This window comes from Bacillus rhizoplanae (genome assembly GCF_917563915.1).
Lineage (GTDB): Bacteria > Bacillota > Bacilli > Bacillales > Bacillaceae_G > Bacillus_A > Bacillus_A rhizoplanae.
On the sequence record NZ_CAKJTI010000005.1, the window covers coordinates 173,014 to 215,840 of the forward strand.

Sequence of the window (42,827 nt, forward strand, 5' to 3'; positions counted from 1 at the left end):
TTTAAACGCTGGAGTTGGCGTTGTTGGTCCGATAATAACATCATAGTTTGCAAATACATTTTCAAAGTCATTTTTAATTAATGTACGTACTTGTTGTGCTTTTTTGTAATATGCATCATAGTAACCAGAGCTAAGCGCGAATGTACCAAGCATAATACGACGTTTTACTTCATCACCGAAGCCTTCGCTGCGTGTATTCTTATAAAGGTCCATTAAGTTATTCACATTATCAGAACGAACGCCGTAACGTACGCCATCAAAACGTGAAAGGTTAGCAGACGCTTCAGAAGAAGAAATTAAGTAGTATGTTGCTAGTGCATATTTAGAGTGTGGAAGCGATACTTCTTCCCAAGTTGCTCCCATGCCTTCTAATACTTTTAAAGCAGCTAGTACGGACTCACGAGCTTCTTCGCCAACACCTTCACCTAAGTATTCTTTTGGCACAGCGATGCGTAAACCTTTTACGTCGCCTGTTAAACCAGCTAAGTAATTGCCAACTTCAATGTTTGCTGAAGTTGTATCCATACGGTCAACACCTGAAATAGCTTGCAGTAAATATGCATTGTCTTCTACTGTACGTGTAATCGGTCCAATTTGGTCAAGTGAAGATGCAAACGCAACTAAACCAAAGCGAGATACACGACCATATGTTGGTTTTAAACCAACAACACCGCAATATGCAGCTGGTTGACGGATAGATCCACCTGTATCAGATCCTAAAGAGAATAATACTTCTCCTGCAGCTACTGCTGCCGCTGAACCACCGCTAGATCCGCCTGGTACGTAATCTAAGTTCCAAGGGTTTTTTGTAGCGTAGAATCCAGAGTTCTCGTTAGAAGATCCCATCGCAAACTCGTCCATGTTTAATTTACCAATCGTAATTGTGTCAGCAGCGTTTAGCTTTTGCACAACTGTTGCATCGTAAATTGGGTCAAAGTTTGCTAAGATTTTACTCGCACACGTTGTACGAAGACCTTTTGTTACGATGTTATCTTTCACACCGATTGGCATACCAAATAGTAACCCATTATCTTCAGCGCCTAATTTCGCGTCTAATTCTTTCGCTTTTGCACGTGCATTTTCTTCATCTAATGTAAGAAACGCTTTTACGTTATTTTCAACATCCGCAATACGTTTGTAAGATTCATCTACTAAATCCGTAACGGAAATTTCTTTGTTTTGTAATTTTTTATGTAACTCTGATACAGAATGATCAAATAATGACATCGAAATTCCCCTCCTCTATTCTAATACTGCTGGAACACGGATTTGATTCTCTTTGTGATCCGGTGCATTTTTTAATACTTCTTCAACTGGTAAACCTTTTTCAGGTACATCTTCACGCATAATATTTTTCATATCTAGTACGTGTGTTGTTGGTTTTACGTTTGTTGTATCTAATTCATTTAACTGCTCAGCAAATGTAACAATTGCATCGAGTTGTTTTTGAAATTTTTCTGCTTCTTGATCTGTAATTGCAAGACGTGCTAAATGCGCAACATGCTTTACGTTCTCAACGGAAATTCTTGACACGGCTAGGCCACCTCCATAATATATCGTACAATCTACAATACTATTGATGATACCAAATTTTCAGTAGTTCAAGCAAGTGAACACATGGGACTTCCAGCATTTTTGCATAAAAAAAGAAAGGCTTTTGCCTTCCATGTCATTTTATCACTTTTCAATCGGTTCTTTTTTCGGAAGATGTTCATTATCTTCCTCATTATCACGAATTGTTTTTTGCAGTACAAAACATGACATTGTTAGAAATAATGTACCTATTAAGTAGTATCCCTTTACACTAAGCGGTTCATCTAGCGTATAAATACCAATTAGCATTCCAGAAAGCGCACAAACGAAAGATGTCCATGCTAAAAACGTGAAAGCTTGTGTGTTTCTCCTTTTCATTTTTCTTCTCCCCCTTATCATTACTTAATCTATTATTAGATGGGTATACCATCATTCATATTATAAAATCTCACGTAAAATACCCTATCTCTTGTATTACTCTAGCATACATATGATTCTTTATAAAGAACAAAACGAATATAGTCTGAAAAATTAAAAATAATTATTTGACATTTATTAAGATTGAACATAGAATAAAAATAAATATTACGAACCTCGAAATATACGGGAGTGGAAATAATTGCTGCAATACGAACATTTTTTAGATTTACTGCTCGATAACGCCAAGAAGCTTTTCTATCCAGAAGAATGGGTAAGCCTTGATTTATCACTTTCAAAAACAGAAGTATTCTGTCTACTATGGATGGAGCGAAACACAGACATTACGATGAGTAAAATTACAGAACTTCTTGATATTCCAATGAGTACAACGACAGGTGTAGTCAATCGTCTCGTAAAAAAAGGATATATTGAGCGCTACCGTAATGAAAGTGATCGTCGTATTGTATTGATTGGTTTAACAGAAGCTGGAATACAACTTGTAGAAGAGGTAAAGCAAAATGCTGCTCATTACTTCAGCCTTGTGACTGAAGCACTATCAGAAGAAGAAAAAGCATTTTTACTGCAAATCTTCCAAAAAATCATGAACCATATTGCTACATCACAACAAAAAACAGAAGAAAAGCTTACTTCACCTAAAATGAAAAACATTCCAATTGAGTAAAACCCTTTATGGGTTTTTATTCGAAAATATATTTCGACCCTCGTAATATTCGACTATCGAAACAAAGGGGATATGATGATGAGAATTATTTTGTACACAGGTAAAGGCGGCGTAGGAAAAACAAGTATTTCAGCAGCAACAGCAATCCAAAGTGCAAAACAAGGACTAAAAACATTGGTGATGAGCACCGACCCTGCTCATAGTTTAGGAGATTCATTTGGTATTAAACTTTCCTCAGAGCCACAAAAAATTCGAGAAAATCTATGGGCACAAGAAATTAATACAATCTATGAAATGGAAAAAGGCTGGGGTAAACTACAAAAATATATTACATTACTATTCACATCAAAAGCAGCTGACGATATTACCACAGAGGAACTTACTATGTTCCCAGGTATGGAAGATTTAATTAGTTTACTGCGTGTATTAGATTACTATAAACAAAAAACATACGATGTCATCATTATTGATTGTGCTCCAACCGGTGAAACATTAGCTATGCTAAGTTTCCCTGATATGCTCAGCTGGTGGATGGAAAAACTATTTCCAATTAAACGTAAAGTATTAAAAGTTGTACGTCCTGTTGCACAGCCGCTTCTTGGATTCCCCCTTCCTACCGATGATGCCATGGACGAATTAACACATACTCTCGAACAACTCGGTGAAATGAGAGATATCTTATCCAACCGAGAAGTAACGAGTATTCGCATTGTTGTAAATCCAGAAAAAATGGTTATTAAAGAGGCTCAGCGCAGCTTTACGTATTTAAATCTATACGACTACAATGTTGATGCTATCATGATAAATCGCGTCATCCCTAACACCGTAACAGACTCTTATTTTCAAGCTTGGAAAGATACACAAAAGAAATATAAAGCATTGATTCAAGATAGTTTTCAACCACTTCCTATTTACGAAGCACCAATGTTTGAACAAGAAGTCGTTGGTTTATCTATGTTAGAGCGTGTTGGCGATGCTTTATTTAAAAATGACTCTGATCCAACTGCCGTGAAATTCAACGGACGGACGCAATATGTCACAAAAAACGGTGATGAATATATCTTTGTTCTTTCCATTCCATTCTCTGATAAAAGTGAACTCTCTTTAAATCAAAAAGGCGACGAACTTATTATTCGTGCTGGTTCCGTAAAACGAAACATTACCTTACCAAAAACATTAACGCATTTATCCATTCAAGGTGCAAAATTTGAAGGTGATGTACTTAACATTCGTTTTGGAGGTGTCGTTCATGCGTGAAGATTTATTACGGAAAATCATTCGGACGAAGATAGAAGTTGGAGGGTATGTTATAAACGGATTACCTGCCCCGCTTCAGCAGCGAGCACACGAGGTGCTGAACATGTTTCATGAAGAACTAACTTCTTATATAAAGGAACAGAAACAACCTGCGGAAACTTCTTTAAAACGTGTGACAATTGAATAACGGTATAGAAAAGACCAGGAAAATTCCTGGTCTCCTCTACTTAAACCTCTTAGTTTTAATTTCATGTAAATTTCTTTATCTCACATTTTTCAAAAAGGAAAACTCCCTAAACTAATGGAATAATTAAACGAACACAAAATCGAAACTGGAGGCTGTAACTGAAATGAAAACTGCTCTTTTACTCGTCGACATCCAAAATGATTATTTTCCAAACGGAAAGATGGAACTGCGAAATGCTAGCGAAGCAAGTGAATATGCAAAACGTATACTTCAATATTTCCGTGAAACAAATCAGCCTATTTTTCATATTCAACATGTTTCCACTCGTGAAAATGCAACATTTTTTATTCCAAATACAGAAGGCGTACACATTCATAAGAATGTTCGTCCTTTGCAGCAAGAAACAGTCATATTGAAGCATTATCCAAATAGTTTTCGAGAAACTTCATTATTACAAGAATTACAAGATTTACAAATCGAACACGTTGTTATATGCGGCATGATGACACATATGTGCATTGATGCTACAGTACGAGCTGCCTTTGATTTTGGCTTTTCATGTACAGTAATACATGATGCGTGTGCAACGAAAGACTTAATCTTTAAAAACGTTTCTATTCCAGCTGTATATATTCACAATACAATTCTAGCTTCCTTAAACGAAGTGTATGCTGAGATAATCAGCACTGAAGAGTTTTTACAGCGCGAAAAATCCCTTTGGACTTAACCAAAGGGATTTTCTTTATCCCGCATTAACGGGCAGTAAGACCCCCACCTCAAGATTCAGAAAAATGGAAGAAGATAGGTGGGGGATAACTGCCCGTAAAAGCCCGATTGGTTCAACTAACCATCAGTAGGGGATGAAGCGCCCCCACTGATGGAAGTTTCACTTTATATCGTTTCATTTCTCTTACGCTTCCATCAGTAACTCTATATTCCTATCAAGATGTATGAAAAAAGAAACACCGCCTTCAGCGAGCAAACTGAAAGCGGTGTCTTCTTGTCTAATCATAGATTTTCTTTCAAATTGTATTATACAGGAAATGTGTGAAATTTATACAGAGAAATACTACAAAATACAATATATTTTCTACAAATATAACGTATTTTTAATAGAAATGTTAAAACTAAGCAGATTCAGCATATATTCACTCTTTTTATTGTAATTCCTAATAAAAAAAGTTTTAGACTAAAGATACTAAGTAAAGTTCCCATGGTACAAACGAAAATAAAACCTTTTTCATGTTTCTTATCCTAAAGGTCTCATAATTCTTTTGCGCTGTTCAAATGTAGCAATTTCCCTTATTCCTTTTCCCAAAAGCATTTCCGTATTTTTCTCTACATATGCCCCTAAATCATCAGGAAAATGAGAATCTGAGGATGTGGTAAATGCTACTCCTTCTTGAACTAAAATATCTAAAAAAGTTGGACTTGGACACATTTCTTTAACAGGATAACGATAATATAATCCAGCATTAATCTCAGTTGCTGTATTTGTTTCGATTAACGCTCTCGCAATTTCTTTATAATGGGAAAGGAGAAGATTCTCGTCCGGCCGGAATTTAAATACTTTTAAATTATCAAGATGAGCAACAAAATCAAATAGCTCACTTCGAATTGCCTTTTCTACTACATGGAAGAAGTCCTTATATAATTCTACTAAATTATAATTAGAAAAATATTCTTGGGTATCAGGGTTATCAAATCCCCATCCATATATATAATGAACTGAACCAATTACATAATCCCAATCATATACTCCAAGCAATTCTTTCAGTTCTTTCTCTCCGCCTGGAAAATAATCTGCCTCCATTCCAAGGCGCAGCTTTATTCCTTCTTTTTCCCAGACTGCTTTTGCGTCTGTAATAACTTGTACAAATTCGTCCATAGATTGTGTCATAACTTGATCTAGCCATAATCGTTGCTTTTTGCCAATTTCCGTATCACTCAAGTCCAAATACCGCTCAAAATACGAACGAGTTTCTTTAAAACGATATAAATGATCTACAATCCCAACTTCGCTTAACCCTTTTCTCTTTGCCTCTTGTAAATATAAATCGAGCCAAGTTGCATCATATGCACCTTTTTGAAGACGCTGTCCCAATCGTTCCATACTTTTATTCAACCATTCTAGCGTATGATAATTCTCCTCAATTGGACTAAAATGATTTAAAGCAATATTTGTACGATTAAGCCAGCGCAATGAATAAGGCCCTTCCTCTAAATGTAAATGATAATCAACTTTCATATTGCTCTCCACCTTTGACCATAATCCATTGTAGCATCGTATCTAGCTGGTTTTTTCTCCATGCATGCGGCATATCTTGATCACAAATGATATAATCAACCGCCGCCAATGGGCAAATACGATAAAATGATTTTGTATCCACCTTAGAAGAATCAGCCAATACAAATATTTGGCTCGCTTGCTTTACCGTTGCAGCAGAAACAATAGCCTCTTCCAAATCATAATCACTCACATCTGTCTGTGTAATTCCTCCGCATGAAAGAAATACTTTATCAAATTGAAACTCCTGTAGAATTTTACATGTTAAAGAACCAGTAATTGATTTTTGCTCAGGGTTTAATACTCCCCCAAGAATAATAACCTTCCCATCGAAATATTCCTCTTCTAATCGTTGATTTAAAATATCGGCTACCGCTAATGAGTTTGTAACGATAGTAACTCGCTGTACATCTTGTATGAAATGAGCTAAATGGATGGTTGTTGTTCCTATATCAATCATTACAGTATCCCCATCTTGAATAAACTGTGCAGCCTTTTTTCCGATTTCCTGTTTCAAATCGTAAAATACATTCATTTTCTGACTAAAATGAGGTTCATTATTTGTTTGATGATAGTTAACAGCACCGCCATGTACTCTTTTCAGTTTTTTCTCTTTTTCTAAAATATCTAAGTCTCTTCTAATTGTTTCCGGTGTTACTCCTAAACTTTTAGCAAGAGAAGCGACAATAATCTTTTTTTCTCGTTCTAACTGATCTAAAATATATTGGTGACGCTCGAGTAATGATAAATTCATATCAGTGGAATCACATCCTCTTTACTAATGTATAATTTTTTCAGTTCATTTTCTTGTAAGATCTCTCTAGTGCTATGAAGATGCTCAGCTGTTATCGTTACATTGTTAGAGCACAATTCATAGCGTGTAACATTTCCAAGCATCATAACCTTATGAATTTTCCCAGAAATCGTATAGGTATTTGATTGGCATTCAGGGCTAAACACTTCCGGACGTATAGCATATAAGTTATGTGTAAACTCTTCTCCTATTAACAACTTCATTTCATCTCTCGTTAATACATTATAATTCCCGATAAATCTAGCCACAAATTCATTGGTAGGATGAGTATAAATTTCATGCGGTGTACCACTTTGGGCAATATGCCCTGCATTTAAAATGTAAATTTTATCACTAACAGCCATTGCCTCTTCTTGATCATGCGTAACTAGTACAGTCGTCATATTTAATTCCTGTTGAATAGATTTCAACAACTTCTGTAAGCTTTTACGAATTTGTGCATCTAATGCGCTCAACGGTTCGTCTAAAAGCAACACTTTCGGTTCTGTTACAAGAGAACGAGCTAATGCAACCCTTTGTTGTTGTCCCCCAGATAATTCCCTTGGATAAGATTGCTCTTTTCCTTGTAATCCAACAAGGGCAATCATACGAGATACTTTTTGGCGAATCGTCTCTTTGTCCATTTTTTTCATCTTTAATCCGAACGCTACATTTTCTTCTACAGTCATATTTGGAAATAATGCATATGCTTGAAATACCATTCCCACTTGGCGGTCTTTCGGTTTTGCATTTGTCACATCTTTTCCGTCAATTTGAATTGTACCGCTGTCCATTTCTGTTAACCCTGCTAAAGTTCGAAGCAACGTACTTTTTCCGCAACCGCTTGGTCCTAATAACGTTACAAATTCCCCCTCTTTAAAAGAAAGAGATATATCATGCAGAACTGTTTGATTATTAAAGGACTTCGTAAGGTTTTCTATTGTGACATAACTCATATTACACTGTCTCCTTTTTTATACGTGTCATTTTTACAATAATTGTCGAAAGAATACACATTAAAAAGAAATAGCAAACTACAATAGCACTCGCAATGTGCCCACTTTTGCTTAAATTTTGATACAAATACGTTTGAATCGTTTCGAAACGTCCTCCGACAAGCAAGTTAATTAATACAAATTCGCCAAACAACATAGAGAATGACAAGAGAGACGATACTAAAAGCCCAGATAAAATGTTAGGTACAATAATTTTCATAAATGCCGTAAAGCGACTGGCTCCCAACATTTCTGCTGCTTCCATCAATGATTTTGCATGTATTGTACGTAAACTATTTCGTGTTCCTTGATACATATAAGGAAGAATTGTAACAAAGTAAGCTCCAACAACTACTAATACCATCGAAATTCCGCTGCTTGAATAAGAACGGATTAAACCTACGCCAATAATGACACCGGGCATTGCATACGTCATGATAATAAGCGCTTGTACAAACTTTTCTAATCGAGGTGCATATACAACAATTGAAAATATTGCAGGCACCATAATGACAATTGCTAATACAGTAGACCCTAACGATAACAGTAAAGATCGTCCAAAAGCTTCTATAAAACGCATATCATTAAATAAATCGCTGTACCACTGCAATGTCAGCCCTTCTGGCAATATCGTTCTATTCCACTCTGTCGCAAAAGAATATAGAATTGTTGCAAGCAACGGAATAAACAAATACAAAAAAACGATTCCTATTGTAACGTAATGATAAAACGGTCGTTTCAAGATAAATCCCTCCGAATTTTACGAGTTAACCATTCATTAATTAACATCGCTACTACTAGCACTAAGCCTAAAAGAACCGCTAATGCACTACCTAGTTCAGGACGGGCGAATATATCTCCTGATACTAAAGCTCCTACTCGAATTGTCACAAGATTATACGTACTTCCAGTTAGCGCGTAAGCTGAAGCATATGCCCCCATTGCATTAGCAAACAAAATGCTAAATGTCCCTGCGATACTTGGCAATATAACCGGCAAGCCAATTCGTAGCCAAAATTGATAAGAAGATGCTCCAAGTAATACAGCTGCTTCTTTCCATTGTTTTTGAATTCCGGCATAGACTGGGTAAAGAAGCATGATTCCTAACGGTAATTGAAAATAAATATAAATTAATACAAGCCCTGACCAAGAATATAAGTGGAAGGAGCTTAACGTATCCCACCCCAATTGTTGAAACAATAACATGAACAATCCACTATTCCCTAATAAGACAATGAAAGCGAAGGCTAAAGGAACACCTGCAAAATTAGATGTTAAGTTCGCAAAAATTAAAATTCGATCTTGTATTTTTCTAGGAAAAAGAGTGATTGAGTACGTTGCAAACACAGAAATTAAAATCGCAATAAAGCTTGAAACAATCGAAATCAAAATACTATTTTTAAATGCTTGATGATAATAAGAATTCTTAAACACTTCTATATAGTTGGAAACAGTGAAACCATTTCCTCCTGTTTGTTGAAAGCTTCCATAAATCATAGAAATGAGCGGAACAACTAAAAATAGCACAATCAATAAAAAGAACGGAATAAGACTTGCTATAAGCATTCCATTAATACGTTTCAAATTTAAAACTCCTCTCTTAAAAGAAAAGGCGTCTTCTTAAATGAAAGACGCCTTTTTTACACCAGGAATAACTAAATTTTGCATAAGGTGTGACGGCTGAATTCCAAGTAAATTACAAACTAAAGGAGCAATTTGTAATTGAGGAATTTCCTCCTCATATATTCCTGTTGTCACTTTATCACTAATGATAAACAACGGAACATCACGATCAGCCGCTGTTGTTCCCCCATGATTACCGTCATCATTCATTCCATGATCTGCAGTGATAATCACTTGATATCCAGCTTCTATCCAAGCCGGTAAAATATTTGCTAAAATGACATCTACAGCAATAACCCGATTACGATATCTAGCTGAATCTGCTGTAAATTTATGTCCGTCATCATCTACATTCATAGAGTGAACATACAAGAAATCCGGTTGATATGTTCGAAGTAAGTAATTAGCATCCGCAAACAAATGTGTATCTGGATAATGATCTTCCCAATAGAAAATGCCTTTTTCAATTGGGCGGGAATCGTCCAATTGAATACGATCCGTTTCAGGATGAAACGGCGCTTTATTATATAGCTCACTTACCCAGTAGTACGAAGCCGTTGCATTTGTTAAACCATGTTTTTTCGTTAAATGAAACAAACTTTCCTTATTTGATAAACGAACTACATTATTTGTTGTAATACCATTTTCATAAGCTGGAGTACCTGTCAACAACACCTCATATAAAGGACGAGACATCGATGGCAATTCTGATTTCACTTTATACCTTGCTGCTTTTCCCTTTTCAACAAGGTGATGCAAGTATCCCATTTGCATCACCGCAGTGTCATAACGCAAACCATCAATCATAATAAATGCAAGTTTATTTGACATACATTAACACCTGCTCTTGCCATAATTGCGGTAATTGTTTTGTTACATCTTCCCAAGCTTTTTCATCTGCTACATGTCGTACATTTTTGTACATTGTATCTGGCAGAAGCTTTGCCTTTACGTCTGCAGGAAGCTTTACATTTTCACGAATTGGACGAGCATATCCATTAGCTAAATTGGTTTGTCCTTTATCTGATAAAATATACTCACGTGCTAACATAGCTGAGTATGGATGTTTTGCATACTTATTGATAATCGTAGCATAACCAGACATAACGGACGTTTCTTCTGGAATAACTACATCAAAACGATTTGGATCAATTTTATCTCGATATCCTAATGCATTAAAATCCCAGACGATTGCAACATCAACTTCTCCTTTTTCTAAAGCTGCTAAGTTAGGCTCAGCTGTACCTAAACGTCCTTGTTTAGCTAACTTTTGAAAGAAGTCAACACCCGGCTGGATATTCTTCTCATCTCCACCGTTTGCGTAAGCTGCGGCTAATACCCCAAATTGTGCTTGATTTGCTTTTTGTACATCACCGATTGTTACCTTGTAATCTCCTTTTTCGAGATCCTTCCATGATTTTGGTGGGTTTTTCACTTTATTCTTATCTGTGATGAATGCGAGCGTTCCTGTATAACCCACTACCCAATGGCCATCCTTATCTTTCGCCCATTCTGGTATATCATTCCAATAGGATGTTTTATACGGTAATGTTAATCCTTTTTCTTTTGCCAATGGACCAAAAGCAATACCAACATCACCGATATCTCCCGTTGCATCATTCTTTTCCGATTCGAACTTCGCTAACTCTTCAGCACTCGACATATCTGTATCTGTATGTTTGAGGCCGTACTCTTTATTCAAGTCATCCCAAGTCCCTTTCCAGTTTGCCCATGCATCAGGCATCCCTACTGAATTGACCTCTCCCTCTTTTTTCGCCTTTTCTACAACTTCTTGAAGCGAGAGCTTATTATAATCAATTGCTTTTGCCTCTTTTTCTTCTTTACTTGAACATCCTGCAAACATAGAAACTGCTAAAGCACCTGCTGTTACGACCTTCCAAATCGATTTTTTATTCATATAAAAGTCAGTCTCCCTTTTTGTTTTATTGTTTGTTTGCTTTTGTTTATACTTCAAATAATAATAAACAAATATAAAGCAAAAATTAAAAACTTGTAAATGTTTAGTTTTTTAATCGTTAAGGAATTGTAAATTTATAAAATTATTCGTACTTTTTAAAGGTCGGATGTAACATACCTCGAACATCATTTCAATAAATTTGAATTTTCAGATATCATTAAGTGTAGCAACAACAAAGCATCTATAACTAAAATGGTTGTAGAAACCCGATAATTACTAATTAATGGAACTTATAGATCATTAAGAATATATAGCTTTAGAGACAGGAGGGGATTTCATTGTATTTTCCATCAAAAAAAGATTTATGGTTATATCCCATTTATTTTGGTTGTATAATTGCTTGTTTTGTTCCACTATTTATAAGAAGAGACTACGAAGTTCTTTTTTTCACAATACCTTTTGCAATCTTGTTAGTTTGGAGTTGGTTTACAACAGGATATAAAGTAAATAACGATCTACTAATCATCCAAAATGGTCCGATAAAAAAGAGAGTTTCAATAAAAGATATAAAAAAAATTACACAAACAAAAAATCCGTTAGCATCTCCCGCACTTTCAATTGACAGGCTTGAAATAATTTATGGCTCTGATTTTGGAATGGCACTTGTGTCTCCAAAGGATAAACAAAAATTTGTATCTTTGTTGAGAAGCATTAATCCAAAAATTGAGGTGGAAAACAGGCTAAATCAATGAACTTTTGGAGTGATTTTGAGAATCACTCTATTTTTATCCCGCATTAACATCACCATTATTTAAATCATACTCTATTAAGCTAACATATCTGTTCAGCGCAACCTTCAGAATAACACGAACAAAAAAGACCTTCCCACTAAGGAGAAGGTCTTTCCTATACTTCTTATAGAGTTTCAGAAGTTGTTTTTGCTTGCATGTGTAATGTTAAATAATCAGGGCCACCAGCTTTAGAGTCTGTACCAGACATGTTAAAGCCACCGAATGGTTGGTAACCTACGATTGCACCAGTACATCCACGGTTGAAGTATAAGTTACCAACATGGAAGTCTTCACGTGCTTTTTCAATATGTTCACGGTTATTAGAAACAACTGCTCCTGTTAAACCGTATTCTGTATTGTTCGCAATTGCAAGCGCATGATCAAAGTCTTTTGCTTTGCAGAATGCTACAACTGGTCCGAAGATTTCTTCTTTCATTAGACGAGCATCTTCTGCAACGTCAGCAACGATTGTTGGCTTAATGAACCAACCTTTAGAATCATCACCTTCGCCACCTGCTACAAGTTTACCTTCTTCTTTACCAATAGCAACATAGCTCATTACTTTATCGAATGCAGCTTGGTCGTTAACTGGTCCCATGCTTGTACCTTGCTCAGCCGGGTTTCCTACTGTTAATTCACTTGTTAATTCAATTGCACGGTTTAATACGTGATCGTATACATCTTCATGGATTACCGCACGAGAACATGCAGAACATTTTTGTCCTGAGAAACCAAATGCAGATGCAACGATAGATTTTGCTGCTAATTCAAGATCTGCTTCTTTATCAACAACGATTGTATCTTTACCGCCCATTTCAGCGATAACACGTTTTAACCAAATTTGTCCTGGATTTACTTTTGCTGCGCGTTCGTAAATACGAATACCAACATCGCGTGATCCAGTGAAGCTGATGAAGCGTGTACGAGGATGATCAACTAAGTAATCTCCAACTTCAGATCCGCTACCAGGAATGAAGTTTACTACGCCTGCTGGTAAGCCAGCTTCTTCTAATACTTCCATAAACTTCGCTGCTACTACAGGTGTTGTACTAGCTGGTTTTAATAATACAGTGTTACCAGACACTAATGCAGCTGTTGTCATACCTGCCATGATTGCAAATGGGAAGTTCCAAGGAGAAATGATAACACCTACTCCTAATGGAATGTAAGAGAAACGATTATATTCCATTGCACGGCTTTCTACTGGCATGCCATCTTTTAATTTCAACATTTGACGAGCATAATACTCCATGAAGTCGATTGCTTCTGCTGTATCAGCATCTGCCTCATTCCATGGTTTACCTGCTTCTTTTACAAGAATTGCGGAAAACTCATGTTTTCTGCGGCGAACGATTGCAGCTGCGCGGAATAAAATGTCTGCGCGCATTTCTGGTTTCGTTTTTCTCCAAGTTTGGAATGTTTCATCCGCTACTTGCATTGCTTTTTCTGCTAATTCACGACTTGCCTTTGAAACGCGACCAACGACCTCTTCTTTATTTGCAGGGTTTACAGAAACGATTTTATCGTCTGTAGTGATTTTTTCTCCCCCAATAATTAATGGATAGTCTTGTCCAAGATAAGATTCTACTTTCTTTAAACCTTCTTCAAACGCTACTTTGTTTGCCTCTACTGTAAAATCTGTAAATGGCTCATGTTTGTATGCTACTACCATTATTTTAGCCTCCCCTTAGAAAAAAACGTTTACATAATACAACATTATTCTACACGATAATTTCGATTTGTTCAAATATTCTTAGACTTATATTTTAAAAATTAAATAATTTTTTAAATATAATAAATAAAAAAACAACATGATGCATATGCATCATGTTATAAAATATGAACGTATTCCCAAAAATTTTTCCCAATTAACAAAATGGTTACTGTCAAAAATAAAATTCGTATATATCCTACACCCTTTTGAACAGCAAATCTTGAACCGAGATATGCCCCTGCAATCATTGATAAACCCATAATCAAACCATATTTAAACTGAATTGCACCTAAAAATAAAAATGTAATCAATGATACAATATTGCTAACAAAATTTAAAATTCGACCAGATGCTGCTGCACCGATAAAATCCATCCCAATTAATAAAAATGCAAAAATTAAAAATGAACCTGTGCCCGGCCCAAAAAAACCGTCATAAAATCCAAGCATTAAAATGACGAAATAAAATAAAAATGTTTTTCCTTTCGTCATTTTCTTATAGGTAGATACACTACCCCAATCTTTTTTTAAAATAATAAAAATTGCAATTAACACAAGTAAAACTAACACAAGAGGTCGCAAAACATCCGGTGGGATGTACTTTACAACAAATGCCCCTGCAACTGCCCCAACAATTGTGAACGGAATTAGCTTCCCTACAATGCGAAAATCTACTTTTTTAGAACGAATAAAATAAACCGTACTCGTAAATGAGCCCATTGTTGCTGCCAATTTATTTGTAGCGATAGCCGAAGCTGGAGGCAATCCAATAAACATAAGTGCTGGAAGGGAAATTAACCCGCCTCCTCCAACCACAGAGTCAATAAATGCCGCTAAAAAACCGAAAGCAATGAGTAGTATAATGACTTGCAAACTTAAATCTTCCATCTGTCCTTTCCCTCGATCCCCTTTTTTATTAACAACATTAAAAATTATAACAAAATTTCTAATATAAAGTGAAACTTTAATCAGTGATGGGATTCTTTATCTCCCACCTATCTTCTTTGCTTTCACCGAATTTTGAGGTGGGAGTATTACTGCCCGTGAATAGCGGGAGAAATGCTCGCAAATAATGCAACAAAAAAGCCGTTCCTATAATAAGGAACGACCTTCTCTTAATCTAAAATTTGGACAAACGGTTTATCTTGCTTTACGTCACGAATAATAATTGCTTCTGGGCGTTCTACCGACTTAATCGTTACTTGCACTTTAACATAGTTAGGAAAATACTCCATAACAGCCCCAGCTACAAATTGTGTAAATCCAATGACTTCCGCTTTTCCATTAAACTGAACTGGAATCTCAAGCTTCATTTCTTTTAATTGACCGTCTTTATAGAATCCTCTGCCAACAACCGCAGTATAGTCTCCGTCAAAATAAGTCGCTAGTTTAGCATTAAAGTTCTTTACAATTGTTGCATCGTCACGATAATTCGTGTCTGCTTCACTTGAAGGGAACAAATAATATTTTTCATCTATTGCTTTCCAATCTTCTACTTTGTCACTGCCTTTATCAACTGTTGTATATGATAAAAATGATCCTGGTACAAGTGAAGATTTAGCTTCTTGTCGATAAATCGCAAATGTAATTGGGACATTTTTCAATTCATCTTTCTGTTTCAAAATCGGTAAAATTTCTTGGGCCATTTCCTTGCCCTGTTTTAGCAATTCTTCGTCAGAGATTTTATTTTCACGCGGATAACCATGTTCTTCTGTATAATAATTAACAGAATTCATCGCAAGACCAATTACAACTCCGCTTAACTCTGCTTCGTTGTTACTTTTTGTTTTTAAATAATCTTGTTCTAAAATTTGCGCTAAATAAATTGGACTCTTTTCATTTTTTGCTTGTAATGTTTCCGATTCCCCTGCCGGTAACTCTGGATTCAATCCATTTGGCAGCTTCTTCTTCGATACTTTTTCTAAATTAGCTTGTTGCTCTGGTGTACGTTTCCTGCCCAATAGCGCTTGTATCGTATCTTTATCTAAATACTTTCCTTCCTGATAGAAATAATCTTTCGTATCATATGATTCTTTCGCAATGCGCATTAATCCTGTTTCAAATTCATCAACATCTAAACGGCTATTTAATCCTTGTACAGCTAACCCATGTGCTGAACCTGATTTAAACGGAACTGCTGTTTTATAAAAATCATCTGAAATAGAGTATTTCGGAAGAATCGCTTTATCTTTCGAATCTCCGGATTTTTCTACAACTTTATCTTCTTTTTTCAAATCAGCGCTACATCCACTGAGAAGTAACCCAAGGCTTAACACTGCTAATATAACTTTTTTCATGGTAACTTTGCACCTCTTAATTATTGAGCTCTTGTAAGAACCTTGCTTCATCCCAAATCTCAACGTTATGTTTTTGTGCTTGTGCTAGCTTAGAGCCAGCCGCTTCTCCTGCAATGACTAAATCTGTACTTTTGCTCACACTACCTGTGACTTTCCCGCCAAGTTCTTCAATTTTCTTTTTCGCTTCACTGCGTCCCATCACTTCTAGTTTACCAGTTAAAACAACTATTTTTCCTGCAAAGTAAGATTCAATGTTTTCTAAATCTGTTCGTTTTATACCTTTATAAATCATATTTACGCCATATGATTTAAATTGCTGTAATAGCTCTTGTACATCTTCATTGTCAAAATACGTAACGATAGATTGCGTCATTTTTTCGCCGATCTCGTTAATTGTTGTGAGCTCTTCTTCTGTCGCCTTCGCTATGTGATCCATCGTTTCATAATGTTCCGCTAATGTACGAGCAGCTTTTGCACCAACGTGACGAATACCAAGACCAAATAACAATCGCTCTAATGAATTTTCTTTTGAAGTTTCAATTGCTTGTACTAGGTTTGACGCAGATTTTTCTCCAAAACGCTCTAGTTGTAATAGCTGTTCTTTCGTTAATGTATATAAATCTGCAAACGTACGAATATAATTCGCGTCAAATAACTGGGTAATTACACGTTCACCTAACCCATCGATATTCATCGCATTACGTGATACGAAATGAATTAATCCTTCCCGAATTTGTGCTGGGCATGCTGGATTAATACAACGAAGCGCAACCTCTTCTTCTAAACGAACAAGTTCACTCTCACATGCTGGGCAATGCGTTGGCATATGAAATTCTTCTTCTTCACCTGTGCGGCGGTCTACAATCACATTTACAACTTCAGGAATAATGTCTCCAGCTTTCTTTACAACAACATAGTCGCCAATGCGAATATCTTTTTCACGAATTAAGTCTTCGTTGTGTAAGGAAGCCCTGCGGACAATCGTTCCTGCAACGCGTACTGGTTCTAATTCAGCAGTTGGGGTTACCACACCTGTACGTCCAACACTTAGTTCAATGCCCGTGAGTTTTGTAATAACTTCTTCCGCTGGGAATTTATACGCAATTGCCCATCTCGGACTTTTTGCTGTTGTTCCTAAATTTTCTTGAAGTGACACATCGTCTACTTTAATAACGATACCATCAATTTCATAATCAAGATGTGGACGTTTTTCTTGCCAATCTTGTACATAATGAATGACCTCATCGATTGTTTCGCAAACTTGGCGATTAGGGTTTGTTTTAAAACCCAGCTCCCCTAAAAGGTTTAACGATTCACTATGCGATGTAATTGTCTTTCCTTCTAAATCAGTAAGTCCATATACAAATAAAGATAAATTACGCTTTGCTGCAATTTTTGGATCAAGCTGACGCAATGAACCTGCTGCTGCATTACGAGGGTTCGCAAAGACAGCTTCACCGTTCTGTTCTTTTTCTTCATTTAATTTAACAAATGAACGTTTCGGCATGTACGCTTCACCGCGCGCTTCTAGCGTCACTTCTTCTGTTAAACGCAGAGGAATTGCTTTAATTGTTTTTAAATTTTGTGTAATATCCTCACCCGTTATACCATCACCACGAGTTGCCCCTTGAATGAAGCGCCCTTTTTCATAATGAAGGGAAACGGCAAGTCCGTCAATTTTTAATTCACACACATATCTTACATTTTGTCCGTCAATTCCTTGACGTACCTTGCGATCAAAATCACGTAAATCTCCTTCATTAAAAGCATTTCCTAAACTTAACATCGGTGATTTATGCGTTACTTTCTCAAAAATATCAAGAACCTCTCCGCCAACGCGAACAGACGGAGAATCTTCTGTAAATAATTCTGGATGTTCTGTTTCTAATTTTATAAGTTCTTGCATATGACGATCATACTCTGCATCAGATACAGATGGATTATCTAGCACATGATATTCATAATTAAACTTATTTAAAATGTCACGCAGCTCTTCAATGCGCTTTTGTGCTGCTTCTTTCGGCATAACCTCATTCCTTTCTTACACTTTCGTAACTGGCGCAAATTTAGCCAATAATCGTTTAATGCCAACTGGACTTGGAAACGCAATGTCTAATTCTTTTGCATCTCCGTCCCCTTTTACACTCACAACAGTACCAATGCCCCATTTTTGATGTGATGCTTTATCGCCAACTGACCAGCCAATCTGCTCACCGCCTGTTGTTTTCACGGCAGGACGAACAAAGGCTGAGCGTGAACGAGTTGTCGTTGTAGTCGTAGGTTTTGACTTTGTACTAAAACTTTCACGCTTTGGTTTCACTTCATGAAGCGTTTCAATGAGATCCTCAGGAATCTCAGAGATGAAACGTGACTCTTTATTCATGCTTGTTCTACCAAATATCGTTCGCATTTGAGCATTCGTTACGTACAGTTCTTCTTCTGCACGTGTAATACCAACGTATGCTAAACGGCGCTCTTCTTGCATTTCATCTTCTTCCATTAAAGAGCGCGTATGCGGGAAAATGCCTTCCTCTAGCCCTAAAATGAAGACGACAGGGAATTCTAATCCTTTTGCAGAGTGCATTGTCATTAAAATCACTTCTTCACCAGCAGTTGGATCTTCATCTACACGGTCAATATCAGCAACAAGTGCTAAATCAGTTAAGAAAGCAACAAGGCTCTTATCTTCGCTTTGTGACTCAAACGTTTGTGTAACAGATAAGAATTCTTCTAAGTTTTCTAAGCGTCCTTCTGATTCTAATGTACGTTCATTCTTCAGTGCATCACGGTAACCTGTTTTCTCTAACACTTCCTCAACAAGCTCTGTTACTGATAAATACTCTTGCATGTTCACCCAATTATGAAGTTGCTTTGCAAATTCTGCTACTGTCTTCGTAATTTTTGCACTTAGTCCAACGTGTTCAATTTCATCTAACACAGCCGTCAGCGAGAGACCATTTTGCACGCCATAATTAATAATTTTATCAATTGATGTTGCTCCAACACCGCGTTTTGGCACATTAATAATACGAGCGAAACTAATTTCATCATCAGGATTCGCAATTAAACGTAAGTATGCCAATATATCTTTAATTTCTTTACGATCGTAGAACTTAATGCCACCGACAATTTTATATGGAATATTGGACTTCAGAAAAATCTCCTCGACCATACGAGACTGAGCATTTGTACGATATAGTACCGCAAAGTCTGTGTACTTTCGATTGCCTATTTGCACTTCATCACGAATCTTTTTCGCGACAAAGTAAGCCTCATCCTTTTCAGTTGCAGCACGGTAATACGAAATTTTACTCCCTACTTGATTATCCGTCCATAACTTCTTCGGTTTACGGTTCATATTATTTTCAATAACAGCATTCGCTGCGTTTAAAATACTTTGCGTCGAACGATAGTTTTGCTCCAGTAAAATAACCTGTGCATTTTCATAATCTTTTTCAAACGACAAGATATTAGAAATATCTGCCCCGCGCCAACGATAAATCGATTGATCTGAGTCACCGACTACGCAAAGGTTTTTAAAACGCACAGCCAATTTATTAACGAGAATGTACTGAGCACGGTTCGTATCTTGATACTCATCAACGTGAATATATTGGAATTTACGTTGATAAAACTCCAGTACTTCTGGTATACGCTCAAATAATTGAATCGTCGTCATAATTAAATCATCAAAATCAAGCGCATTATTTTTAAGAAGACGCTTTTGATACTCTGTATACACATCGCTTGTCATCTTTTCGTATGGATCTGCAATTGAGATTTTCTTCGCATATTTTTCTGGAGATAACAATTCATTTTTCGCATTACTAATTGTCGCAAGAACAGAACGAGGTTCAAACTTCTTTGGATCAATATTGCGCTCTTTCATAATTTTTTTCACAACCGTTAATTGGTCGCTTGCATCTAAAATCGTAAAGTTACGATTAATGCCGATGCGATCAATATCGCGTCGTAAAATGCGAACACACATGGAGTGGAATGTTGAAATCCAAATATCCTCTGCTTCTGGACCAACAAGCTTGTCAATACGCTCACGCATTTCACGTGCTGCTTTATTTGTAAACGTAATCGCTAATACATTCCACGGTGCAACACCTTTTTCACCAAGTAAATAAGCAATTCGGTGCGTTAACACACGCGTCTTACCACTACCTGCACCAGCCATAAGTAACAGCGGTCCAGCCGTTGCTTGTACAGCTTTTTGCTGCTGCGGATTTAATCCTGTTAATAATTTTTCTGTTATACTCATGTATTCGGTCACCTACTCTCCTTTTACAGCTTTTACTGTTGCTAAAGCTTTCTTTATATCTTCATAAATTAAATTTCCAACGACAACTGTATCCGCATACTGTGCCATTTTCTTCGCTTGGTCTGCACCTGCAATTCCACCGCCGTAATATAATGTTGCATTTTGCAGCTCAGCTTTCACTTTTCTTACAAGTTCCACATCTCCATATGTACCACTGTATTCTAAATAGAAAATTGGTAAATGAAGAAGTTTATCCGCCATACGTGCATATGCAATCACATCGTCTTCTGATAAATCACAGTTTGCTTCTGTTAACTTTGCCACTTTCGCTTCTGGATTTAACACACAGTATCCTTGCATAAAAATTTCATCCCAGTTCATAATATCCCCGAATTCTTTCAATGCCGTATGGTGAAGGCCCGTTACCCATTCGACCTTTCGACTATTTAATACGCTCGGGATGTAATAAAAATCGAATCCTGGGGTCACAGAATCCATCGTTGAAACTTCTAATACACAAGGAACCGCATATCTACGAATGCTTACTAGCATATTTAATACGTTATCAATTGTAATTCCATCACTTCCGCCTACAATAATAGCGTCCGTTCCTGATTCACAAATAAGCTCTAAATGTTCATCGCTTAACTCCTTATTCGGGTCAAGCTTAAATACATGTTTCCACTGTGAAATATCGTACATGAAAACACCCTTTCTTTTTATCTAATCGTCTTTACACATTCTTTCATTATAACAAAAAATAATGTGCTGACACACATTCCACACAACATCTTTTTCTACGTCAAATGTTGGATTGTATATAGAGAAAGCATGAAAGGAACAATAACTCTTGAAATAGATATATCTATTTTAAAGCTGATGAAAAGGGAGTGAATGTCTTGTTCAAGCAAAACATCGGCACAATGAATGCCTTTATTCGTATTACCATCGGTCTTGTTCTGCTTAGCTGCAATACAGCAAAGCTTGCAAGAAGACCACGGTGTATTTGGCCCAAAATTATGCTTTGGGTTGGAGCAATGAGAATTGCAGAAGGAATCGTTCGTTTCTGTCCTATTGTAGCAGCATGTAAACTCGGTAAATATATGAATATTCCGGATTTAAAAATGCCTGGCATGGATCTTATGAAGAATGGACAATCTAATAAACAAGAAGCACATCATACTTCTCATGACGAAGAAAAAACAAGCTCTGGAAGTTATGATGCTTCTGATAAGGAAATTGAGTCTGCACTTGAAAAGGCTCTTATGTCCAAACCGCTTTGAATCATTTGTCACTATAGTAAGATGCTCTAAAAGAAACTTAGCTGCTGCAGTGGGCGGCTAAGTTTTCTTTTATTTTACCACAAACAAGAACATTCGTTCTTCTTATTTAGAAAATCCAATTAAAAAATACATATTATATCATTTTTAACAAAATTAGGTTAGAAATCTATTGTCAACCTTGATATAAAAGTGATATCATTTTTATATCAAGGGAGGCGAAAATATGAAGGAAAAACAAGTATTTCATGTAAATGGTTTTTTGGGAATAATTGTCATTCTGGTCTTAATTGGTATCGGTTTATTTAGCCTTATTAATGAAATGTTTGCTATTGCTGTCATCTCGTTTTTATTAGCAGCAATCCTTGCAAGTGGCATTGGCATCGTCCAGCCAAACCAAGCAAAAGTAATTACATTTTTCGGTAACTATTTAGGAACAATTCGTGAAAATGGATTATTTTTAACAATTCCATTTGCACTTCGTCAAACTGTTTCTCTTCGTGTAGAGAACTTTAATAGTAAGAAATTAAAAGTAAATGATATAGATGGAAACCCAATTGAAATCGCAGCTGTTGTTGTATACAAAGTCGTCGATTCTGCAAAAGCAATCTTTGGTGTTGAACATTATGATGCATTCGTAGAAATTCAAAGTGAAACAGCGATTCGTCACGTGGCAACAAAATATCCATATGATAATTTCCAAGATGAAAACAACATTACGCTACGTGGAAACTCAGAAGAAATTTCCGAAGAGTTAAAACGAGAATTAGAAGCACGTTTAGACATTGCAGGGGTAGAAGTACTTGAAACTCGTTTAACACACTTAGCTTATGCAACTGAAATTGCACACGCAATGCTTCAACGTCAACAAGCAAAAGCAGTATTAGCCGCAAGAAAAGAAATTGTAGAAGGTGCCGTACAAATGGCGAAAGATTCTATTCAAAAACTAGATGAAGAAGGTATACTTGATTTAGATGACGAACGAAAAGCAAATATGGTTAATAACTTATTAGTTGCCATTGTTTCAGATAAAGGGGCACAGCCGGTCATTAATACAGGAAGTTTATATTAAAGGTTGTCGGTAATTATGGCTAAAAAGAAAAGCTTTCCATTACGAATCGATCCCGAATTGTACGCAGTTATTGAAAAATGGGCAAACGACGAATTCCGAAGCGTGAATGCTCATATTGAATATTTACTTCGCGATATGGCAAAGCAAAAAGGGAAACTAAAAAAAGAAAACGAGTCCTAACTTTTTAATAAGTAGGACTCGTTTTCTTTTTAAGGGTATCGTCACATCGCCATCAAACTAAGCTTAGGTAAGAATTAATTCAACTAGATTTTTTTCTGTTTTCTAAAGAATTAATATGAACTATTTAAAAATCTACATAAAATTTCATTAATGATTTGGATACGTCTCTTTCAAAAAACTTACAGATTGTTTGATTAGCGCTTTTAGAACATCAATATCAATGTCTGCTACTTTATTAATATATATACATGATTTTCCAGACGTGTATTTTCCAAAGTCTTTTAATAGTTCTTCTCGCCTAGGGTCACCAGTTGCAAAATATAAACTAATTTTGGCTTTTCTGGGAGAAAAGCCTACTAATGGGGCATCTCCTTCATGACCGGATGCATATTTATAATGGTATGTTCCAAATCCGATAATGCTCGGTCCCCACATCTTTGCTGTATAACCTGTTGTTTCAGTAAATATATCTAATAATTGATATGCGTTTTCTCTTTTTTTTAGACTTTCAACACTTTCAATAAACTCAATTACACTATTGTCGGTTTCTGTTGTTTTAAGTTTGTACATATTAAAGGCCCCCTTTTTAGATATGAAAACTCCCACCACTTATCTCCTTCGGATCTTGAAGTGGGGGTTTCTCGTGTATCACCTTCAAAAGATGCTTAACACGAGTGGAGTTGACACAGCTGCCTGATGGCACAACCCCTCTATTCCATCAGCAAACGCCTTTGGAACTGCTTTTTTTAAGATGTTATAGGAACCATTCACATCTGCGTTCAGTAGTTTCTTCTCTTTCGTACGATACAAGCCACGTGTAATTCGTTTTCCACTGAATGCAGGAATGTCTTCCTCACCGTAAATCGGGATCGCATCATTGTCTAGAAAGGATGCTTTACTTGTATACGATTCTTCCACGACTTGTACAGTAATACCTTTTCGTTTTGCTTTATAGGTGATCATTTCAATGAGTAGATTATGCGGGATATGGCAGAAAGATTGATTCTGTTGTTTCCCCATCTCACTGTTTTGTTTCCATGCTGCATTTTTCCCAATTACAATCATAGAAATCTCGTGTTGAATCGCGAACTGAACAATATGATAACTAATTTTATGGAAAAGGTCTTTTATTTTGAGAAATCGTTTTTCATGAAGCCTCTCTAAACACCTTGATGTGTGTAGCCCTTCTTTTGGTTCTTTCCCATGACGAAGAATACCAAGCAAATGAGCCTTTTGCTTGTTGTAGTATTGATTCATACTTTTGATTACATTGCCCTTTACTAACACAGGAGTAGCCCCTGTATTCGTAATGATAGTTGCAATGTTATTGATCCCTAAGTCAATACTCATATAACGATTATTGTCGATATGCTCAGACGCTGGCTTAGATTGTTCTGTCACAATCTCAACTTTAAACTTCCCGTAAGCAGGAGAAACACGTACCTCTTTCAGCTTTTCGATGTATCCGAACAATTTACCGATATTTAATTTTATGCTTGTTTTTGGAAAACGAATGTATTTATCTTGGAGTTTACACACTTGATTCGTGAAAACAATTTCTTTCAAAGATGATTTAATATATTTTGGAATGCGAGGTCTGCCAGTAAAGATGGAAGGATGCTTCTTGTATGCCTTGATAGAAGCGAAGAATGATTTCCAGTTTTGATATAACTTCTTCATAACTGCTTGATTCGTTTGCGCTGGCAAATTCATATAATCTTGTTGTTTCATCGTTTTAAACAAACAATCTAGAAAGTTATACGATAGGAAGGATTTCTCCTTTGTAGGGAATGTAAACAAATTACATTTGATTTCTTTTTGTTCTTTCACAGGTTTTTCTTTCTCCCTTTGTACGCGTTTTCGATACGCACGAAGTTGATTTTTATTCATAGTTTCAATGTACATTTGTAATGTATGGAGAACTTCTTGTTGAAGTGGCTGCAATGGTTGGTCAGTACGTAAGGCCGTATACACTTGGCGAATATAGAAGTTGGTTGTATTGTAGAGATTTTTTGCATTTTGACACATTTCCATGAAGTAGGCGTGCAATTTGTGACCTTTCTTAATCCAAATTTGATAGGTTACATATTCTTTTTCTTTCGTCATGATCTTCACCTCCTTCTTTCCTTCATGATACTACAAAGTGCCTAAAAAGAACATACATTCGTATCAGTACCAAAAATTTTTTACGAATGCAATGGCAATTCATCCCCACCTTAAACTGGGCCGCTGCGCGTTTTAAAGGTGGGGTTTTCTTGCCCATTTTCTGATAAAAAATAAAGGATCCAAAGCGAAATGTACTTTCACTTTGGATCCTTATTTCGTCGTTTTAAGGAGTGCAACTCGCTCGATTATCAACATTATTGTTTAACAGAGCCAGTATTTAAAAGGGGGAGCCCCCCTCTAGCAATCTACTTTCGCAATTGCACGGTACCCTATATCACTTCGATAAAATAAACCATCACTCTCAATTTTCGTGATTTCTCCATACACCTTATTCTTTGCCTCTTGTAAGTCTTTTCCTTTACAAGCAACAAACAACACACGGCCGCCGTTAGTTACAAATTCTCCATCTTTAAAATCCGTTCCGGCATGAAATACGATAACATCTTCTAATGTTTCTAGCCCTCGAATAACAGCACCTTTTTCGTAAGCCTCAGGATATCCTTTTGAAGCTAGTACAACACCAATCACTGCCTCTTCAGACCACTCTAAAGTAAGCTCTTTTCCATCTAGTACATGATTGCATACATCTACTAAATCGCTCTCTAAGCGCGGTAGGACTACCTCTGTTTCTGGGTCACCAAAGCGAGCATTGAATTCAATTACTTTCGGTCCTTCATTTGTTAAAATAAGCCCTGCATATAAAATACCTGTAAAGGAACGTCCTTCTTGCTTCATTGCTTCTGCCGTTGGATATAAAATCGTTTGAATGGCTTGTTCTACTGCTGACTGTGGAATTTGTGGTACCGGTGAATAAGCACCCATTCCACCTGTATTCGGTCCTTTATCGCCATCAAAAGCACGTTTATGATCTTGTGCAATTACCATTGGATATACGGTTGTTTCATTTACAAATGCCATAAGAGAAAATTCTTGTCCGTCTAAAAATTCTTCAATGACAACCTTTTTGCTCGCTTCTCCAAACTTTACATCTTGCAGCATTTCTTTTACAGCTTGCAGTGCTTCTTCTAATGTCATAGCAACTGTTACGCCTTTACCAGCTGCTAAGCCATCTGCTTTAATTACAATTGGAGCACCAACTTTTTCGATGTATTGCACAGCTGCTTCATACTCTGTAAATGTTTCATATGCCGCTGTTGGAATATCATACTTTTTCATAAGCTCTTTCGTAAAAGCTTTACTTCCTTCAATAACAGCTGCTGCTTTGTTCGGTCCAAAAACGCGAAGCCCCGCTTCTTCAAATCGATCAACAATACCGTTCATAAGCGGAATTTCTGGCCCAACAAACGTTAAACCAATGTTATTTTCTTTCGCAAAAGTAATAAGCGCATCAAAATCATTTTCATCGATCGCTACAGGTGTTGCTACATCTTTCATTCCTTCATTTCCCGGTGCTACATATACAGTCTCTACTTGCTCTGATTGTGCAAATTTCCATGCTAATGCATGCTCGCGTCCACCGCGGCCGATTACTAAAACATTCATATTTCATCCTCCATTATTCAAATAAAGTGAAACTTCCATCAGTGAGAGCTTACTGCTCATTAAAATAGGATAAGTACAAAAGAACAGACTCAAAAATTCGGTCCCTTCTTACGTGTCCAGCGATATATCGGCGGAAGTGGTGCATTTATCGGCGATTTTCACAATATATCGACCGTTCTTTAAAATATATCGGCGCTTCGACACGGGATAAAGTGAAACTTCCATCAGTGACGCTTTTCTCACTGATGGTTAGTTGAACCAATCGGGCTTTTACCGGCAGTTTTCTTCCCCGCTCTTCTCAAGCCCTTACTGCCCGTTAATGCGGGATAAAGACCCTTCGACGATGTTCGACGCGCAAGCTGAATCATATTCAAAAGTAGAAGAAGATGACCCAAAAGTGGACTTTTGGTCATCTCCTTTGTTTCTAAATTAATGTTTGAAATGACGTACGCCAGTGAATACCATAGCGATGCCATACTCGTCCGCTTTTTTAATTGAATCTTCGTCACGAATGGAGCCGCCCGGTTGAATGATTGCCGTAATGCCTGCTTTAGCAGCTTCTTCTACTGTATCTGGCATTGGGAAGAACGCATCAGATGCAAGTGCACTTCCTTGCGCTTTTTCACCAGCTTGTGTAATTGCAATTTTCGCTGATCCAACGCGGTTCATTTGACCTGCACCAACACCAATTGTCATATTATCTTTTGCTAGAACAATCGCATTAGATTTTACGTGTTTCACAACTTTCCATGCTAATTTCAGGTCGTTCCACTCTTGTTCAGTTGGTTCACGTTTTGTTGGAATTGTAATTGTCGCATCTTCTAACGCTAATGTGTCCTCTTCTTGCACAAGTAAACCGCCTTGTACTGAAGTTAGCTTTTTGCTTGCTGTTGCTGCTTTTGCGATATCTACTGTTAACAGACGTAAATTTTTCTTACTTTGCAGTACTTCTAACGCTTCTGCTGAGAAAGACGGTGCAATAACGATTTCTAAGAAAATTTCATGCAGCTTTTCTGCTGTTGCTTTGTCAATTTCACGGTTTGCTGCAATGATACCACCGAAGATTGAAACTGGGTCAGCTTCGTAAGCACGTGTATATGCTTCATAAATATCCGTACCAACACCAACGCCGCACGGATTCATATGTTTTACAGCTACCACTGCTGGCTCTGCGAATTCTTTCACGATGCTAAGCGCTGCATCAGCATCATTTATATTATTGTAAGACAGCTCTTTGCCATGTAATTGTTCCGCATAAGCAACAGAAGAAGTTGCTGCAAATGGAGCCTTATAGAATGTTGCTTTTTGATGCGGGTTTTCGCCGTAACGTAAATCTTGTTTTTTCTCAAATGTAACTGTTAACGTTTCAGGGCTTTTTTCTCCTGTTTGTTCTGTTAAATAGTTTGAGATTAATGCATCATATGCCGCTGTATGACGGAATACTTTTGCCGCTAATTTACGTTTTGTTTCTTTTGAAACTTCTCCGCTTTCCTTTAATTCCCCTAATACAACATCATAGTCTGTTGGATCAACGATAACTGTTACAAACTCATGGTTTTTCGCAGCAGATCGAATCATTGTTGGTCCGCCGATATCGATATTTTCAATCGCATCAATAAATGTCACATCTGGCTTTGCAATCGTTTCTTTAAATGGATATAAGTTTACAACAACAAAGTCAATTGGCTGAATGCCAAGCTCATTCATTTGAGACATATGTGTTTCATTATCACGTACCGCAAGCAATCCGCCATGGATGTTTGGGTGTAATGTTTTCACACGACCGTCCATAATTTCTGGAAAACCTGTTACTTCAGAAATTCCAATCACTTGTAAACCATTTTCTTCTAGTAATTTTTTCGTTCCACCTGTTGAAATAACTTCAATACCTTGCTCAAGTAATCCTTTTACAAACTCTACAACTCCAGCTTTATTTGAAACACTTACTAATGCGCGCTTTTTCATTTATCCTTCACCCCTAGTTGTATTAAAATGCTGCTCTTATGACTTTACTTCAGAATGTAATAAAGATTTCACCGTATCCACGTACAATCTATGTTCGACAAGTTGAATTTTCTTTTGTAAACTTTCCCGTGTATCATTTTCAGAAACTGCTACCGCTTCCTGCGCGATAATTGGACCTGTGTCCATTCCTGCATCAACGTAATGGATTGTTACTCCTGTTACTTTCACACCAGCATCAATCGCTTGCCCAACTGCATCTTTTCCTGGAAAACTTGGTAATAACGACGGATGAATGTTAACAATTCTGCCTCCGTAAGCAGCTAGTAACGTTGGACCAATTAAACGCATATACCCTGCTAAAATAATCCAATCAATCTCGGATTCTTGCAATTTCTTTAATATTTCTTGTTCAAATGCTTCCTTTGATTCATAATCTTTCGCTGAAAAGGCAAAGCAAGGAACATGATGATCATTTGCACGCCGGACAACACGCGCACTAGGTTGATCACATACAAGTAAACTAAGCTGTGCATCTAACGTTCCATCTTCTACCGCATCCACAAGTGCTTGAAAGTTAGAACCACTTCCTGAAGCAAAAATTGCTACTCGGCTCATGATTGCGCTCCTCCATCAAATGTAACCCCTGAACCTTGTACAGTGCGTCCGATGATATGAGCTGTTTCTCCTTGTTCTTCTAAAAGCTTTATAGCACCTTCTGCATCTTCTTCTTTGACCGCTACTACCATACCAATACCCATGTTAAAAATATTGAACATTTCTTCTCTATTTAATTGACCAACTTCTTGCAGTAAATCAAAGATTGGATGAATTGTCCAAGAACCAAGTTCAATTTGTGCTCCAATACCGTCTGGCAACATACGTGGAATATTTTCAATAAATCCACCACCAGTAATGTGAGCCATACCGCTTACGTTATATTTCTTCAATAGTTCTAAAATAGGTTTGACATAAATTTTCGTTGGTGTTAATAATTCTTCACCAAGTGGGAGTTCTAAGCGACCATACGTACGATCAAGTGAAAGCTGTCCATCTTCTAATAGCACCTTACGTACAAGAGAGTAACCATTACTATGAATTCCACTAGAAGCAAGTCCGATTAATACTTGATTCGCTTCAATGGATTGTCCCGTAACAATTTTCTTTTTATCAACAATACCAACTGTAAAACCAGCTAAATCGTATTCTTCTTCAGAATACATACCTGGCATTTCAGCTGTTTCCCCGCCGATTAGTGAACAACCAGCCTGACGGCATCCTTCTGCAATTCCTTTGACGATGTTTTCAATTTTACTAGGTTCTGCTTTACCACAAGCAATATAATCTAGGAAAAAGAGCGGCTCTGCCCCTTGAACAACAATATCATTCACACACATTGCAACTGCATCGATGCCGATTGTGTCATGCTTGTCCATCATGAAAGCGAGCATTAATTTTGTTCCCACACCATCTGTTCCAGATACTAATACTGGCTCTTCTAATGCAAATTTTGAAAGATCAAACATTCCTCCAAAACCGCCTAAGCCACCTAGCACTTCTTTTCTCATCGTTGTTTGCACGTGTTTTTTCATGCGAGATACCGCTTCATATCCAGCTTCAATATCTACTCCTGCTTGCTTATATGCATTCGCCATCGTTTCTATACACCTCGTCTTTTTATACTGAAAGAATTTCTCCCGTCTACCGAACAGTAAAACTATAATGATAAAACTTTAAGAAAAAGCAAGCTTCCACACAGCATATAGTAGAAGCTGCTATACTTTCTTATTGCTCTGCTCTATTTCATACTTTCTAAAAGCTCTTGTTCGTAATCATAAAGAGCCGTTGGATAATCTCCATTAAAGTAAGCCATACATAAACCGCCATATTTCCCTTCATACGGGCGGCCAATTGCATCGATTAAGCCATCTTCACTTAAAAACGTTAAAGAGTCTGCTCCAATGATTTGACGAATTTCTTCTATTGAATGATTTGCTGCGATTAATTCTTTTCTTGTTTGAATGTCAATTCCATAGAAGCATGGATACTTAAGCGGCGGCGAAGCAATTCTTACATGTACTTCTGTTGCCCCAGCCTCGCGAAGCATACGAACAATTCGCTTGCTTGTTGTACCGCGCACAATAGAATCGTCAATCATAACAACACGTTTCCCTTCAACAACACCACGTACTGCTGAAAGCTTCATTTTTACACCTTGCTCACGTAATTCTTGTGAAGGTTGAATAAAGGTACGTCCAACGTAACGATTCTTAATTAACCCTAATTCATAAGGAATTCCTGTCGCTTCCGCGTAGCCGATTGCAGCAGAAATACTGGAATCCGGTACACCTGTTACAACATCTGCTTCAACTGGAGCTTCCTTTGCTAACAATTTCCCCATATTTTTACGTGCTGCATGAACATTAACGCCAGCAATGTTTGAATCAGGACGAGCGAAATAGATATACTCCATACTACAAATCGCATGCTCTACATCATTTGTATAGCGATCTGCGTGTATTCCCTCATCATTAATAACAATGATTTCTCCAGGCTCTACATCACGAATGTATGTTGCCCCAACAACATCAAATGCACATGTTTCAGATGCTACAACGTACGCATCTCCCATCTTTCCAATTGAAAGAGGTCGGAATCCATTTGGATCTAATGCAACAATCATTTCATTTCCTGTTAATAATAAATATGCAAAAGCACCTTTTACTTTGTTTAGTGCATCTTTTACACTTTCAATTAATGTACCTTTTGTATTACGTTTAATTAAATGAAGCAATACTTCTGTATCTGAACTTGTTTGAAAGATACTTCCTTCTGCCTCTAATTCACGACGAAGCATTTTTGCGTTAATTAAATTACCGTTATGAGCTAATGCCATACTATGGTCTGAGAAGCGAAATAACAATGGTTGAACATTTGCAACTTCAGCACCGCCTGCTGTCGCATAACGAACATGCCCAATCGCCGATTGTCCGTTTAAGCCTTCTAACTCGCCGCGTGAAAACACTTCTGATATTAAACCAAGACCTTTATGACCAATGATTTTCTCCCCACTATTTACAACAATGCCAGCGCCTTCTTGACCACGGTGCTGCAAGCTATGCAGTCCATAATACGTAACTTGTGCTGCATTTTCATGCCCCCAAATTCCGAAAACACCGCATTCTTCATTTAGCCCCTTTATTTCATTAAGCATGGAATAGCCCCTTTCCAAGCCGTTCTCATTTCATTAACATCCGCTATAAGCAATACTTCGTTTTCTTCATTACGAATTGTTAATTGATTTGCACTTGTTACTTCCCCAACATAAAGTGCATCTATCATATTTTCAAACGCTTCTTTTTGCTCACGTTTTACTGTAACAACAAAGCGAGATTGTGATTCTGCAAATAACATCGCCGTTGCTTCTCCAGCTAACTTCACATCTGCACCTAATCCATTTGCACCCATTGCACTTTCTGCGAAAGCAACTGCTAATCCACCTTCTGCAACGTCATGCGCTGATTGTACAAGACCTTTTTGAATAGCTGTCAGTAATTGCTTTTGGCGTTTTTCTTCTACTTCTAAATCGATGCTTGGTGCCTGACCAAAGATTTTACCATACACCATCTTTTGTAATTCACTACCACCAAACTCAGCTTTCGTTTCACCGATTACATAAACAAGATCGCCAGCTTGCTTAAACTCTTGCGTTGTCACATGCTTTACGTCATGTACAAGACCAACCATACCAACAGTTGGTGTTGGATATACCGCTTCACCGCTGCGTTCGTTGTACATTGATACGTTTCCGCCAATAACAGGTGTACTTAGCGTGCGGCATGCTTCGCTCATACCATCTACTGACTTCTCAATTTGCCAGAAAATTTCTGGCTTTTCTGGGTTACCAAAGTTTAAACAATCTGTAATTGCAAGCGGCTCACCGCCAGAACATACAATATTACGAGCTGCTTCTGCTACAGCAATTTTCCCGCCCATTTCTGGGTCTAAGTAAATGTAGCGAGAGTTACAATCTGTTGTCATTGCTAATGCTTTATTTGTTCCGCGTACACGAACAACCGCTGCATCAGATCCTGGTGTAACAACTGTGCTTGTACGTACTTGGTAATCATATTGATCATATACCCACTCTTTACTTGCAATCGTTGGTTGTTGTAACAGAGATAATAATGTTTCTTTATAATTTTCCACTTTTGGTGTTTCCATCTTCATTTGTTGGAACTCTGCAAAATACGCTGCTTCTTTTGAAGGCTTATGATAAACAGGTGCTTCTTCTGCTAATGCATCAGCTGGCACTTCCGCAACCATTTCTCCTTTATGGAATAAACGAAGCATTTTATCTTCAGTTACTTTTCCCATTGTCACTGCCGCAAGACCGTATTTTTCAAATAACTCTACAATCTCTTGCTCTCTACCTTTTTTCACGACGATTAACATACGTTCTTGTGATTCAGAAAGCATCATCTCATATGGCGTCATACCTGTTTCACGTTGCGGTACATCATCTAAGTACATTTCAATACCCATACCTGCTTTACTTGCCATCTCTGCAGAAGATGATGTTAAGCCTGCTGCTCCCATATCTTGAATACCGACAAGTGCATCAGATTTGATAAGCTCTAAGCACGCTTCAATTAAAAGCTTCTCCATAAACGGGTCGCCTACTTGCACTGCTGGACGCTTTGCATCGGAATCCTCAGATAGTTCTTCTGACGCAAACGTTGCACCGTGAATACCGTCACGGCCTGTTGCTGCACCAACATACATTACTGTATTACCAGCACCGTGCGCTTGGCCTTTTTTAATATCTTCATGGTTAATTAAACCAACACACATTGCATTTACAAGTGGATTTCCTTCATAGCATGGATCGAACTGTACTTCTCCGCCAACAGTTGGAATTCCAATGCAGTTACCATATCCTGCAATACCTGCTACAACTTCTTCAAATAAATATTTCACGCGCGGTGATTGTAGCTCACCAAAGCGAAGTGAATTTAACATAGCAATTGGGCGTGCTCCCATAGAAAACACATCACGTATAATACCGCCAACCCCTGTCGCTGCACCTTGATACGGCTCAATTGCAGATGGATGGTTATGACTTTCCATTTTAAATACTACCGCTTGATTATCACCGATATCTACGATACCAGCGCCTTCACCAGGACCCTGTAATACACGTTCACCAGTTGTTGGAAACTTACGAAGAACTGGCTTTGAGTTTTTATAACTACAATGCTCTGACCACATAACAGAGAATAAGCCTGTTTCTGTGTAGTTTGGAATACGGCCTAAAATCTTTTCAACCATGGCAAATTCTTCGTCCGTTAATCCCATTTCTGCATAAATGCGTTCTTCTTTAATTTGAATTGGATTTGGCTCAAGCAGTAACGACATATGTTTCCCTCCAATGTTTCAAAATAGATTGAAATACTTTTAGACCATCCGCTCCTCCAAGTAATTCATCAACAGCACGCTCTGGATGCGGCATCATGCCAAGTACATTTCCTTGTTCGTTTACAATTCCTGCAATATCTGAAACGCTTCCGTTTGGATTCTCTACATAACGGAACACAATTTGATTATTTTCTTCTAACTGTTTCAATGTCACTTCATCACAGTAGTAGTTTCCTTCACCATGAGCAATCGGAATATCGATAACTTCGTCTTTCTCATATTGCGACGTAAACATTGTTGTATTATTTTCTACACGAAGCTGAACAGTACGGCACATAAATTTTAAGTTTTTATTGCGAATTAATGCACCTGGTAGCAATCCAGACTCTACTAAAATTTGAAAACCGTTACATACACCTAAAATTGGTTTTCCTGCTTCAGCTGCTTTTTGTACACCTTTCATTGCGTTTGCAAAGCGAGAAATAGCTCCGCAGCGAAGATAATCTCCGTAAGAGAAACCGCCTGGTAGTAAAATTCCATCGTACTCATCTAAGTTTTCTGTATCATGCCAAACGTAGTCTACATCTTGGCCAAGCTCATCTTTAATTGCATGAAACATATCCACATCACAGTTCGAACCTGGGAAAACGATTACGGCAAATTTCACTGCGCGACAACCTCCTCAACTTCATAGCGATAATCTTCAATCACTACGTTCGTTAATAATTTCTCGCACATTTCTTTTACCATTGCATCAATATCTGTAACTGATTTATCAATTGTTAACTCCATATATTTACCGATACGAACATCTTGTACTTCTGCAAATGAAAGACTATGAAGCGCCCCTTTTACCGCTGTTCCTTGTGGATCTAATACACTTTCTCTTAACGTGACATATACTTTTACTTTATACATGTGAAGCTCCCCCTAATCGTTTTAAAATTTCTTCATAAGCATCTGTTAAATTACCAAGATCGCGGCGGAATACATCTTTATCAAATTTTTCATTGCTCGTTTCATCCCATAAACGGCATGTATCTGGTGAAATTTCATCCGCTAATAAAATTTCTCCCGCTTCTGTTACCCCAAACTCTAATTTAAAATCTATTAATCTTACACGACAGTTTGCGAAATGCTCAATCAATACTTGATTGATCTGTAGAGCTTTTTCTCGTAATATGCTTACTTGCTCTGGCGTTGCAACGTTTAATACACGAATATGATCTTCAGTTACAAGCGGATCTCCTAAATCATCATCTTTGTAGTAAAGTTCCACAACCGGTGTTGTAAGTGCAGTTCCTTCTTCCATTCCTAATCGTTTTGAAAGACTGCCCGCAATTACATTTCTTGTGACAACTTCTAATGGAATGATGCTCACTTTTTTTACGATTTGTTCTGTTTCCGATACTTTCTCAACAAAGTGTGATTTGATTCCCACTTCTTGTAACTTTCTGAATAAAAGAGTTGTAATCTCATTGTTCAGACGACCTTTTCCAGAAATCGTCGCTTTCTTTTCCCCATTGAAAGCAGTAGCACTATCTTTGTACTCTACCCAAACCATATCTGCTGTTTCTGTACGATAAATTCTTTTTGCTTTTCCTTCATACAGCAATTCTAGCTTTTGCACTTCGCAAGCCCCCTGTAGTTTGAAAAATGTGAATAGTATATTTATAAAGAATGGCACAGAATGATACTATTCTGCGCCATATAAAATTATCAGTTTAAGCCAAGACGTTCAAAAATTGTATCAACATGTTGTAAGTGATGTTCATAGTTGAAACATTCATTGATTTCCTCTTGTGTTAATTTGCTTGTAATACGCTCATCAGCTTCTACAAGCTCTTTAAATTGTACTTGTGTTTCCCAAGCTTCCATCGCTTTAGGCTGTACAATATCATAAGCTTCTTCACGTACCATACCTTTGTCGATTAGCGTAAGCATTACACGCTGAGAGTAAATTAAACCATATGTTCTTTGCATGTTACGCTTCATGTTTTCTGGGAATACCGTTAAGTTTTTCACGATATTACCGAAACGATTTAACATGTAGTTTAATGCGATTGTTGCATCTGGTAAGATAACGCGTTCTGCAGAAGAGTGAGAAATATCACGCTCATGCCATAATGGAACGTTTTCGTAAGCAGTCAGCATATAACCGCGAATTAAACGTGCCATACCAGTCATATTTTCAGATCCGATTGGATTACGTTTATGTGGCATTGCAGAAGAACCTTTTTGACCTTTTGCAAAGAATTCTTCTACTTCACGTGTTTCACTCTTTTGCAAACCACGAATTTCAACTGCCATTTTCTCGATAGATGTTGCAATTAACGCAAGTGTTGCCATGTAATGTGCATGACGATCACGTTGCAGCGTTTGTGTAGAAATTGGTGCTGCTTCTAATCCTAAATTTTCACAAACATATTTTTCAACGAATGGATTGATGTTCGCGAATGTACCAACGGCACCAGAAAGTTTACCAACGCGAACCGTATTAGCTGCCTCTTTAAAACGCTCTAAGTTACGTTTCATTTCTTCGTACCAAAGACCAAGCTTTAAGCCGAATGTTGTTGGTTCTGCATGAACACCATGTGTTCTTCCCATCATAACTGTGTATTTATGCTCTTTTGCTTTATTAGCTAAGATACTAATGAAGTTTTCTAAGTCTTTTAATAAAATCTCATTAGCTTGTTTTAAGATGTACGATAACGCTGTATCTACTACGTCTGTAGATGTTAAACCGTAGTGTACCCATTTACGTTCTTCACCTAATGCTGGTGTTTCAGATACCGCACGAGTAAATGCTACAACATCATGACGTGTTTCTTGTTCAATTTCATAAATACGTTCAATATCAAAAGATGCATTCTCACGAAGTTTTTTCACATCTTCTTTTGGAATATCTCCAAGTTCAGCCCAAGCTTCACAAGCTAAGATTTCAACTTCTAACCATGCTTTAAATTTGTTTTCTTCCGTCCAAATCGCACCCATCTCAGGGCGTGTATAACGACTAATCATCTTTTTCCCTCCAACAGTTGTTCTTGATGGTCCCAAATATGCAATGTCCGCGCTTTTTCTAAAGCAACATCAATCTTATCATTTAAAATATTAACGTGCCCCATTTTACGCTGCGGCTTTGCTTCTTCTTTACCATATAAATGCAAGTAACACCCGGTTAACCTATTCACTTGCTTTAGGACCCCTTCTATATGTTCGCCTAAAATGTTTACCATGACAACTGGTTTTAATAAAATTGTTTCTCCAAGAGGTAAATTACAGATTGCTCGGATATGTTGTCCGAATTGACTCGTTTCACATGCATCAATTGTATAGTGCCCAGAGTTATGCGGTCTTGGTGCTAACTCATTAATATAAATTTCACCATTTGCTGTAGCAAACATCTCTACTGCTAGTGTTCCCACTAGCTTTAGCTCATCCGCTAATATCTCTGCATACTGAATTCCTTTTTGTGATAGTTCTTCTGTAATACGAGCTGGTACGATTGATTCATGTAAAATGTTATTCACGTGAATATTTTCGGCTACTGGAAATACCTTCGTTTCACCGTTTACACTGCGTGTAACAATAACGGAAATTTCTTTTTCAAATGAAACCCATTTTTCTACAATACATTCCGCCTGATTTACAAGTTCCACCGCTCTCACAATATCAGCTTCACTTCTTAGTACAACTTGCCCTTTCCCATCATATCCCCCTGTTGTTGTCTTTAACACACATGGGAAGGAAAATTCAGCAATTGCTTCTAAAAGCTCTTCCTGCTTCTGAACGAGTCTATATGGTGCTACTGGTAAATCCGCTTTCGTGATTGCATTTTTTTCTGTATAACGATTTTGCGTTGTGTATAATAATTGACTGCCCTGTGGTAAATAAGCATTCTTTTCAAGCCATTGTAAGCAGTTATAATCAATATTCTCAAATTCATATGTTACAACGTCACTTATTTCTGCTAAGTGCTGAATTGCTTTTAAATCATTATACGGTGCCACAATTTCAATATCAGCGATTTGTGCACATGGTGAAGACTTTGCTGGGTCTAATACTGCAATCTTATATCCCATTTCCTTTGCTGCAATAGCCATCATTCTGCCAAGTTGTCCCCCGCCAATAATACCAATCATTTGTCCAGGTAAAATCGTTTTTATCACTGCAGTTCACTACCTTCTCGCACATTTTTTTCAATTGCTTCTCGTCTCAGTTCTAATGCATCATATATATCATCATGAAACGATCCTAGCATTTGCGTGGCAAGTAAACCTGCATTTGTAGCTCCGGCTTTTCCAATTGCGACAGTCGCAACTGGAACACCTCCTGGCATTTGGACAATAGATAGTAATGAATCTAAACCATTTAACGCTTTCGATTGAACAGGAACACCAATGACAGGAATATTCGTTTTTGCAGCAACCATTCCTGGTAAGTGAGCGGCCCCGCCTGCCCCAGCGATAATAACTTTTATTCCACGTTCACGAGCTGTTTCTGCATATTTAAACATATAATCTGGAGTCCGATGAGCGGATACGACTTTCTTCTCATACGGAATATTTAACTCTTCTAATATTTCACAAGCATATTTCATTGTTTCCCAGTCTGACGTGCTTCCCATAATGACTCCAACTAGTGGTTTCATATTAGAATCCCCCCGATTCAAATAAAAAAAGCCTGATATAGAACATTCCCCTTTTACTATGAGAGAAAGTGCTCTACTCAGGCATGCGTATCCCATGTGAATAGAAAAATACCGAGTGACTTCCCCTCATAGTCCAACGATTAACGGTCGTTAGGTAGAGACTTGCAGGCCATATCCCCGCGATTATATGAGGTACGATATAATATTGTTTCTACCGTTATATTAACAGGAGTTCTTAAAATATGTCAATAAATAATCGAATGTTTTTTATTTTATTAAACAAAACGTTCGTGTTTATTCCAGAAAACCTTATAAATATGCTTATTTATGTATGATTCCCTTGACAAATATACCAAATTTAAGGATAATTATAGAAAAAGGTAGGTTTTAAATTATGGAAAAACAAGTTGCTGTACTTACTTTTCAAGAAGATACGCAATCCTACAAAGCATTCTCTGTTATTAAAAAATTTCATTTAGAGCATCAACTAAAAGTGGAACAAATTGCAGTTATTAAACGCAAAATAGATGGTGAATTATCAATTGAAGATTTCTTAGATGTAACGGGCGCTGATAAAACCAATAAAGGCGGTTTAATCGGGATGTTTGTTGGGATTCTAGGCGGACCTTTCGGTGTATTGTTAGGTGGACTAATTGGATCAACAATTGGTATATTTAAAGATAAAAAAGAGATTACACATGCATATTCTGTTTTTGAAAATACATTAAAATCTATTAAACCTGGAAAAACAGGAGTCATTGTGATTGTGGAAGAGAAGACAGAAGATACATTAAATAGCATTGTAAATGAAGGAAATGGAAAAATAGATCGTTATTCTGAAGCTGAATTGCGCTCCGAAATTGAGGCAGAACGTAAAAAATTAAAAACTAAATAACTAGTAAACTGTACCCCGAATCGTGAACACTTACAAAAAGTCCATGATTCGGGGTTTTTGTATGTTTTTAAAGCTACTTCCTCGTTATAACGGAAACAATCATACAGTAAGGTACGGAAAATGAGTAAAATTATTTTTAATGCATTTCAAATGAAGCAATTAGAGAAGAATGAAAACGTAGTGAAAGTATCAGAACGTTACTTTTTTAAACACAAAAAAACCTAAGTCAAAACGACTTAGGTTTTTGCCTGGCAACGTCCTACTCTCACAGGGACAAAGTCCCAACTACCATCGGCGCTAGAGAGCTTAACTTCCGTGTTCGGTATGGGAACGGGTGTGACCTCTCTGCCATCATTACCAGACTTATGAAGGTATATTCCTTCAAAACTAGATAACATTTGCTTCATATTATATGGTTAAGTCCTCGATCTATTAGTATTCGTCAGCTCCACATGTCACCATGCTTCCACCTCGAACCTATCAACCTGATCATCTTTCAGGGATCTTACTAGCTTACGCTATGGGAAATCTCATCTTGAGGGGGGCTTCATGCTTAGATGCTTTCAGCACTTATCCCTTCCGCACATAGCTACCCAGCTATGCCCTTGGCAGAACAACTGGTACACCAGCGGTGCGTCCATCCCGGTCCTCTCGTACTAAGGACAGCTCCTCTCAAATTTCCTACGCCCACGACGGATAGGGACCGAACTGTCTCACGACGTTCTGAACCCAGCTCGCGTACCGCTTTAATGGGCGAACAGCCCAACCCTTGGGACCGACTACAGCCCCAGGATGCGATGAGCCGACATCGAGGTGCCAAACCTCCCCGTCGATGTGGACTCTTGGGGGAGATAAGCCTGTTATCCCCGGGGTAGCTTTTATCCGTTGAGCGATGGCCCTTCCATGCGGAACCACCGGATCACTAAGCCCGACTTTCGTCCCTGCTCGACTTGTAGGTCTCGCAGTCAAGCTCCCTTATGCCTTTGCACTCTACGAATGATTTCCAACCATTCTGAGGGAACCTTTGGGCGCCTCCGTTACTTTTTAGGAGGCGACCGCCCCAGTCAAACTGCCCACCTGACACTGTCTCCCGGGTCGATAAGACCCGTAGGTTAGAATTTCAATACAGCCAGGGCGGTATCCCACCAGCGCCTCCACCGAAGCTAGCGCTCCGGCTTCAAAGGCTCCCGCCTATCCTGTACAAGCTGTACCAAAATTCAATATCAGGCTACAGTAAAGCTCCACGGGGTCTTTCCGTCCTGTCGCGGGTAACCTGCATCTTCACAGGTACTATAATTTCACCGAGTCTCTGGTTGAGACAGTGCCCAAATCGTTACACCTTTCGTGCGGGTCGGAACTTACCCGACAAGGAATTTCGCTACCTTAGGACCGTTATAGTTACGGCCGCCGTTTACTGGGGCTTCAGTTCAGAGCTTCGCTTGCGCTAACCCCTCTCCTTAACCTTCCAGCACCGGGCAGGTGTCAGCCCCTATACTTCGCCTTACGGCTTCGCAGAGACCTGTGTTTTTGCTAAACAGTCGCTTGGGCCTATTCACTGCGGCTTTCCGTTAAGAAAGCACCCCTTCTCCCGAAGTTACGGGGTCATTTTGCCGAGTTCCTTAACCAGAGTTCTCTCGCACACCTTAGGATTCTCTCCTCGCCTACCTGTGTCGGTTTGCGGTACAGGCACCTTTTATCTCGCTAGAAGCTTTTCTTGGCAGCGGGGAATCAAAGACTTCGCTCCATAAGGAGCTTCCCCATCACAGCTCAGCCTTTGCGGTAAGCGGATTTGCCTACTTACCAGCCTAACTGCTTGGACGTGCACAACCAATCGCACGCTTCTTCTATCCTTCTGCGTCCCTCCATTGCTCAAACGATAAAGAGGTGGTACAGGAATATCAACCTGTTGTCCATCGCCTACGCCTGTCGGCCTCGGCTTAGGTCCTGACTAACCCTGAGCGGACGAGCCTTCCTCAGGAAACCTTAGGCATTCGGTGGACGGGATTCTCACCCGTCTTTCGCTACTCATACCGGCATTCTCACTTCTAAGCGCTCCACCAGTCCTTACGATCTGACTTCACAGCACTTAGAACGCTCCCCTACCACTGATACCATAGGTATCAATCCGCAGCTTCGGTGGTGTATTTAGCCCCGGTACATTTTCGGCGCAGAGTCACTCGACTAGTGAGCTATTACGCACTCTTTAAATGGTGGCTGCTTCTAAGCCAACATCCTAGTTGTCTAAGCAACTCCACATCCTTTTCCACTTAATACACACTTTGGGACCTTAGCTGGCGGTCTGGGCTGTTTCCCTTTTGACTACGGATCTTATCACTCGCAGTCTGACTCCTAAGGATAAGTCATTGGCATTCGGAGTTTGACTGAATTCGGTAATCCGATGAGGACCCCTAGTTCAATCAGTGCTCTACCTCCAAGACTCTTACACTTAAGGCTAGCCCTAAAGCTATTTCGGGGAGAACCAGCTATCTCCAGGTTCGATTGGAATTTCTCCGCTACCCACACCTCATCCCCGCACTTTTCAACGTGCGTGGGTTCGGGCCTCCATTCAGTGTTACCTGAACTTCACCCTGGACATGGGTAGATCACCTGGTTTCGGGTCTACGACCACGTACTAAACGCCCTATTCAGACTCGCTTTCGCTACGGCTCCGCCTCTTCAGCTTAACCTCGCACGGGATCGTAACTCGCCGGTTCATTCTACAAAAGGCACGCCATCACCCGTTAACGGGCTCTGACTATTTGTAGGCACACGGTTTCAGGATCTCTTTCACTCCCCTTCCGGGGTGCTTTTCACCTTTCCCTCACGGTACTGGTTCACTATCGATCACTAGGTAGTATTTAGCCTTGGGAGATGGTCCTCCCGGATTCCGACGGAATTTCACGTGTTCCGCCGTACTCAGGATACATTCAAGAG

The 42,827-nt window shown here is 38.1% G+C and carries 39 protein-coding genes, 2 rRNA genes and 1 riboswitch (1 of these 42 running past the window's edge); of the genes, 9 read left to right on the forward strand and 32 right to left on the reverse strand.

Annotation, left to right across the window (positions count from 1 at the left end):
• The 3 genes from gatA to LRP84_RS07660 form a co-directional block, all read right to left on the reverse strand.
• Nucleotides 1-1,227, reverse strand: the 5' portion of a protein-coding gene (gene gatA / locus LRP84_RS07650; protein ID WP_230574541.1) for an Asp-tRNA(Asn)/Glu-tRNA(Gln) amidotransferase subunit GatA. 231 nt of this gene lie to the left of the window's left edge; 1,227 of the gene's 1,458 nt are visible here — the first part of the coding sequence; its start codon is at nt 1,225-1,227; the stop codon falls past the left edge of the window.
• A 15-nt stretch (nt 1,228-1,242) separates the two neighbouring features.
• A complete protein-coding gene (gene gatC / locus LRP84_RS07655) occupies nt 1,243-1,533 on the reverse strand; it encodes an Asp-tRNA(Asn)/Glu-tRNA(Gln) amidotransferase subunit GatC (RefSeq protein WP_020062440.1) in 291 nt (96 codons plus the stop codon).
• 144 nt (nt 1,534-1,677) lie between these two features.
• Nucleotides 1,678-1,911: a YiaA/YiaB family inner membrane protein gene (locus tag LRP84_RS07660; protein WP_098309174.1), complete on the reverse strand. Its 234-nt coding sequence runs from the start codon at nt 1,909-1,911 to the stop codon at nt 1,678-1,680.
• A gap of 241 nt (nt 1,912-2,152) precedes the next feature.
• On the opposite strand from LRP84_RS07660, the gene LRP84_RS07665 reads away from it, so the two are divergent.
• From LRP84_RS07665 to LRP84_RS07680, 4 genes are all read left to right on the forward strand, one after another.
• A complete protein-coding gene (locus tag LRP84_RS07665) occupies nt 2,153-2,635 on the forward strand; it encodes a MarR family winged helix-turn-helix transcriptional regulator (protein WP_230574542.1) in 483 nt (160 codons plus the stop codon).
• A 75-nt stretch (nt 2,636-2,710) separates the two neighbouring features.
• The gene (locus LRP84_RS07670; RefSeq protein ID WP_230574543.1) at nt 2,711-3,892 is read left to right on the forward strand and encodes an ArsA family ATPase; all 1,182 of its coding nucleotides are present in this window, start codon (nt 2,711-2,713) and stop codon (nt 3,890-3,892) included.
• A complete protein-coding gene (locus LRP84_RS07675) occupies nt 3,885-4,079 on the forward strand; it encodes a DUF3926 domain-containing protein (RefSeq protein WP_230574544.1) in 195 nt (64 codons plus the stop codon). The genes LRP84_RS07670 and LRP84_RS07675 overlap by 8 nt, the downstream gene beginning before the upstream one ends.
• 163 nt (nt 4,080-4,242) lie before the next feature.
• Nucleotides 4,243-4,806, forward strand: coding sequence for a cysteine hydrolase family protein (locus LRP84_RS07680; RefSeq protein WP_230574545.1), 564 nt, complete (start codon nt 4,243-4,245; stop codon nt 4,804-4,806).
• 522 nt (nt 4,807-5,328) lie between these two features.
• On the opposite strand, the gene LRP84_RS07685 is transcribed toward LRP84_RS07680, so the two are convergent.
• The 7 genes from LRP84_RS07685 to LRP84_RS07715 are packed head-to-tail and all read right to left on the reverse strand — an operon-like array spanning nt 5,329 to nt 11,695.
• The gene (locus LRP84_RS07685; protein WP_230574546.1) at nt 5,329-6,327 is read right to left on the reverse strand and encodes a histidinol phosphate phosphatase domain-containing protein; all 999 of its coding nucleotides are present in this window, start codon (nt 6,325-6,327) and stop codon (nt 5,329-5,331) included.
• Entirely contained in the window at nt 6,317-7,120 is an 804-nt protein-coding gene (locus tag LRP84_RS07690) for a DeoR/GlpR family DNA-binding transcription regulator (RefSeq protein ID WP_230574547.1), read from the reverse strand. Before LRP84_RS07690 ends, LRP84_RS07685 begins: the two co-directional genes overlap by 11 nt.
• Nucleotides 7,117-8,115, reverse strand: a complete 999-nt coding sequence (locus tag LRP84_RS07695; protein ID WP_230574548.1) for an ABC transporter ATP-binding protein — start codon at nt 8,113-8,115, stop codon at nt 7,117-7,119. The genes LRP84_RS07690 and LRP84_RS07695 overlap by 4 nt, the downstream gene beginning before the upstream one ends.
• 1 nt (nt 8,116) lies before the next feature.
• Nucleotides 8,117-8,896: an ABC transporter permease gene (locus LRP84_RS07700; protein ID WP_230574549.1), complete on the reverse strand. Its 780-nt coding sequence runs from the start codon at nt 8,894-8,896 to the stop codon at nt 8,117-8,119.
• Nucleotides 8,893-9,738, reverse strand: a complete 846-nt coding sequence (locus LRP84_RS07705; RefSeq protein WP_437438765.1) for an ABC transporter permease — start codon at nt 9,736-9,738, stop codon at nt 8,893-8,895. Before LRP84_RS07705 ends, LRP84_RS07700 begins: the two co-directional genes overlap by 4 nt.
• A gap of 36 nt (nt 9,739-9,774) precedes the next feature.
• On the reverse strand, nt 9,775-10,608 hold the full coding sequence (locus LRP84_RS07710; RefSeq protein WP_230574550.1) for an alkaline phosphatase family protein: 834 nt from the start codon (nt 10,606-10,608) through the stop codon (nt 9,775-9,777).
• Complete coding sequence (locus LRP84_RS07715; RefSeq protein ID WP_230574551.1) at nt 10,598-11,695, reverse strand: ABC transporter substrate-binding protein; 1,098 nt, start codon at nt 11,693-11,695, stop codon at nt 10,598-10,600. The genes LRP84_RS07710 and LRP84_RS07715 overlap by 11 nt, the downstream gene beginning before the upstream one ends.
• A gap of 338 nt (nt 11,696-12,033) precedes the next feature.
• On the opposite strand from LRP84_RS07715, the gene LRP84_RS07720 reads away from it, so the two are divergent.
• Entirely contained in the window at nt 12,034-12,447 is a 414-nt protein-coding gene (locus LRP84_RS07720) for a PH domain-containing protein (RefSeq protein WP_230574552.1), read from the forward strand.
• Nucleotides 12,448-12,610: 163 nt separating this feature from the next.
• On the opposite strand, the gene pruA is transcribed toward LRP84_RS07720, so the two are convergent.
• The 6 genes from pruA to pcrB all read right to left on the reverse strand — a co-directional run bounded on the left by pruA (nt 12,611) and on the right by pcrB (nt 21,468).
• Nucleotides 12,611-14,158: an L-glutamate gamma-semialdehyde dehydrogenase gene (pruA, locus tag LRP84_RS07725; RefSeq protein ID WP_230574553.1), complete on the reverse strand. Its 1,548-nt coding sequence runs from the start codon at nt 14,156-14,158 to the stop codon at nt 12,611-12,613.
• Nucleotides 14,159-14,316: 158 nt separating this feature from the next.
• Complete coding sequence (locus tag LRP84_RS07730) at nt 14,317-15,087, reverse strand: TSUP family transporter (RefSeq protein ID WP_230574554.1); 771 nt, start codon at nt 15,085-15,087, stop codon at nt 14,317-14,319.
• Between the two features lie 227 nt (nt 15,088-15,314).
• Nucleotides 15,315-16,496, reverse strand: a complete 1,182-nt coding sequence (locus tag LRP84_RS07735) for a CamS family sex pheromone protein (RefSeq protein WP_230574555.1) — start codon at nt 16,494-16,496, stop codon at nt 15,315-15,317.
• A gap of 16 nt (nt 16,497-16,512) precedes the next feature.
• A complete protein-coding gene (gene ligA, locus LRP84_RS07740) occupies nt 16,513-18,522 on the reverse strand; it encodes an NAD-dependent DNA ligase LigA (protein WP_230574556.1) in 2,010 nt (669 codons plus the stop codon).
• A gap of 15 nt (nt 18,523-18,537) precedes the next feature.
• Nucleotides 18,538-20,778, reverse strand: a complete 2,241-nt coding sequence (gene pcrA / locus LRP84_RS07745) for a DNA helicase PcrA (protein ID WP_230574557.1) — start codon at nt 20,776-20,778, stop codon at nt 18,538-18,540.
• Entirely contained in the window at nt 20,779-21,468 is a 690-nt protein-coding gene (gene pcrB, locus LRP84_RS07750; protein WP_230574558.1) for a heptaprenylglyceryl phosphate synthase, read from the reverse strand.
• 197 nt (nt 21,469-21,665) lie between these two features.
• Between pcrB and LRP84_RS07755 the strand changes: the two genes are divergently transcribed.
• The 3 genes from LRP84_RS07755 (at nt 21,666) to LRP84_RS07765 (ending at nt 23,298) form a co-directional block, all read left to right on the forward strand.
• The gene (locus tag LRP84_RS07755) at nt 21,666-22,049 is read left to right on the forward strand and encodes a YgaP family membrane protein (protein WP_302850580.1); all 384 of its coding nucleotides are present in this window, start codon (nt 21,666-21,668) and stop codon (nt 22,047-22,049) included.
• A 223-nt stretch (nt 22,050-22,272) separates the two neighbouring features.
• Entirely contained in the window at nt 22,273-23,118 is an 846-nt protein-coding gene (locus tag LRP84_RS07760) for an SPFH domain-containing protein (protein ID WP_230574559.1), read from the forward strand.
• 15 nt (nt 23,119-23,133) lie between these two features.
• Nucleotides 23,134-23,298 carry a type II toxin-antitoxin system antitoxin gene (locus tag LRP84_RS07765; RefSeq protein ID WP_230574560.1) on the forward strand — a complete coding sequence of 55 codons (165 nt, stop codon included), beginning with the start codon at nt 23,134-23,136 and terminating at the stop codon, nt 23,296-23,298.
• Nucleotides 23,299-23,445: 147 nt separating this feature from the next.
• Here LRP84_RS07765 and LRP84_RS07770 read toward each other — a convergent pair whose 3' ends face one another.
• The 14 genes from LRP84_RS07770 to purE all read right to left on the reverse strand — a co-directional run bounded on the left by LRP84_RS07770 (nt 23,446) and on the right by purE (nt 38,998).
• Nucleotides 23,446-23,868, reverse strand: a complete 423-nt coding sequence (locus LRP84_RS07770; protein ID WP_230574561.1) for a DUF1801 domain-containing protein — start codon at nt 23,866-23,868, stop codon at nt 23,446-23,448.
• 84 nt (nt 23,869-23,952) lie between these two features.
• Nucleotides 23,953-25,404: an RNA-guided endonuclease InsQ/TnpB family protein gene (locus LRP84_RS07775; RefSeq protein ID WP_230574562.1), complete on the reverse strand. Its 1,452-nt coding sequence runs from the start codon at nt 25,402-25,404 to the stop codon at nt 23,953-23,955.
• A 297-nt stretch (nt 25,405-25,701) separates the two neighbouring features.
• Nucleotides 25,702-26,967, reverse strand: a complete 1,266-nt coding sequence (gene purD, locus LRP84_RS07780; protein ID WP_230574563.1) for a phosphoribosylamine--glycine ligase — start codon at nt 26,965-26,967, stop codon at nt 25,702-25,704.
• Between the two features lie 429 nt (nt 26,968-27,396).
• Complete coding sequence (purH, locus tag LRP84_RS07785) at nt 27,397-28,932, reverse strand: bifunctional phosphoribosylaminoimidazolecarboxamide formyltransferase/IMP cyclohydrolase (RefSeq protein ID WP_230574564.1); 1,536 nt, start codon at nt 28,930-28,932, stop codon at nt 27,397-27,399.
• 36 nt (nt 28,933-28,968) lie between these two features.
• Nucleotides 28,969-29,547 (reverse strand): phosphoribosylglycinamide formyltransferase, encoded by a 579-nt coding sequence (purN, locus tag LRP84_RS07790; protein ID WP_230574565.1) that lies wholly within the window; start codon nt 29,545-29,547, stop codon nt 28,969-28,971.
• Complete coding sequence (purM, locus tag LRP84_RS07795; protein ID WP_230574566.1) at nt 29,544-30,584, reverse strand: phosphoribosylformylglycinamidine cyclo-ligase; 1,041 nt, start codon at nt 30,582-30,584, stop codon at nt 29,544-29,546. Before purM ends, purN begins: the two co-directional genes overlap by 4 nt.
• A 143-nt stretch (nt 30,585-30,727) precedes the next feature.
• Complete coding sequence (gene purF, locus LRP84_RS07800; protein ID WP_230574567.1) at nt 30,728-32,143, reverse strand: amidophosphoribosyltransferase; 1,416 nt, start codon at nt 32,141-32,143, stop codon at nt 30,728-30,730.
• Nucleotides 32,128-34,347, reverse strand: coding sequence for a phosphoribosylformylglycinamidine synthase subunit PurL (purL, locus tag LRP84_RS07805; RefSeq protein ID WP_230574568.1), 2,220 nt, complete (start codon nt 34,345-34,347; stop codon nt 32,128-32,130). The genes purF and purL overlap by 16 nt, the downstream gene beginning before the upstream one ends.
• Nucleotides 34,331-35,014: a phosphoribosylformylglycinamidine synthase subunit PurQ gene (gene purQ / locus LRP84_RS07810; protein ID WP_230574569.1), complete on the reverse strand. Its 684-nt coding sequence runs from the start codon at nt 35,012-35,014 to the stop codon at nt 34,331-34,333. The genes purL and purQ overlap by 17 nt, the downstream gene beginning before the upstream one ends.
• Entirely contained in the window at nt 35,011-35,265 is a 255-nt protein-coding gene (gene purS / locus LRP84_RS07815; RefSeq protein WP_154711679.1) for a phosphoribosylformylglycinamidine synthase subunit PurS, read from the reverse strand. The genes purQ and purS overlap by 4 nt, the downstream gene beginning before the upstream one ends.
• A complete protein-coding gene (gene purC, locus LRP84_RS07820; protein ID WP_230574570.1) occupies nt 35,258-35,977 on the reverse strand; it encodes a phosphoribosylaminoimidazolesuccinocarboxamide synthase in 720 nt (239 codons plus the stop codon). Before purC ends, purS begins: the two co-directional genes overlap by 8 nt.
• 89 nt (nt 35,978-36,066) lie before the next feature.
• Nucleotides 36,067-37,368, reverse strand: a complete 1,302-nt coding sequence (gene purB, locus LRP84_RS07825) for an adenylosuccinate lyase (protein WP_230574571.1) — start codon at nt 37,366-37,368, stop codon at nt 36,067-36,069.
• Nucleotides 37,365-38,516, reverse strand: a complete 1,152-nt coding sequence (gene purK, locus LRP84_RS07830; RefSeq protein ID WP_230574572.1) for a 5-(carboxyamino)imidazole ribonucleotide synthase — start codon at nt 38,514-38,516, stop codon at nt 37,365-37,367. The genes purB and purK overlap by 4 nt, the downstream gene beginning before the upstream one ends.
• Nucleotides 38,513-38,998, reverse strand: coding sequence for a 5-(carboxyamino)imidazole ribonucleotide mutase (purE, locus tag LRP84_RS07835; protein WP_230574573.1), 486 nt, complete (start codon nt 38,996-38,998; stop codon nt 38,513-38,515). Before purE ends, purK begins: the two co-directional genes overlap by 4 nt.
• A gap of 109 nt (nt 38,999-39,107) precedes the next feature.
• A riboswitch (purine riboswitch) is annotated at nt 39,108-39,209 on the reverse strand.
• A 183-nt stretch (nt 39,210-39,392) separates the two neighbouring features.
• Here purE and LRP84_RS07840 point away from each other — a divergent pair.
• Nucleotides 39,393-39,893 (forward strand): DUF1269 domain-containing protein, encoded by a 501-nt coding sequence (locus LRP84_RS07840; protein WP_230574574.1) that lies wholly within the window; start codon nt 39,393-39,395, stop codon nt 39,891-39,893.
• Between the two features lie 246 nt (nt 39,894-40,139).
• Here the strand turns inward: LRP84_RS07840 and rrf are convergent.
• A 5S ribosomal RNA gene (gene rrf / locus LRP84_RS07845) occupies nt 40,140-40,255 on the reverse strand.
• Nucleotides 40,256-40,305: 50 nt separating this feature from the next.
• Nucleotides 40,306-42,827 (reverse strand): 23S ribosomal RNA (locus LRP84_RS07850); the annotation flags it as partial.

What these genes read in the sequence shown, in the direction of transcription:
- LRP84_RS07660 (WP_098309174.1), bottom strand. Translation starts at nt 1,911, where the DNA reads ATGAAAAGGAGAAACACACAAGCTTTCACGTTTTTAGCATGGACATCT.
- LRP84_RS07670 (WP_230574543.1), top strand. Translation starts at nt 2,711, where the DNA reads ATGATGAGAATTATTTTGTACACAGGTAAAGGCGGCGTAGGAAAAACA.
- LRP84_RS07675 (WP_230574544.1), top strand. Translation starts at nt 3,885, where the DNA reads ATGCGTGAAGATTTATTACGGAAAATCATTCGGACGAAGATAGAAGTT.
- LRP84_RS07680 (WP_230574545.1), top strand. Translation starts at nt 4,243, where the DNA reads ATGAAAACTGCTCTTTTACTCGTCGACATCCAAAATGATTATTTTCCA.
- LRP84_RS07685 (WP_230574546.1), bottom strand. Translation starts at nt 6,327, where the DNA reads ATGAAAGTTGATTATCATTTACATTTAGAGGAAGGGCCTTATTCATTG.
- LRP84_RS07690 (WP_230574547.1), bottom strand. Translation starts at nt 7,120, where the DNA reads ATGAATTTATCATTACTCGAGCGTCACCAATATATTTTAGATCAGTTA.
- LRP84_RS07695 (WP_230574548.1), bottom strand. Translation starts at nt 8,115, where the DNA reads ATGAGTTATGTCACAATAGAAAACCTTACGAAGTCCTTTAATAATCAA.
- LRP84_RS07710 (WP_230574550.1), bottom strand. Translation starts at nt 10,608, where the DNA reads ATGTCAAATAAACTTGCATTTATTATGATTGATGGTTTGCGTTATGAC.
- LRP84_RS07715 (WP_230574551.1), bottom strand. Translation starts at nt 11,695, where the DNA reads ATGAATAAAAAATCGATTTGGAAGGTCGTAACAGCAGGTGCTTTAGCA.
- pruA (WP_230574553.1), bottom strand. Translation starts at nt 14,158, where the DNA reads ATGGTAGTAGCATACAAACATGAGCCATTTACAGATTTTACAGTAGAG.
- LRP84_RS07730 (WP_230574554.1), bottom strand. Translation starts at nt 15,087, where the DNA reads ATGGAAGATTTAAGTTTGCAAGTCATTATACTACTCATTGCTTTCGGT.
- LRP84_RS07735 (WP_230574555.1), bottom strand. Translation starts at nt 16,496, where the DNA reads ATGAAAAAAGTTATATTAGCAGTGTTAAGCCTTGGGTTACTTCTCAGT.
- ligA (WP_230574556.1), bottom strand. Translation starts at nt 18,522, where the DNA reads ATGCCGAAAGAAGCAGCACAAAAGCGCATTGAAGAGCTGCGTGACATT.
- pcrB (WP_230574558.1), bottom strand. Translation starts at nt 21,468, where the DNA reads ATGTACGATATTTCACAGTGGAAACATGTATTTAAGCTTGACCCGAAT.
- LRP84_RS07760 (WP_230574559.1), top strand. Translation starts at nt 22,273, where the DNA reads ATGAAGGAAAAACAAGTATTTCATGTAAATGGTTTTTTGGGAATAATT.
- LRP84_RS07765 (WP_230574560.1), top strand. Translation starts at nt 23,134, where the DNA reads ATGGCTAAAAAGAAAAGCTTTCCATTACGAATCGATCCCGAATTGTAC.
- LRP84_RS07770 (WP_230574561.1), bottom strand. Translation starts at nt 23,868, where the DNA reads ATGTACAAACTTAAAACAACAGAAACCGACAATAGTGTAATTGAGTTT.
- LRP84_RS07775 (WP_230574562.1), bottom strand. Translation starts at nt 25,404, where the DNA reads ATGACGAAAGAAAAAGAATATGTAACCTATCAAATTTGGATTAAGAAA.
- purD (WP_230574563.1), bottom strand. Translation starts at nt 26,967, where the DNA reads ATGAATGTTTTAGTAATCGGCCGCGGTGGACGCGAGCATGCATTAGCA.
- purH (WP_230574564.1), bottom strand. Translation starts at nt 28,932, where the DNA reads ATGAAAAAGCGCGCATTAGTAAGTGTTTCAAATAAAGCTGGAGTTGTA.
- purN (WP_230574565.1), bottom strand. Translation starts at nt 29,547, where the DNA reads ATGAGCCGAGTAGCAATTTTTGCTTCAGGAAGTGGTTCTAACTTTCAA.
- purM (WP_230574566.1), bottom strand. Translation starts at nt 30,584, where the DNA reads ATGGCGAATGCATATAAGCAAGCAGGAGTAGATATTGAAGCTGGATAT.
- purF (WP_230574567.1), bottom strand. Translation starts at nt 32,143, where the DNA reads ATGCTTAATGAAATAAAGGGGCTAAATGAAGAATGCGGTGTTTTCGGA.
- purL (WP_230574568.1), bottom strand. Translation starts at nt 34,347, where the DNA reads ATGTCGTTACTGCTTGAGCCAAATCCAATTCAAATTAAAGAAGAACGC.
- purS (WP_154711679.1), bottom strand. Translation starts at nt 35,265, where the DNA reads ATGTATAAAGTAAAAGTATATGTCACGTTAAGAGAAAGTGTATTAGAT.
- purB (WP_230574571.1), bottom strand. Translation starts at nt 37,368, where the DNA reads ATGATTAGTCGTTATACACGCCCTGAGATGGGTGCGATTTGGACGGAA.
- purE (WP_230574573.1), bottom strand. Translation starts at nt 38,998, where the DNA reads ATGAAACCACTAGTTGGAGTCATTATGGGAAGCACGTCAGACTGGGAA.
- LRP84_RS07840 (WP_230574574.1), top strand. Translation starts at nt 39,393, where the DNA reads ATGGAAAAACAAGTTGCTGTACTTACTTTTCAAGAAGATACGCAATCC.